The sequence below is a fragment of the Vibrio sp. Isolate34 genome (genome assembly GCF_022397915.1).
In the GTDB taxonomy this organism is placed as follows: domain Bacteria; phylum Pseudomonadota; class Gammaproteobacteria; order Enterobacterales; family Vibrionaceae; genus Vibrio.
Genome location: NZ_JAKEUO010000001.1, coordinates 1 through 57,671 on the forward strand (window position 1 = coordinate 1; position 57,671 = coordinate 57,671).

Sequence of the window (57,671 nt, forward strand, 5' to 3'; positions counted from 1 at the left end):
GGTATGGTGGGCACAAGTGCAAGAGAGTGGAATTAAGCCATTGAAAGAGTTCGCACGAAAACTGAGGCCTTATCTTCACGGCATTATTGCATCGGCAAGTTACCCGTTAAACACCTGCACACTAGAAGGGATAAACAACAAGATAAAGCTAATCAAGCGAATGGGGTATGGATATCGAGATACAGATTACTTCTTCTTGAAGATAAAAGCGGCTTTCCCCGGAAAGCCGCGATGAACCATAAAAAAGCCTCGCAATAAGCAAGGCTCATGATTTTGCATTTTGTACCACAAAGAAGTGACTGCTCGAAGAGGCTTAACCAATGATGGCGCGAACCGCTTCCAAGTCTTCCGGCGTATCAACACCCGCTGCAGGCGCTTCAACCGCAACGTCTACGTGGATCTTATCTCCGTACCAAAGTACGCGAAGTTGCTCTAGGCACTCAATGCGCTCCAAAGTACTTGGTTCCCAATTGATGTACGTATTGATGAAACCCGCTCGGTAAGCGTAGATACCAATATGACGAAGCAAAGGAGATTCCGCAGCTGTACCGTTGTTCGCGTAAGCATCGCGATCCCAAGGAATCGTCGCACGACTAAAATACAGTGCGTAACCGTCTCTATCCGTCACGACTTTTACAGCGTTAGGATTAAACACTTCATCAGCGTGAGTAATTTCTACACCTAACGTTGCCATTGGTGCCGTGCTGTTTGCGAGGTTATTCGCCACCTGATTAATAATTGCTGGCGGGATAAGCGGTTCATCACCTTGAACATTCACGATAATGTGGTCATCAGGAATCTTCATTACCTCAATCACTTCAGCTAAGCGCTCAGTACCTGATTCATGATTCGGTGATGTCATACAAACGGTCGCGCCAAATGCTTTCGCCGCTTTTTCAACTCGAGCGTCGTCGGTAGCGATAATAACGTTATCAGCACCTGCCTTCATTGACTGTTCGTATACCCATTGAATCATCGGCTTGCCGCCAATGTCAGCCAAAGGCTTACCTGGCAAACGGCTCGATTGGTATCTTGCCGGTATAACAACCGTGTAAGACATTACTTGCCCTCGTCCATTGAAAGAGTGCGAGCTTCAGGTTCAAGAAGAACAGGAATACCCTCTTTGATTGGGTAAGCTAAGCGATCGATTTTACAAACAAGCTCCTGCTTATCCTTGTCATAAGTTAGTTTACCTTTACATACAGGGCAAGCAACGATCTCAAGCAGACGGTGATCCATAGTATTCCATAACCTCATTTATTCTTTTTAAAATTTGCTGTTGCGAATCTTCATCGAACTGCGCAGAAACTGGAAGATACCACCAGTTATCTTGAGCATATTCTCCGCATTTAACAGCGTCTTTTTCTGTCATAATCATGTTCATACCTTTCTTTGCTAAGGTATGAAGTTCATCTTTATCAAAATCCTGATGGTCGGCGAAGCCTTGTGTGAAAACCACATCACCATCAAGATCGTCTAATGTTTTAAAAAAGCGTGGTGGGTGACCTATTCCTGCAAAAGCCACCAGCTTTGGTAATTCAGCAACCGATGCTTTCTGTCCGGTTTTTAGATTGACTGCTTGGCTTGGTTGCAAAGACATTGAGAGCTCTCGCCCTTGCGCCTTTCCGCCATTGTTAATCAAGAAATCAACATCATCTAAACGTGATACTGACTCTCGCAATGGGCCGAGTGGAATCAGGCTCTCATTACCAAAGCGTCTTACACCGTCAATAACTGAAAATTCAATGTCACGTTCAAGTGCATAATGCTGTAACCCATCATCAGTGATAATGACATTAACACCTTCACCCAACAAAGCCTTCACGGCGTTCGCACGTACAGGGTCGACCGCAACAGGACAACCAGTTCGCTTGCGAATCAAACGAGGCTCATCACCCGAATGTTCGGCTGGCGTATTTTCATCTAGCACGAGTGGATAGTTTGGCGCTTTAGCTCCATAACCTCGAGATACTACACCGGGTTTAAAGCCATTGGCTTGCAGCATCTCAACCAACCAGATAACAACGGGCGTTTTACCGTTCCCACCAGCGGTTATGTTACCAACAACAATCACTGGCAGAGGTGCTCGATAGGTCTCTTTTTTACCAGAAAGGTACGCATCACGACGTTGACTACTGATCATTTTGAACAGCTGGCTCAATGGCCACAGAAGTGGCCAAAGTAGATATTTCAACGGATGATTGTTAAACCAAATCTTTTCGATCACAACAACGACCTAATCTTATCCGCTGAACTGAATTCGGTGCAGCTGCGCGTAAGCACCATCATGTTCAATAAGTTCTGCGTGTGCGCCTCTTTCTACAATTTGGCCATCATCAACCACTAAGATCTCATCAGCTTGCTCGATAGTCGATAAACGGTGAGCAATCACCAATACAGTCTTATCTTTTTGCAGTTCTTCCAATGCAGACTGAATCGCTCTCTCTGATTCAGTATCCAATGCAGACGTCGCCTCATCAAGAATCAGCACAGGTGCATCTCTTAATAGAGCACGTGCAATCGCAATACGTTGTCTTTGACCACCAGAAAGGCTTGCGCCATTTTCACCAACAACGGTATCGATGCCATTTTCCATGCCTTCGATAAACTCACTGGCGTGAGCAAGCTTGGCGGCGTGTTCAATCTGTTCGCGAGTATATTGCTCTTCTGCGGCATACGCGATGTTGTTCGCGACCGTATCGTTAAACAGGTGAACATTTTGAGAAACAAGAGCAAAATGCTCACGTAGGTTTCTCAATTCGTAATCACGAATGTCGTGCCCATCCAATTCGATAGAGCCCGAATCGACGTCATAGAAACGAGTAAACAGGTTAGCAATGGTACTCTTACCCGAACCTGAACGGCCGACAAGTGCAACTGTCTTACCTTTCGGAATATTGAAGCTCACCTTATCAAGTGCTGGTTTCTCTGCACCATCATAAGTAAACGTCACATCTTTTACTGCAACTTCACCGGTTACGGTTTCAGGTTTCAACGTACCTTTGTTTTGTTCTGTATCTAAATCCATCAAACCAAATAGAGTGGTACTTGCTGCCATACCGCGTTGGAATTCAGATGTTACGTTCGTTAGCGCTTTTAGTGGACGCAACAAACCAAACATTGCAGAGAACACAACCGTGAACGTACCTGGAGTTAGCTCAGCCTTGATCGAATCAACACTCGCCAAGAAAAGAACCACCACAATCGCAACGGAAGCGATCATTTGAATGATCGGGTTCGCAGCGGCTTGAGCGGTGATTAACTTCATGCTTTGTTGGCGCATCTGGTTACTTACTTTATCAAAACGGTGTTTTTCTAGATCCTGACCACCGTAAGTAAGAACCACCTTGTGGCCTTTCAACATTTGCTCAGCTGAAGAAGCAACATGGCCCATGCTGGTTTGCATGTTTTTAGAAATCTTTCTGAATCGCTTCGATACGATGCTGATCGCCCACGCAACAAGAGGAGCAACCGCAAATAGAACCAAAGACAACTGCCAGCTGTTCCAGAACATCAATGTTAGCAAGCCAATAATGCTTGCACCTTCACGTACAATGCTGACTAGCGCTTTACTCGTCGCGGCAGACACTTGCTCAGAATCGTAAGTAATTCGAGATAGCAACGCACCTGTCTGTTCTTTATCAAAGAAAGACACAGGCATGTGCATGAAATGACTGAAAATTTTTCGACGAATTTCCATAACCACATTGCCAGAGACCCAGCTCAAGCAATAGGTTGAGACGAAACCACTGACACCACGAATGAACATCATGGCAAAGATAATGATTGGAAGCGTGCGTAAAAAGTCAGATTCAGCATTACCAAAGCCTTCATCAAGTAATGGCTTTAGTAAGGAAATCATATAGGTATCAGAAACGGCATTTATAATAAGCGCAATAACCGCAACACCAAGGCCAGCCTTATATAATCGAATATAAGTCCAAAGTCTTTTAAACGTGACCCAGGTAGTTTCATCTGTTTGTGTTGACATAGAATCGCTTAATTTTCTCACAATAATCTATCTATTCTACTCCCTTACGGAGCATCTGCCTATACCACTGCCTGCCTTGTTCCTCTCTAATCGTATGATATTGCCAACCTTCTTGAGTAAGAGTGATGGTTATTTGTCCGCTTCCTCCTGTATCAAGCCATGTGCTCCCCACTTCTTGATAGCGTGCAATCACCGACTCGCTCGGCATTCCCCATTGATTTCCTTTAGCAAGAGAAGCTATCGCCAGCCGAGGTGACACAGTCACAATAAACGGCTTAATCGATGAAGAATCGCTACCATGGTGCGGAACCAACATGACATCACTCCTTAGCTGCTCTCCTTCACGAGCAAGTAACCACTCACTTATCAGTTCGATATCACCCGTTAACAGCATCGAAAACTCTGAGTTTGGCTCATATATCCTGACAACACACGAATGTGGGTTATACGCTCTCTTCACTTGCTTGGGAGGCCACAGTACTTCAAAAACAACACCCTGCCAGCTCCAATTTTCTCCAACAGTACATGCCTGAATATTAGACTGAGCTTGAGTGGTAGATTGGGTTTGTAGGTTAATGTTCTGACTGGTTCTTACCCACTTAGGATCGTAACTCTCAAGTAATGCCGGAAAGCCACCGGCATGGTCAGAATCAAAGTGGCTGATTATCACACCTTCGATACCTCTTATGCCTCTACTGTTCAATGTAGGGATCAGCAAAGATTCGACAATCGACCCTCCCGGCCATGCATTACCAAGGTCATAAACCACAACTTGATTGTTCTTCTCTAAAACCAAAGACAGTCCGTGTCCAACATCCAAGACATCTATGGTGAAACTATCTTGTTTGGATTCGCCAAGTTCCCACCACAATACAAATGCAGAGACGGTTAATATTGAGAACTTCGATTGGATGTACCGGCTGACAAAACCGAAAAACACGATCAGGAATACAATTAGCTCACTCGTGTGGTTGTCCACCTGAATCCAAAACTGTTCAGAGAAAGGGAGACTGAAAACCAAAGGTTCCAGTGATAAATCAACCAGCTTCCACAACTTAAAAGCGAAGCCATGAGTTAAAGCACTCGATCCGAACAAAAATTCGGAGAACAAGTTCAAAAACATCGCTAGAAACAGCAATGGAATTGTCACCATAGATACCCAAGGCAACAGAAGTAAGTTGTAGAAAACAGAGACCAGACTCACCCCTTGGAAAAACAACATCGAAAAAGGAGCAATTAATAACGTCAACATGAACTGCATCTTGATGAGCGTGAACACTCGGCCGATAAAAGTGGGGCTTGAAGAAGATGGGTTGTTGTTCAAAGCAATGTAGAGCACCGCGCCCAACGCACCAAAGGATAACCAAAAGCTACTCGATAATGCTGAAAATGGCCAAATCAACAAAACCACACACAAGCTCAATGCCACATAGCGAATCAAACTGATACTTTGCCCACGCCAAAGAAAGTAACTCGCGAGAACACACATCACCAGAGCTCTGAGTGTCGGCAAAGTAAATCCTGCAAACCAACTGTAGAAATACGCCAAACCAAGACCAAATAACGTGGGCAACCAAATCAATGACGGAGAAATCAATCGAACTACCTTCCCCAATTGATAACCAATACCAAAAGCAATCCCAATATGGAGCCCTGAAATAGCCATCAAGTGAATTAACCCACTACTTTTAAGCAAGTCCCACCGCTGAGGATCAATGAGATCTCGATAACCAAAACTTAAAGCTACAAGAAGATCGGTGTTGGTCAGCCTATTTAGCCGTTGGAGGCTGCTCTCAAACCACTGAGAACGTAAGTTGGTACTAGAGTGGATCCGATATCTGGTATCTGCTCGGTAAGTTACGTTAGCCACCACACCGGTACTGAACAGGTGTCTTTCCAAATCAAAACCCGCCTCGTTGAGTTTGCCCCATACGGGCTTTATTGAAGCCGACAAATAGACTTCATCTCCGAGCGTTAACTTGAAAGGCGTAAACAACCGCAATTTTATCCATTGAGGAAAGATTAATTTTTCGCCGCCAATTGATCTGGCTACTATTACGCTTTCAAAACCGTGGCTATTTTCACTAAAAAGGCTAACAACCGACGCATTTATGGTAGTATTCTGCCCTGATTGGAATAATCGATTCGTTTGTATTTCAATTGTATTCCCTAGGCAGATAACTAGTATCAATGCTGTTACTGGACCTCTTGCACTCCGGAAAACGCTATACTTTATTGATGCTATCAGTAACAACAGCATTAATGGTGCCCAAACCCAATGTGGCATCACGGGCCAAAAGCTGGCAGACACAACTGTCGCAGCGAATGAAATCAAGAACCAAGTGTTAAACAAGAGAGTAGCTTCCTCCTATGCCAAGAAAGTTTATCAAACGATTTATGCCTGACCATGAGCTCATCAAGCGTCAGAAAGCATTGAAAGTTTTTGGCAATGTTTTGTACAACCCCAACTTATGGTGCCTTAATCGTCGCTCTGCGGCTGGCGCGTTTGCTGTTGGGTTATTCATGGCGTTTGTCCCTCTACCAAGTCAAATGATTATGTCTGCAGGCCTCGCTGTCGCATGTGGCGTTAATCTACCGTTGTCTGTCGCTCTTGTTTGGATCAGCAACCCGGTCACCATGCCAGTACTCTTCTACTTTGCGTACAAAGTTGGGGCGTTTGTTATGCATGTGCCACCTCAAGCCTTTCACTTCGAGCTATCTTGGGACTTTATTTTGGCGCAAATGAGCACGATAGGACCTCCATTCCTACTAGGCTGTCTGATTTGTGGCGTGGTATCAGCGATGATTGGCTACTTTGGTATTCGCAGCTTATGGCGTTACTCAGTGGTGAGAAGCTGGAATAAACGAAAAGCAAGGTACTGAGTGACCTGCTCTGTCTTTAGATCTACCCTTGTATACGATTCAATTGAAACGTAAACGAGCAGAAATCAGATGAATAGCTTACCTCTGCAACATTTGCATGTAAGAAAAGTCGTAAGAAATGCAATGTGAATTCAATAAAAAAGGATCCCATCAGGGATCCTTTTTTATATCTGGAGAAAAAGGTCTAGTTTGTTATTAAAAACGAATGTTATTTACAGCTACCATCATTTAGAACTGAGCACCGAGGCAGGGTTTAACTTCGCCGCTCGCGATGCCGGGTACCATGTCGCTAGTAAGCTCAAAACAATCGCAGTACCTGACACGACAAGAACATCCGTCATGTTTAGTTGTGATGGCAAGAAGTCGACAAAGTAAATATCGCCCGATAGGAACTGATGATCAATCAGCTTTTCAAGCCCTTTTATAATCGTGGTTAGATTGAGCGCGACCAAAACACCTATCGCACTACCGACTAGACTACCTAAAACACCCGAGAATACGCCTTGCCAAACAAAGATGCGTTTCACCAATCCATCAGATGCGCCCATGGTTCGTAGTATCGCTATCTCTGATGCTCTGTCTTTTACTGCCATCATCAAAGTCGAGACAATATTGAAACAAGCCACACCGATTACTAGCACCATAACTAGGTACATGATGGTGCGAACTAGCTGGATATCTCGATATAAGAAACCAAACTTCTGTTGCCAACTGCGCAAATACACATACACATCAAGCTGATTTCCGACTTCACGCACAATCGAGTTGGCATTAAGTACATCGGTTACTTTCAAAGAAACCCCTGTCACAGCTTCACCTAGGTTTGCGTAAACCTGAGCATCACCAAGAGGGATCAAAGCCAAGCTGTGGTCAATCTGGCCATTAAGAGTCAGCAAACCCACCACTTTGACTCGAACTCGTTTTGGCGCTTGAACCTTCACCGTTCCATTCACAGTTGGAATCATCAGGGTTAGGTAATCGCCGACTTTCGCACCGAGCACATTCGCGACACCAGAACCCAAGATGATCTGCTGTTGCCCTGCCTGAAATTCACTCCAAGCTTGTTTATCGATAAAGTTAGACAGGCTTGATACTTCTTGCTCACGCTTAGGATCAACGCCGCGCACTTCGATCGCTTTCAGCTCTTTGCCCTTCTCAGCAAGCGCTGTAATTTTCACATAAGGCGCTGCTGCCACAACCTTGTCGTGTTTCTCGGACTGTTCAATCACATGCTTCCAGCGAGCGACTGGTTCATTCACGCCCTCAAACTCACCGTGTGGAATAACAGAAAGCACACGCGATTCAAGCTCACGCTCGAAACCATTCATGGCCGACAAACCAATAATGATCACCGCCACTCCAACCGCAATACCGATCGTCGAAGACAAGGAGATGAAAGACACCATTTTGTCTCGTTGTTTAGCACGACTAAAGCGGCCGCCAATCAATAGAGATAAAGAAGAAAACACTTAGCTCTCCTCTTTTTCTACGTTAACCAACAAGCCATCTTGCATATGAAGTTGACGATCCATCTTGCCTGCAAGTTCACCATCATGAGTCACCACCAAGAAAGCAGTATCGTATTCACTGTTCAACTCACGCATTAAGTCGTAAATAGAAAGCGCTGTGTTGTGGTCAAGGTTACCCGTCGGTTCATCAGCCAGAACTAGAGCCGGCTTGTTTACCAATGCGCGAGCAATTGCCACACGCTGCCTTTCACCACCAGAAAGTTCGGAAGGTCGGTGGTCAACACGATGACTCAGTCCGACTTTATCAAGTAACAGTTGTGCTTCTTTTTTTGCTTTCGCAGGTTTCTCACCGCCGATAAGTAACGGCATAGCTACGTTTTCGAGTGCAGAAAAATCAGAAAGCAGATGGTGGAATTGATAAACAAAACCTAGGTGCTGGTTGCGCAGTTTAGCTTGCTTGTTCGAACTTAAAGACGCTAAATCTTGACCAAGAAAACTCACACTGCCCGCAGAGGCATCATCAAGCGCACCTAATATATGCAGTAGCGTACTTTTACCTGAACCAGAGGTACCAATGATCGAGACCAGTTCCCCTTTCTCAATCTCAAAGCTAACACCTTTAAGGACTTCGGTATCCAACGAGCCTTCACGGTACGTTTTACGGATATCATTACATTGAAGAAAATTACTCATAACGAAGGGCCTCAGCAGGTTTCACAGACGATGCACGATAAGAAGGGAAAACAGTGGCAATCAAGCTAAGTGCAATAGCCAGAACCACAACAACAGCGATTTGAATTGGGTTAATCATGATTGGCAATTGCCCACCAAACGAGAACAAAGCAACACCCATCGCCTCTAAGATAGTATTCAAGTTCATAGCCAAGACAACGCCTAACACGCCACCTGAGAGCGCACCAATCACGCCGCTACTTGCACCTTGAACCATAAAGATACCCATCACTTGACCATCAGTCATACCTTGGGTTTTAAGAATCGCGACTTCAGATTGCTTCTCCATCACCACCATTATCAGCGCAGAGATAATATTGAATGCAGCAACACCGATGATCAGCCCAAGCATCAAGCCCATCATGTTTTTCTCCATGCGCACGGCTTGGAACAGCTCGCCTCGTTGGTCACGCCAATCGCTCCACAACCAACCATCTGGTAACGGTTGATTTGATAGCTCCGCGACCTCAAACGGGTCATCAAAAAATAGTCGCCAGCCTGAAATCGTGTCCGACTTGTAACGCATCAAACGTCCTGCATCTTGAATGTTGCTTACCATGAGCTGAGCATCAATATCCGAACCCGTATTAAAGATACCGGCGACCGTGAAATTACGTTGGCTTGGAATACGCCCTAGTGGTGTGTATTGGCTTGCGCTGGTCACCATTAGACGAACTTTATCGCCCATGGATACTTTCAAGTTTCTCGCCAAAGTATGACCAAGGAACAGCTGATATTGCCCAGCTTTGAGTGAAGACAAGCGACCTGCAATTAAGTGGTCCTGAAGAGGGTCATCGGAATTTGGCTCTATACCGATTAAAAGGCCAGCCGACAATTGAGCAGGGCTCTGAATCACCGCCTCACTGCGTACAATCGGTTCGACGTGACCATTAAGCGAGATCTGTTCTGCGAAACTTGGGGCTTTTTCGGAAAGTGAGGTCGTGCCCCCTTGCTCATAAACCACAGCCTGAGGAAGAACGCCGAGAATTCGGTCTTTTAATTGCGCTTCGAATCCATTCATTACCGATAAAACAGTAATCAAAGACAGCACACCAATGGTGATACCTGCCGTCGACATGTAAGAAACAAAACGGCTAAAGCGATCACCTGAACGGCCTTTCAAATAACGCAGGCCAACAAACATTGAAATAGGATGAAACATACTTTGAACCATCAAAAAGGGATGCGGGTTAATGTAACGGGTATTGCTGTTACTGTGTAGGGGTTAATTGAAAATATAGAGTGAATTAACTCAATTAGTTAGGCCTGAAAAACAGAACCCTGTCAAAACACCAAATTTCAAACAACTATTTGATAGTTTCAATTAACTGACCTTGATTACTGCGGCCACATAGCGATAATCAATAGATCACTTCAAGGAACTAACGCATGACAGAACAAGAGTTTTTCACCGTTCACCACAGCCTTACCGCTAATATAGAACCAATGGAAAGTAACTTCACTTTGCCTTCTCAAATTCAGTTCGAATCCGAGATCCCTGCCCCTTTCGTTGTGGCGAGTGAATTTAGCCAATTGGACCTGTTAGCCGACAGTGCTCGCGCTGAACTGAAAAACAGCGACTTGAAGAATGTCACCAGTTTATTGGATGCACAGAACTCTAAATTAAACCTGTTGTTGAGCTTTATGTTATCGCAGCAAGATGAAGAGAAGTTTCGTACTCACACCTACTCTTTCGGTGCGAGTCAATTTTCCTGTTTTTCAAAAACAGATATCGAAGCGGGACGTTTGGTAAAAGCTAAACTGTTCCTAGAACACCCTGCCGCGGCCATTTACTGCTACGCGGAAGTGTTTGCAAGCCAACCTAAAGATTCAGGTTTCGAAATCAACTTCAAATACGCTCATCTTCGCGACACCGACCAAGATCTGCTAATCAAAGCGGCACTTCATCAACAACAGAAACTTTTGCGTCAACGCTCTCTAGAACGAGATAACAAGTAAATTAACATGACCAAACAATCTATTTTTACACTACCTACACTCAAAGGAGCCGGTGACAAAAAGCACATCGGTAACCTAGTCGGTTCGTCTCTCGCTCTAGCCATCGCGAAACTCGCAGAGCAGCACAACAGCCATACAGTACTTGCAGTGCCAGACCCACAAGTCGCACTTAAGCTGCAATCTGAAATTGAACAGTTTACGGCACATGAAGTCGCACTATTCCCAGACTGGGAAACACTGCCTTACGACAGCTTTTCTCCACACCAAGAGATCATCTCAGATCGTATCGCTCGCCTTTATGCCTTACCGACATTAAAAGACGGCATTACGATCGTACCGATCAGCACGCTACTTCAGCGTCAATCACCGCGTGACTTCTTGCTGCAACACACCCTAATGGTGAAAACGGGCGATCTCTACTCGCTTGAGAAGCTGCGCCTGCAACTCGAAAAGTCGGGCTATCGTTACGTTGACCAAGTGTTTGGCCCGGGTGAATACGCAAGTCGTGGTTCGATTCTCGATCTGTTCCCGATGGGCAGCAAAGACCCGTATCGTATCGACTTCTTCGATGATGAGATCGATACCATTCGTACCTTCGATCCTGAAAACCAACGTTCTATCGAAGACATCTCTGAGATCCGCCTGTTACCTGCTCACGAATTCCCAACCTCGGAAACGGCAATTGAAGATTTCCGTATTCGTTGGCGCCAACAGTTTGATGCCCGCCGCGAACCAGAATCGGTTTATATGCAGGTATCTAAAGGCACATGGCCGGCTGGTATTGAGTATTGGCAGCCGCTGTTCTTCGATCACACAGAAACGCTTTTTGACTATGTTGCCGATGAAGCGCAACTCTTGGTTCTTGGTGACGTAGAAACCGCTGTTGATTCATTCCTTGCTGATGTCGCTCACCGATACGAGCAACGTGGCGTTGATCCACTACGACCACTACTGACACCTGAACAACTTTGGTTGAAAAAAGACGAGCTCTTCGCTCACTTCAAACAGAAGCCACAGGTCAGCTTAAGCCTAGATTCGATTGAAGAGAAAGCAGGCCGCACTAACTTACCTGTAGTGTCATTGCCTGATCTTAGCGTTCAGCATCAAAATAAAGAGCCGTTAGCTAACCTAAGAAAGTTCACAGAGGCCTTCGATGGCAAAGTGGTATTTTCGGTTGAATCAGAAGGTCGCCGTGAAGCACTGAGTGAACTGCTTCGTGGTATTAAAGTAAGACCAAGCGAAGTTGAAAACCTCGATGGCGCAATTAAAGCAAAGGACAAGTTCAGCCTCATCCTTGGCTCTGCTGAACACGGTTTTATCCATGAAGAGCAAAACATCGCGCTTATCTGTGAAAGCGACTTACTTGGCGATCGTGTTGTTCAGCGTCGTAAGAAAGATAAGAAAAGTGTTAACAGCGACACTGTAATTCGTCACCTTGCTGAGCTTAAACCGGGTCAGCCTGTTGTTCACATTGACCACGGTATTGGTCGCTACATCGGTCTGCAGACTCTCGAAGCCGGTGGCATGAAAACCGAATACGTAACCCTTGAGTATCAAAACGATGCCAAGTTGTACGTGCCTGTTGCTTCTTTGAATCTCATCGGACGCTACTCTGGCGGCGCTGAAGATTCTGCACCACTGCATAAGCTCGGTGGCGAAGCATGGCAAAAAGCACGTAAGCGTGCCGCTGAAAAAGTCCGTGATGTGGCTGCAGAATTACTTGATGTTTACGCCAAGCGTGAGCTGAAACCGGGCTACAAATTTGTATTGGATCGCGGTCAATACGCAACCTTCAAATCTGGCTTCCCGTTTGAAGAAACCGATGACCAAGCGATGGCAATCAATGCGGTTATGTCTGACATGTGCCAAGCAAAAGCCATGGACCGCCTAGTGTGTGGTGATGTTGGTTTTGGTAAGACAGAAGTGGCGATGCGCGCAGCGTTTGTGTGTACGGATAACAGCAAACAAGTGGCGGTTTTAGTTCCGACGACCCTACTTGCTCAGCAACACTTCGAAAACTTCCGTGACCGTTTCGCTAACTTGCCGATTCGTGTCGAAGTTCTGTCTCGATTCAAATCAGCCAAAGAACAGAAATTAATCATGCAAGATGTCGCCGACGGTAAGGTCGATATCTTGGTGGGTACTCACAAGCTACTGTCGAGCGATATCAAGTTCAAAGACCTTGGCTTGTTGGTTGTCGATGAAGAACACCGCTTTGGTGTACGTCAGAAAGAGAAAGTGAAAGCGATGCGTGCAGATGTCGACATCTTAACGTTAACCGCAACGCCTATTCCACGAACGCTAAATATGGCGATGAGTGGTATGCGTGACCTTTCGATCATCGCAACGCCCCCTGCACGACGTTTAGCAATCAAAACCTTTGTTCGTCAAAGTGATGATGCCGTAGTGAGAGAAGCGGTGTTGCGTGAAATCATGCGTGGTGGTCAGGTTTACTTCCTACATAACCAAGTCGATACGATTGAGAAAACGGCTGAATCACTACAAAAACTGATTCCAGAAGCACGCGTGACGGTGGCTCATGGTCAAATGCGAGAGCGCGAACTAGAGCGCATCATGAATGACTTCTACCACCAGCGCTTTAACCTTCTGGTGTGTACAACCATCATTGAGACCGGTATCGATGTTCCAACAGCGAATACCATCTTAATGGACAGAGCCGATAACCTTGGTTTAGCACAGCTGCACCAATTACGTGGTCGTGTGGGTCGTTCTCACCACCAAGCTTATGCTTACTTGTTAACGCCACACCCTAAAGCAATGACCAAAGATGCGATTAAGCGATTAGACGCGATTGCCTCTCTAGAAGACTTAGGCGCAGGCTTTACACTAGCAACTCACGATTTAGAGATTCGTGGTGCAGGTGAACTGTTAGGCGATGAGCAAAGTGGTCAGATTCAGTCGGTTGGCTTTACCTTGTACATGGAAATGCTTGAGCAAGCAGTAGAGGCATTGAAAGAAGGTCGCGAGCCTTCACTTGATGATCTATTGCGTGAGCAAACTGAGATTGAAATGCGCTTGCCGGCTCTATTGCCAGACGACTATATCCCAGACATAAACACGCGCCTATCGACCTACAAACGTATTGCGAGCGTGAGTGATACCGATGAATTGGCAGAGCTTAAAGTTGAGTTGATTGATCGCTTCGGTATTCTTCCTGATGCCACTAAGAACTTATTGTCAGTTTCTGAGCTTAAGTTAGCGGCTGCGTCTATTAAAGCGAAGAAAATTGAGGCTCACGATAAGGGCGGATTCTTAGAATTCTACCCGGATGCTGACATAAACCCGGCCTACCTTGTTAAACTGTTGCAATCTCAACCGCAAAAGTTTTCAATGGAAGGACCAACTAAGTTCAAGTTTACGATACCATTGGTCGACAGACGGAAACGAATTCAATTTGTTAGTGATTTATTGGGCGAATTCAGACAGAACTTGCTGCCTTCAGCATAAGACCCAATACACTTGCACATATAAATTATCCAGCCGGTAGTTCGGCTGGAAGACGGAGTAAAAATGAAAAGACTGATCCCACTGCTACTATTGTTCGTCTCACTGCCAAGTTTGGCTCAGAGACAATTTGATATAGAAGTGATCATTTTTAAGCGCGCTGTTGATGCAGAAAAAGTAAACGAATCTTGGCCAAACACACAGCCTAAGATTTCACTTGAGCGCGTTGGTTCATTTCAAGATACCCAATACCGAGCGAAGAAAGGCGTGCAAATGCTTCCTTACTCGGAATACAAGTTAACGCCTCAGAAAGACAAGCTACGTAAACACGCAGGCTTTGAAGTTCTGATGCACACTGCTTGGCGTCAAGGTGACCAAGGTAAGAGCTCAGCACCTGTTTTTCACATTCAAGCAGGTAAAGACTTCTCTAAACAGTTTAATGCCGATGGCTCTGAGAAAGGTGCGGTTACTGCATCAAAGCCAGATGGCTTCCAAGAAGAGACCATTGATAAGCCGCTTTACGAGTTAGATGGCAAGCTACAAATCTACGTACAGCACTACCTATATGCTGAAACAACGCTGGATTTGAAAGCGCCAAGCGTTCGTGAAGTGACTCTACAAGAACAGCAAATCGAACTAGATTCGCCAGTAAGTGGTGCAGAGAGTAATGTTCAGGTGGGTAACCTTACCGAGATCTCTCCGACCGTTGAAGTGCAAGAGTTCCTTAAGAGCTACCGTATGGACCAAAAACGTCGCATGCGCAGTACAGAAACTCACTACCTAGACCACCCGCTTCTTGGCATAGTGATTCAAGTACGTCGCGTCGCTCAATAAACCACGTACGCAGTCTTCAGCTAGCAACTCAACTATTCTTATAGAGAGTGGAACTTGATATAAAGAATTGAAGTTGTATTAAGCATTGAATACGCCCTCCATTGTGAGGGCGTTTTATTAGCCATTACACGTTATTTGGTGCGTCCTATGAGCCCAGACTTTCAGATCAATACACAGAATCTAAGCCTCAAAATCATTGAAGCCTCAGATGCTCAAGAGTTTGCTCATCTGATCAAATCTTCACCGAGTTTATTGCCTTGGGTAGACTGGTGTCATGATGAGTTTTCTATCGTGGAAGCCGAAAAATTCATTCTGGCAACTCGCCTGAACTGGGTCAAAGCCGATGCGTTTGGTTTTGGCATTTTTGAGCGAAAAACCGATAAGCTGGTCGGAATGGTGGCAATCAATGAGCTTTACCACACCTTTAATATGGCGAGTTTAGGTTATTGGGTCGGTGACGAGTTTCAAAGGAGAGGTATTGCCAAAGAAGCGATGCTAACCTTGTTTGAGTTCTGCTTTGCTCAGCTTAAGCTAACGCGCTTAGAGATCGTTTGTGATATCGAAAATCTACCCAGCCAAAAGCTGATAGAGAAGTGCGGTGCAGATCGAGAAACCATTGCCAAGAATCGATTTCTGTTTAACGGAAAACCGAAAGATGGCGTCGTTTACTCGGTATTACCGCCAACGGCTTAACCGTTACAACTCAGTGATAAGCGTAAATGTCACTTAACCGGGTAAATGCCACTAAATTGGCACGATCAAAAAAGAGCTCCGAAGAGCTCTTTTTTATTATTAACTTGAAGCTATTTATCAGGCTTAGCTGATTAGTGAAGCTTTAGGTTTGGACGAAGTACACGGTTAATACGACCAACCAACATCATCAATGATGTTTTGATCAAACCGTGAAGCGCCATCTGGTGCATGCGGTACAAAGAGATGTAAACCACACGAGCAATACGACCCTCAACCATCATCGAACCTTTAGTCAGGTTACCCATCAAGCTACCTACCGTAGAGAAACGGCTTAGTGAAACCAGTGAGCCTTTATCTTTGTAGATGTAGTCTTTCAGGTCACGACCGTTCAGCTTAGCAATGATGTTACTGAATGCGCAGCTTGCCATTTGGTGAGCCGCTTGTGCGCGTGGTGGAACGAATGAACCATCCGCTTGTGTACATTGTGCCAAGTCACCGATAGCAAAGATGTTGTCATCCAGTGTCGTTTGCAGCGTGTTTTTCACAACCAGTTGGTTAATACGGTTAGTCTCAAGACCACCGATATCTTTCATGAAATCTGGTGCTTTAATACCAGCCGCCCATACCATGATTTGTGCAGGGATCTTGTCGCCGTCTTTGGTTGTTAGGCCATCAGCATCAGCTTGCGTCACCATAGTATTCGTACGAACGTTCACACCAAGCTTAGTTAGCTCAGAGTGTGCTGCGCTTGAAATACGAGGAGGAAGAGCAGGAAGAATACGCTCACCCGCTTCCACTAGGTTCACGTTCAGCTTGCTTGAATCTAGATCACCGAAACCGTAAGTACGAAGCTCTTTTACTGCATTGTGAAGCTCAGCAGAAAGCTCAACACCCGTTGCACCCGCACCAACAATCGCGATGTCTACCGTACCTTGACCGTTCTTAGCGTGAAGCTTTAAGAACTGGTTGTTCATTTCAGTACGGAAACGGTGCGCCTGTTCTGGGCTATCAAGGAAAATACAGTTGTCGCGAACACCTGGAGTGTTGAAGTCGTTCGACGTTGAACCTAGTGCCATAACAAGAATGTCGTATTCAAGTTCACGACTTGGCATCAACAGTTCACCATGCTCATCTTTCAGCTCGCTCAGTGCAATCACTTTACGTTCACGATCGATGTCGTTCAGGCTGCCCATTTGGAAGTCGAAGTAATGATTTTTTGCATGTGCGCGGTAGCTTAATGCATCAACACCTTCATCCAGTGAGCCCGTTGCTACTTCATGAAGTAATGGTTTCCATAGGTGGCTTGCTTTACGGTCTACCAGAGTGATCTGGGCACGCTTCTTACGACCTAAAGTTCGGCCTAGCTTAGTTGCTAGCTCTAAACCACCAGCACCGCCGCCTACTACGATAATTTTTGTCACAATGACAATCCTCTACAAAATGAATAAATGGGGTTCGGTCCGATTGCTCCAACCGATAAATTCTATGTATCTACTCGGCCTTGTTGATAAGGCTGTGACATATTGGATAACCGCGGAAAAGAATAACGACAGCTCACCGAGTAGTTAGAGGGATTACAAACAACAAACATTCGTTTGTCGCTCTGCTCACATGGATAAAAAAGGCGTCTACCTGAGAGATAGAACGCAAATTATGGGCAAGCTTTTCACTCGCTCTCAATTTTTTTTGATATTTGTCAAAATATTTTGCTTGGGAACATTATATATAGCAAAAAGATGACCGCAACAAAAATCCTTGCCCGCAATGAGGATTCGCGGCTAATTAGTTAACGTTTGCGCAAACTTATCTATAAATGCACAAACTGAGCAATAAAACATATATAACTGTTTTATCAATACCTAACCCCAAGATTCAGATGTGAAAAAACAGCACCCAAATGAGCACTGCTTTTATAAAATAATCGGAGTGGTTAGGCGTTCTTAAACGCTTTAATTGCCTGAAGGTGCTGAGAGATCTTTTTGAATTTATGACTCTCTTTCTCGTCCCAGATGACATCGTAGTAATCTTCGAGCGCAGCGGCTGTTTTGCTATTGTCGTGAATTTCATCTTCACGAGAAAGTACCACTAAACAGCGACCTTTGTTCTTCATACGATACTGAGCGACACACTTAGTAGCGATGTCTTCGTACTCTTCTGGACGGTCAATGCGACCCACCATGTTGTTCTCAGGGTGCAGATTCGGGTTGAAGACCACCTGCTTAATACCACATAAGAAACCAATACGCTCAGACCAAAAACCACCTAAACCAACACCACAAATGATTGGATGCGGATCATCGGATTGTTCTATCACTTTATGCACTTCTTTTAGCAAATGCTGCATATCGTGTTTTGGATGCAAAGTACTGTAGTTAATGAAACGAACGTCATCATCAATGAATTGCAACTGCAGTATTTTTTCGTGATTGCCCGGGCTTGTTGAGTCGAAGCCATGTAGATAGATAATCATTGTACCTCCCCCGTTGAATATTGGTACGTTCTGATCAATCTAACACGAAAAACAAGGTTTTAAAGGGAAGACCACCGAAATTATATTTTTCACTTCCTAAACGTGATCCTAGCTACATAAAGTGTGACTTAGAGCCTCTGCTTCTCGCAGGTAACTTTCATCACCCCATAGCTGATGAGCGAGCAAATACCATAACATCGCCATCATTTGACTTCTTGGTAACCATGCTTCTACACCATCAAGCCAAGGCTGAACATCATGAATGTCTCGCAATTGACAATACTTGTTAACCGCTTCCGAAACTGGCACACCTGCAACCGCAATGGTTAAGGTTAGATCAAGCCTAGGGTCGGCTAGCGCTGCGTATTCCCAATCAATAATCTTAATCTCATCGCTGCTTCTCACTAGGTTGTAACCACCTAAATCAAAATGGCACAAAGATAGGTCAACGCTTGGAATACTTGGAGTGGTTCGCCACTCTTGATAAATTTTGGTGCAGGTTTCCGTCTTATGAATCGCATCAAGCTGCAGCCAATAATGGTCAACTCTTGCTGTAAAGCTGAATGGTTGGAGCGGCAATCGCGCAGTGTTAACCAGATGCACTGAGATCAACGTTTTCAACAGGTCATCAATGTCTAGCCCTTCATAAAGAGTCTCACCATCAATCCATTCAACCAATAACCCTTGCTCATTCACCACCATCGGGCTTGGGCCAATACCAAGGCGCTCAATCGTCGACAGCACTTGATACTCTTCATGACGAGAGATAAAGAAGGCTTTGGTGATCGGGGTGATTGGACGCCATACGTAGGCTGTTCCATCGGCTGAAACCAGCTTCCAACATCGATTAGTCAAACCGCCTGTCAGAGTCTGTGCCCTAACCGGTGGCTTTGAAAAGTAACCATCAAGCGAACTCAAACTGGTATCAAGAAGCTTAGCCTCAGACCAAGAAAAAATTGCCATTGCTCATTCCTTATAAACGTCTTTGTTTCCCTACAAAAAAGACACTGACCAAAAGCCAGTGTCTCTTCATTAACAGCACATCATGTACTGCATTGGCGTGTGACCAAACTATTCACTTTCAATAGTCAGTGTCATAGTTGGCAGTTAAGCGAAATTAAAGACCCAGTAGGCTCTTAGATTGCTGCTTACGGATTTCAGTCTCGTCAGCCCACTCAATCAAGCCAGACTCAAGATCCATTAGACGCATAGTCATTTTGTAGTACACGTCTTCGTCGCTGCCCGCTTTCTTCACGATACTTGATAGGTTGCCGTACAGCATGTACTGAGCACCAACCATTTTACCGAACTGGATTGCTGAGCTTTGGTTAACTAGCTCATCGTTGTTTTGGAAGTTCAGTTGGTCACGAACAGACTCTACACGGTCCATATCAACGAAACGGAACTTACCAGAGTTCAGCATTTTGGTACTGATTGTGTCAGTGATTGACTCAGTATCGATGTGCTCACTTGTTTTGTTCTTGATACGCTCAACGAACACGATTGGACGCTGTTCACGAGTAATGTAAGACACTGAACCAGAAGCCATCATGCTATCGACCATTTCACCCGCAATCGTTTGAAGGTCAGTTGAACCGAAATCGATTGTCGTGGTTTCTACTGCTTGTGCATCACCGTAGCTTACCTTGTTCGAACAACCGCCTAAAATAACCGCTAAACCTAGTAGCGCAATGACACTCTTTTTCATTTTGTTTCCTCAACTTATCACTGAGTGGGGTTACCCACACTCTTAAATTCTTGTCTGTGCGAATCAATGAATTCGCTTTCTGGAACTCTAGTCGATGTTAACTAAAGCCAGTTATCACTAAATCTATTCTAATCGAGCTTACTGCTCTCGGAACTGAACTCGGAACTGAGTCGCTTTCGGGTTTACCGACACTTCCGACAACGAAAGACTTTCAAAGCCACGAACAATCGCTTGTTTCCAAGGACCTTGTTTTAGGTTGACCTCAAGCCCGGCATCGTCGTACCAGTAGAAACGATAAAGGATATGTTGATCGCCTTTATAGTTACTGTTTAAACGAACGATTCCTCGCGTATGACCGTCGACTAGATCGGTGCGGATATCTTCAACCTGTAAACGGCTACCCAATACCTTGTCACCAAAGAAAACGTTCTGAGTCAGACTATCAACCCTTACGCCAGCTGTATTATCAGCACAACCAGCCAGAGCCATAACAGCTGCTAAGCTCACTAACCACTTTTTCATTACAGCCTCCCTAGCTGTTTATGCCACATTGTTGCGTTATTCCCTTGTCGAGAAATCCAAACCAAGGTGGTCTGCCCTTCTCGAATATCCAAGTCATACGTTTTAGCGCCCGCTTCTAACGTATATTGACCGCTATTTGCTACAAACGTGCTGCTCTTAATCTCAGCAGGCAAAGATTGCCAACTGCGCGTGTCTGGTTGCTCTGTCAGTGTGTTCCACACATTGAACAAGATGTTACCGACATCATCGCCCTTGGTTGCTTCTTTACGAATACGGTCTTTCGCGACCACACGCAGCGCTTGGCGAATAACAATTGTCGTCATGCGCTCAGATAAATCGTTCTGAGCCATCGCGTTTACATCCGTAATCAAGTGTTCTTGTAACGGTTGTCCGCTGATTCGTAACGCAGAAAAACGCTCTACGTTTTGGCTCGGGTAATATGGCAGCGCAAGAGAATATATTGCCCCTTGATCGCGACTGTCATAAACAGGTAAATCCAATCGCCAACTGTCCATTGCTTGAACCGCGCTTTGCTCTTGAAGAACAATCACACGTCCTTGCCCGCTAGCAAGCTTTGACGATTGCTTGTAGCGCTTTTCAAGTGTCTCTAAATCTTGTCTCATGCCTAAACGAGCGGCTGTCGCCATCGTTCTGTCGATGATCTCTTGGTTCTCCGGCATAACCGCCAGAGCACGTCGATAGTCGACATAAGCGCTGTTTAAATCGTTTGAAGCTTCATAAAGCAGCCCCGACAAAAACATCAAATACGCATTCTGAACCGATTGCAGCTTCTTACCCGCGTCTGGGTAATTGGCAAGGATGCTACCGACATTGGCAGACAAGCCTTGCTTCTTCGCATCGTTAGCGGCTCTTTCTAGCTCCGCTTCACGTTGCTTCTTTGCTTGTTCTTGAACTTGGTTGGCGCGACGCATTTCAATCACCGCACCTTCTAAATCGTTTTTCTTGAGATAATTCAAACCGAGATAGAGATGAAGAAAGCCTAACTCGTAATCAGGCGGCACATACTCGGTGATATTGTCGTTTACAGCCAACGCACCTACGCTGGTTGCACTGTCTGAAATAGAGATCACGGCTTTGTTTTGTTGATCTTTTACGGCCTGATCAGCCAGTTCAAATGAAGACTTACTCTCAGGGTACTTTTGATCCAGCAGGTTAATTCTGCCTCTTTCAAAGTTATCAAGGATGTCGCCTGCTGCGTAATCTGGTAACTCTTGTTGAGCCTCTGAATAATCTCCAGATTTCACTGCTTGATAGATAGCTTTGTTTTGCGCACTGTAATGACTGAACAGGCTGCCTGCAGACATACTCGCACAACCCGCGGTCAACGCCGATAACAGGGCAATGGAAGCGAATCTAAACTGTTGCTTCACTTATCGTCTCCGTGCATGTTTAAAGTGCCAACTTTAGTAGTATCATTATCAAAACGAAACGTGTTGTTAAAAGGATCTTAAGCAAGTGGATACCTTGCTTTTTAGGCTCTACCTAATCGATGCCGATATTCAGACAACAGATAAAACTTAAAGTTGGCATACAAACTACAAATTTTCCAACTAGCTACTTATGTTACTTAACTCGTTAGCTTTTTTTGCTAACTCATTAATTAACACACTAGCTCATTAGCAGAGGGCCGAGCGGACGACCGCCCACTAAGTGCATGTGAATGTGGTAAACCTCTTGGCCACCGTGAGAATTACAGTTCACGATAAGACGGTAACCATCTTCTGCGATGCCTTCTTCTTTAGCTAACTTACGAGCAACGGTAAACATACGCCCCATCATCGCTTCATCTTCTACTTCAACATCATTGGTTGTTGGAATCAGCTTGTTCGGGATAATTAGAATATGGCTAGGAGCGCGAGGGTTAATATCGCGAAACGCCGTTACTAAGTCGTCTTGGTATAGCAGATCTGCAGGAATTTCTTTATTGATGATCTTACTAAAGATGGTTTCTTCAGCCATGTTTTTCTCCGATAAAACATTTACTTTTTAATGTTTTGAGTATGCGCTATGCCGCAACAAACCACAATAAATCCGCTTTAAAGCATAATAAAAAACACCGTTCAAATCAAAGAAAACCAGTGTTAGCTCTCAAGAATGGCATGTTGATTATAACTGAGGGTTATTTTTGCCGTATGCGTCATAAAATGCGTAAGCGGAGCTCAATAGAATGCTGACAATTTTGTTAGTTTTACTTTGACCTGACATTGGGTCTGCATTTTTATTAGGGAGAAAGCCATGAAGGGATCTGTGATCAAGCGTATGTACGCTGGTTTCGCACTGATCATCATCATGTTCGCAGTCACGATAACCATCATGATGAACAGCATGAATCAGATACACAGCAATTTTGAGAGTGTCTCAGAAACCTCATTACCGCTTGTTGCGCTTTCAAATCAAACAAGTGTTCAATTGCTCTCTGCTGACAAATCATTCAAAGACTTCTTAACCACACAAAACGCTGAACGCATGTCTGCAATGCGCACAGAGTTTGCTGCATCACAAAACTCGTTTTCTGAAGTTCTAAGCAATCTAGAAGCGGCAAGCCAGAACGACTCCACACTCATCGAACGAATCGCACAATTACGAGCGATGGAAGAACGCTACTTTACGGAAGCAGACGAAGCGATGAACAACTACGTCGCGATGTTTGAAGCACAAGAACAAGTACAAAAAGCATCACGTGACTTCCAACGCCTGCATTCAGAATTAACGGTTGGCATGAAAGAGTACGTTGCTGACCAAAAAAGTATCTCTGTAAAAGTGATGGCGAAGAGCTACTTCATCAAACTGCAAGACGCTGAGGTAATCACTTCAGATGCGCTAGCAAGCTCTGATGTTGCCTTCGTACAGAAAGCCGTTAACCAAAACAAGAAAGCAGTGACTCACCTAAACTACGCATACCGTGGTTTAGCGACACAGTTGCCTGCACTTAAAAATGTCTTCGATGAATCGGTTCAGAAATTTACCAAAGACGTTGGCCAAAAAGGCGGCGTACTGGACAAACACAACAACTATCTACAAGCGAAACAAGCGCTGTACGTCAACATCGCAAACCTAGCGGTTGAAGTAGACCAAGCGATGGCGGTATTAGATTCATTCAACGTAACTGCAGAAGAGCAACTTAACGCTTCATTGGCAGACGCGAGCAGCATTTACGACAAAGGCCTATTCAACGCAATTGCGATTGGTATTGTTGTAACGGTATTCGCTGCTGCTATCGGTTACCACATTGCACACAGTGTAAGAGAGCCGCTAACTCGCATTCTAGGGACATTAGAAGGACTAACTGAAGGCGACATGACTCAGCGTATCGACATTCGTTACGACAACGAATTCAGCCGCGTGAGCCGTCACATCAACACCTTAGCCGACAACCTACACAATATCCTTGTGAAGTTGAATGACGCTTCAGATGACTTGACTAAAACGGCAAGCGTAAACCAGAAGACCTCTTCTGAGACGCAGGCTCAGCTGAACAGCCAGCGCGAACAAACCGCTACCGTTGCGACAGCAATGACAGAGATGTCTCATTCGGTACAAGAAGTAGCGAACAGCGCGCAAAGCTCATTAACTATGGTTCAGCAGGTTGAATCAGCGTCTGAATCTGGTCGTCAAATCATGAACACCAACATCAGCACCATCAACCAACTCGAGGTTCGCTTGAACGAATCTGTAGGCGCTGTGGGTGAGCTGCAACAGATGAGTAGTCAGATTGGTTCAATCCTAGATGTGATTCGTGGCATCGCAGAGCAAACCAACCTACTCGCACTCAACGCAGCCATCGAAGCAGCGCGTGCGGGTGAGCAAGGTCGTGGCTTTGCGGTCGTTGCCGATGAAGTTCGAGTGTTAGCGCAGAAGACGACACAATCAACGTCTGAAATCGAGACCATGATCAGCAACCTACAATCAAGCTCGAAAACAGCAAGCAACGTAATTGAAAGCTGTATGAGCGATATGGACATGTCGGTTCAACAAGCATCAAATGCGAACAGTGCGATGGAAGAAATCCAAGCATTGATTCTAGAGATTAGCCACATGAGTACACATATCTCTCAAGCAGCCGCTGAGCAGAGTGAAACGTCTGGCGACATTGCACGTAACATCGAAGACATCAACCACATCGCAGATAAGAGCTACCAAGCGATGTCATCAATTGCAGAAGCGAGTCAAAACCTGACGATTCTGGCAAATCAGCAGGGTGATTTGGTACATCAATTCAAACTATAGATAAATGAAGAATCGATAGATATTTAGTGAGATTCTTGAGACTTCTTACCCAATAGTGGTAACTAATTGAGCTAGGGCAACTTTTATCAAGGGTTGCCCTTGTTTTTTATGAGCTTTGTCATTATATGATTATTAAGGCTTGCTGCTTCCCGTTTTTTCTTTCACCTTTATGAGCGAGCCGCTATTAAGGAATTTATATGGCTGTTCATGTTGGCATTATCGATCAAGACCCCATTCGCTTGCTCACCCCTTTACTTGATAACCGAACGGTCAGCACTCACATCGTGTTTATCGGCGACAAAAATCAAGTCAGTATGTACAAACGTTTAGACAGCGTTTTGCAGAAGCGCGACATTACCAGTGAGTTTTTCGAAATTCCGACCATCGTAAACACATCCGTTATTAAAGAATCTATCCAAACTCTTGCCGAAGACCTCAAAGCTCGCGGTCAAGAAGTGAAGCTCAATGCAAGTTGTGGCCTACGTCACCGCCTACTTTCTGTTTACGAAGTATTCCGCACTTACCACTGGCCAATCTTCGTGGTTGAACCAAACAGCGACAAGCTTTGCTGGCTTTACCCAAATGGTAAAGAAGATGCACAAGTTCAAGACCGCATTACTATCGACGACTACCTAACGGTATTTGGTGCTCGTGGTGAATTCAGCGATGTACAGCTTTCTCCGCAACTGGATCAGAAACTTTATGAACTGGGTGAACGTTGGGCAAGTAACGCACTCGAATTAGGTCCTGGCCTTGCGACCTTAAACTACCTAGCAACGACCTGCCGTAAAGAACAGAAACTTGATGTTGGACTATCTGAGAAGCAACAAGGCTATCGTGAACTGAACATGCTTCTGAGCGATTTGGTTGAAGCGAAGATTGCGACTTACGACAATGGTATTTTGACCTTTGCCAACGAAGACGCGCGCCGCTTCTCAAACGGTGAATGGTTAGAAACTCTGGTTCACAGCACAGTGAAACAAATCCAAGATGACATGCCTACTATCCAAGACCGTTCGTTGAATGTTCAGGTATACCGTCAACTTGGTGAGCGTGAGGTTCGAAACGAGCTTGATGTTGCATCAGTAGTGAACAATAAGCTACACATCATCGAATGTAAGACCAAAGGCATGCGTGACGATGGTGATGACACCTTGTACAAACTGGAATCGCTGAGAGACCTACTAGGTGGCCTACAAGCACGTGCAATGTTGGTCAGCTTCCGACCACTTCGCCATAACGACATCACTAGAGCAGAAGATCTTGGCCTTGCGTTGATTGGCCCTGACGAACTGAAAGATCTTAAAACACACCTAACGGCATGGTTTACGGCTGCTGGCGGTAATGAAGATTTAGAGTACTAACAACCAATAGACTCTAAGAGTCAGACTCTCTTAAGCAAATCTTAAAAAGGCGAATGACCATTAAGTCACTCGCCTTTTTTGTTGTCTGTTTTCTCTATTGATTACTTTCAGATGGCACAAAAAAATGGCCACATCATACGATGCGGCCATTTTCAAAATTTAATGTCACTTTAAGGCTTAATGCTCTCTAAAACTCAGAGCACTTTAAGACTTAAAGCATTTTACGAGCAGCTTCTACAACCACTTTGATTGAACGTGCTTCAGTTACTTTTAGTGTATCGTGATCAGGCGTCTCTTTTTGAGTACGGTTGATGATTACACCCGCAACACAACCTGCTTTCAGACCAGAACTTGCACACATAGTTAGCAGTGTTGCAGATTCCATCTCGAAGTTTAAAACGCCCATGTCTTGCCATTCTTGCATAGAACCTTGGAAACGCTTAACAACGCGACCAGAGAACGTATCGTAACGCTCTTGACCTGGGTAGAAAGTGTCACTTGAAGCCGTTACGCCCATGTGAACTGCAACACCAGACTCTTCAACGGCTGCTTTCATTGCTGTTGCCACTTCGAAGTCAGCAACTGCAGGGAACTCCATTGGAGCAAAGTGCAAGCTAGCGCCGTCTAGACGAACAGAACCAGTAGAAACAATCATGTCACCCACGTTTACGTGAGGTTGGATAGCACCAGTAGTACCAACACGAAGGAAAGTGCGAACACCCAGTTGAGCTAGCTCTTCTACAGCGATAGAAGTAGATGGGCCACCGATACCTGTTGAACATACAACAACTGGCTTGCCGTCTAGTTCTGCGCGGTAAAGTGTGTATTCACGATGGCTAGCAAGAAATACTGGATTCTCCATCTCTTCTGCAATTTTTTGTACACGAGCAGGATCACCAGGGATGATCGCAAGAGTAGCACCGTTAAGATCTGCTTCAGTAACACCTAAGTGGAAAACAGCTTGAGACATAGTTCGCTCCTTTTGGCTTATTGGGCTTTTTACCCTTATTTAAGCTCATAGTAAATTCGTGGGGTACGAACACACTCTAACCAAGCTCACCACAAAATGAAGTGACACCCGTCACATGAATGATCGCAACAAGATTTCAAGTTTCACGAAAAACCGATTGGCATCACAAAAATACGCAATCCATACGCCTACGTTGCATACTAATGAGACAAAAAACGCCTTTAGCTTATTAAGGCTAAAGGCGTTTATTGGCATCAAAATAGTGGATATTAGCTAGAAGTGCTTAATCCGCTTTAGATTTGAATCGAAGCAGGCGCAATGCGTTCAATGTGACCAATGCAGTTGCACCACTATCAGCTAACACCGCAACCCACAGACCGGTAATACCCAACAAACTCGTCACCAAGAATACACCTTTCAAACCGAGCGCGAGAGCCACGTTTTGACGGATGTTGTTCATCGTCGCTTGCGATAGCTCAATCATCGCTGGCAACTCTGTTAAACGGTTATGAGTCAGTGCTGAATCCGCCGTTTCCAAGGCAACATCGGTTCCCCCACCCATCGCGATACCCACATTAGCGGTTTTCATCGCTGGCGCATCATTGATGCCGTCACCGACCATTGCAACATGCGACTGTTGAGATAACTCTTCAACATAAGACACCTTGTCACTTGGAAGCAGGCTCGCTTTGTATTGCATCCCAATCTTGCTGCTGATCGCGGCCGCACTGCGCGGGTTATCACCCGTCAGCATGATAGATTGAATACCGAGATCGTTAAGTCGTTCAATCGCAACCTTAGCGTCACTGCGTAACGTATCTTGCCACGCAATCAAACCAATAGGTGTCACTTGCTCTGCTGATTCTTCTTGATGCTTAAGTTCTAAGGCAATAACGACCGTCTTACCCTCGCCTTCTAGAGCTTCCACCTGAGACACAACATCAGTATCAAGTTCGAAAGTCACTTTAGAAGGCGCTAGAACTTGGTATTTAACACCATCGACATCGCCTTCCACACCGCTACCAATCAACGCTTTCTTGTTGTGCGATTCTGGGATCTCAATATTCAGCTCTTTTACTTTCGCCACCAGCGATTGCGCCAACGGGTGAGTAGAGCCGACTTCGATAGCACCAACCACACGAAGCATCGCATCTTGTTGCCAACCTGATAGTGCCTGAATATCGGTGACCTGAGGTTTCCCCTCAGTCAATGTACCCGTCTTATCAAACGCGATGGTTTGAATCTTACCAAGCTGCTCTAGTGCTGCGCCGCCTTTAATTAGCGCGCCACGTTTTGCTGCTGCCGCTAAGCCTGAAGTAATAGCTGCTGGAGTCGAGATAACCAAGGCACACGGACAAGCAATCAACAATAACGCTAGACCACGGTATACCCATGTTTCCCAAGGTTGAGCGAACAACAGTGGAGGCGTGATGATCACCAACAAAGCAACCAACATCATTAACGGCGTGTACCAACGGCTGAACTTATCAAGGAAACGTTCCAGTGGTGCTTTACGAGATTCCGCCTCTTCAATCAGGTGAAGAATACGGTCAATCGCATTCTCACCTTGCTTAGAGGTGATCGTAATACGCACAACTTTATCAACTACCACAGCGCCTGCCATGATGCTGTTTCCTTGGATATGCTCCACAGGCACAGATTCACCGGTTAACGCACTTTCATCAAAGCTCGCGGCATCAGTCATCAGTTGACCGTCAGCAGGTAAACGAGAGCCCGCCGCCACTTCAATCACATCACCAGGAACCAGTTCACTGACTGCTACTTCAACACGTTCACCGTTGATAATCTTAGTTGCATTTTCTGGTACCAATGCCATTAACGCTTGAACGCCACTTCTTGCTCTAGATGAAGCAAACGCTTCTAAGCGCTCACCAATCAAGAACAATAATAGAACCATCGCCGCTTCCGCGGTTTCACCCAGGTACAAAGCACCCAGTGCGGCAACACTCATTAAGGTTTCAATAGCAAACAGTGTACCTGAGCGTGCCAACTGAACCGCTTTCTTCGCCACCGGATATAAACCAAGCAAACAAGTTGCCGTAAACAAACCTTCACTTAACTGAGGAGAAGTGCTTTTCAAAAGCGCAGCGAACAACATTGCGGCTGCAATCGCTATGATCTGTAAATTGGGTTGAATATGAGCTTGCCAAAAGGTCTCTGGTTGTTGTTTTTCTTTCTTAGAACCCACTTCCGTTAATGGGAAGCCAGTTTTGATAGAGACTTGTTCAATGGTGTCAGCAAGACTTTCATTATCAAATTTCACAACCAGTTTTTCGGTAGCAAAGAGAACCTTCGCTTGAATCACACCGTCAACGTTACTGATCGCGTTTTCTATTTTTCTTGCACAAGCTGGGCAGTCCATTCCGGCAACCAACCAACTTTTGGTAAATTGGGCATCGAGAGATAAGGCTGAGGACTGACTGTCTTCTTCTCCACTGTCCGAACCGCAGCAATCATCTCCAGACGACGATGACGCCGCTGCAGAAGAGCTGCAACATCCTGACGAAGTGCCAGCTGCAGTGATGCTTGAAATTTTAGGGCTAGAGCAACCTGCTCCCACCGCTTGAGGTTGAACGTCCACTTTTGCTGAGCGGCACGCTGCGTGTTTTGCGCACATAATGTATCTCCTTAATACTCAAAAGCCTTGAGGCCGTTGCCGTTTAGTACAACAACGGAACCTTAAGTTCATTGAAAGTATAAACCTTGGAGGTAACTCCAGGGTCAAGGAGAAGTTATCGTTTAATGCAATTTATTTAGGAGTCTCAACCAAGTAGGTCAATATTATTGAGGCTTAAGCTCGGCACATTCTTCTCTATTCGCGGATACATCATCAATCAGAACGGCATCGTGTGAACAGAACGGCTGTGTATTCAAGCTCACAATAGACACATCATCTTCGACAGGATCAACCTGAGATCCTTCCATCAACTCTGAGATATGGTAGCGAAGCACCAAGATACCCAACAAACCGAACAAGATATTACCCAGCGCTTGTCCGTACAGCACACCTAACGCGCCATACCATTGTGAACCTAAGTAAACGAATGGCAGAGTGCCCAGTGTCGCCTTACCTAAATTCAATGCCGTTGAATAAAGAGGCTTACCTAGATTATTGAATGAAGTGTTCGCGACAAACAGTGCACCGTTAAAGGTGAAGGTCAACGCTACATAAGTACAAAACGCAGCAACAATAACGGCCGCATCACCTTGCAGGCTGAAGCCTTGAATCACATAACCCTGCATGAAGTACAAAAGAATACACACAGCGATGGTGTACACCGTGGTCACTAACAGCGAGTTATTCAGCGTCTCTTTGACTCTGTCCATTCGCTCTGCACCGAAATTCTGACCAATGATTGGCCCGACAGCACCAGACAAGGCAAAAATCACAGCAAAACACACGGGCGTTAAACGACCAATCACGGCAAAGCCTGCAACGAAGTCTTCACCGTATTGCGCAATACCGGTCGTCACAATCGCATTACCGATCGGTGTGGCGGTATTAGTGATAATTGCGGGGATCGCTATGGCTAGAATTGGACGAATATTGATGCGCCACTGTACCAGTGACGGAGGAGCCACAAGCTCATGGCTGCGAATCAACGGGTAAAGCGAGAAAAAGAGAACCGAAAAACGAGCAACAACAGAAGCGATGGCCGCGCCTTCGATGTTCCAACCAAAACCAAAAATAAATAGAGGATCCAAGATTGCATTCACAATGCCACCAGACAGGGTCGCCCACATCGAACGCTTTGCATCTCCGGCTGCTCTTAAACCGACACCCGCCGCCATCGCAAGCGCTAAAAACGGGCCACTCGGTAACAAAATCTGCAAATACGCCTGCGCGCGTTCAGCGGCTAAGCCTTTCGCACCAATGGCTGCCAATAACTCTGGGATATAAGCGTACATCACAGCAGTGACGGTTGAGCTAATGACAAACGCGGTTAGCATAATACTGGTGCTGAGGTTACGTGCGTGGTCTCTGTCTTTAGAGCCTATCGCCTTTGAAACCAACGCGCCCATTGCAATAGAGGTACCGATAGAAACGGAGGTAGAGAAGAAAGTAAGAGTACCTGCAAAACCAACTGCAGCTGCCAGTTCAACTTGTCCCAACATACTGATAAACAGCATATCGAGTAAATCGACCACAAACAGTGCCATCAAGCCAACAGAGCCAGCCCCCGACATCACCAAGATGTGGCGCATCGTTGAACCTTCTACAAACTTTGCAGTTTGGTTTGACATGAAACCTCCAAAAAACTGGAATACCCAAGAGCTAAAGCCCAATAAACTAATCAACAGGCTAGGGATCCACAAATAAAGGATCGACCAAGAAAAGCGCTATACAGAAAAAAGGCGCTAATGCGCCTTTTTCAACTGATGGTATTGAGAAAAACAATCGTTCTTAACCCGCTACTATACCTGATGTTTAAAGCATTCATCTAAGTTCTTGCCGATTGCTCTTAAAACATCTGTTCTGGTGATAATTCCGACCAACTTCCTGTTGTCGATCACAGGGTAAGCTTTCGGTTTACCCACTTGCATCATGTCTGCCAATTCAATAATGGATAGATCTGGCGATACCGATAGCACCTCTTGGTACATGCAATCGCCAACAATGTGTGTGTCTTGACAGAAGTAACTGACCTTCACCAGTTTTTCTAATAAATCTTGCTCTGAAAGGAAACCAATTACTTGCTCATTATCATCAATAACTGGGCCGCCCATGTGATGACTGCGCATCACTTTGTCTAGCGCTAGACTTAACGGCATATCAGGAGTGAATGTCACAACCTGCTGCGTCATGTAATCTTTCACTTTAATTGAATGCATTGCGTTCTCCCTAAATATGTTTCGTGATGTCTTTATCTATCTCGTTAACTTAATTGTTGTCTAAAATCTTGATTTTACTAAATGGATTTCAACAATTTTATTGATAGGCAAAACCTAACAAGCCTTAAAAACGAGACAGTAAAAGGCTCGGGAGAGTTTTTGTGGCACAGAAAAAAGAAAAAAAAGAGCCCTTACAAAGCCTTACTTTCTCTTGCTTAGCCTTACTTCTCCGAACTAGCATGAATAGATAAACCCTATAATCTTCACCACACTAATAATTAGAAAGTTCCGATTTAGGTAGTTTATGCAACACGACAACAACATGTACGCGTACGTTTATTCAGGTAACCACGGCTGCCTAATTCGATCTGACAATCTTAACTGTGAAGCGTTATAATAAAGACAACGGTGCCTTTGCCGCTTTTCATTGTCTCAACATGGTTCACTATGCCCTCTCCAACCTCAAATCAAACTTATGTCTCTAAGTATCGCTCAAAGCTGAAGGCCTACTTCAACGAGTTATTGGATTTCCAGTCGCGTATTTGGGTGGTGCATATCTTTGAAGATTCCATCACTGACCAATCATTTGTGATAAATGAAGATGGTTTTAAAGAGCCGTTAGAGTGGATGAAAAAACGTGATTACCAAGCCAAGATGCTTGATCGTGTTGATAAGATGAAAATCTCACAAGTGATTGAGATTCAGTTTGAAGATAAGATGCACCGACTGATGCGAGTTAAATAACCTTTATCGTTCATTGTCAGTCATGCCTATGTCAGGAAGGTACTCACGACCAATCATACGCAAATGAACTAGACACAAATGAAGCAGTCACAAAAAAGGCCAGCACTCGCTGACCTTCTCTTAATAATTTTTTGAACCGCTTTACACTTATGACCAAGTGCTAGCGAGCACAATATGCATCCCAAAGGCGGATGGCTTTTGTGTAGGCTTCGGTTTTATCGTGCGTTTCAGCGAAAAGAATCGCCGTCATGCTGTCGACAACCGTGTTTGCCATCAATTCCATCTCATCTTCCGGCGTACCCAGCACACACTTACTCGGCAATGAAATATCAGAGTTCATCATCTCTTCCCAATAGAAAGATTCGACCTTATCAGGAGAACTCATCCACACCGTTTGGCTAACCTTAGGGTTGTATTCCGATTCGCCGTTCATGCCTTTGAATGAAATCACCGAGTGTGATTTATTGCCAATCACATTCTCAACTTCGGCATGAAGTTGTGGGAAGCCTGGGTGGAAACTGCCGCGCAAACCTAAACGACCACCGCCAGGGTTTAATGCACGAACCACAGTGTTGATTGGCGTACGCAAACCGTAACGGTGTTTCCAGCCGATCATCGTTTGAGCTTCCGGTGCAAAGTTAGCGAGCGGCAAGTAAGCAATACCATCCGCTTCTAAAATCTGCTTGGCCTCTTGTGGATCAGCTGCACTACGTACACCAACAAGGTCGAGGTGAGTCTCTACGTGTGTGCGTCCACTTGGCTTGTCCATGTAGCCATGCATCAATACCTTGTAACCATCGTCAGCCAGTATCTTCGCTGCTAGCAAATTCCAAGGCTTGCCACTCGCAGTATCATTACGCTTACCCGCGTAGCAAGGCCAGTCAATGTCGGCACCTAAGTCAGGCACACGAGATTGAAATGCTTTTACAAAGCCTGCAATTTCTTCATTGGTTTCATTCTGCACACGAATCAACATAAGTAGCATCGCCATTTGGTCGTCGCCGACCTCACCGCTTAAATACTCATCCATGATGCGATAGGCTTGTTCGAACGATAAAGGCTTGCGCCCCCTTTCCCCTCGTCCAACAGTACGAATACACTCTAAAATACTACTCATTGACTATTAATTCTCTTCCGTAGACATCAATAAAATTTAATACCTCTTTGATTCTATGACACCGATAGCGCGTTGCATAGCGATTCAAGTTTTCTGTTCGTAACCTCATTAGGTATTGATCTCTAACTACTCCCATCGTGCTGTCGATTAATGGGAGCTCTGCTACTGTGAAGCCAACATTGGTATCTCTTGTTATTTTCCCTATACTGCAACCCAATTTCGTGACTCACGATTCAACAAATTCAAACTTTAGGTAGCCCTATGATTACTTTCACCACCAACTTTGGCGATATCGAGATTGAACTCAACCTTGAGAAAGCACCTGTAACCTCGAAAAACTTCCTGAAATACTGCCAAGATGGCTTCTATGAAGGCACCACGTTTCACCGTGTTATCGAAGGTTTTATGATTCAAGGTGGTGGCCACACTATCGACATGACAGAAAAGCCAACGCGTTCACCTATCGTGAACGAAGCGAACCGTGGCCTAAAGAACGTGATTGGTTCTGTAGCTATGGCTCGTACAGACGCACCACATTCGGCAACGGCGCAGTTCTTTATCAACCTTGATGACAACGATTTTCTGGACCACACATCAACGACCAACGCAGGCTGGGGTTACGCTGTATTTGGTAAAGTATCGGCAGGCATGGATGTGGTAAATAAGATCGCAGCCGCGCCAACGACGATTCGCTGGGGACATGAAGATGTGCCATGCGAAGATATTGTGATCTCGAAAGTCACTATCAACGACTAAATGGCAGAAATGAAACCCTCGACTCAGCTACGAGGGTTTATTTTTTTCGCGACCATTTGATGTAGCAAAATAGCGAAGCAATAATCACCGCTCCACCGACCAGTTTTTGCACCTCGACCGTTTCACCTAGCATGCTCACACTGAGCAGTAGTGTCCATACTGGTTCTAGAATCATGATAAGCGCCGCCACTTCCATGTTCAATGAGTGCTGGCCTACCGTTTGTAATAGGTAGCGAATAGACGTCGCAACGACCGCCGACACAATAAACCAGAACACTAACGTTTTGGTGATTTCAAATTCCGGCTGTGTCGTCATAGACGCAAACGCCAAACCACTGACTCCGACTACGAAAAGCTGAATACAAATCGAGGCAATTGGCTTGATATTGGTGATCACACGTTTGTTCATCACAAAATGAATCGAGAGCAACATCGACGCTAACAAGAAGTAGATCTGGCTTTGCTCAACGTGCCAACCGTTGGTGAGAGTAAGCAGCAACATACCAAGGATCGCGATAGGAAATGACATCCAGAATGCACGATTTGGCTTAACTCGAAACAGAACCCAAGAGACGAACGGCGCAATGATCATCGCCAAGCTCATGATGAAAGCCCCTTCCGATAAACTCTCCGTGACCGAAACGGCAAACACCCACACCTGAAGTGAAGCAGACAAGAGTAAACCGACACCGCACAATGACAGAATCTGCTTAAATGACAGCTTGCGAATATGATGAATACAGAATGGCAGTAGAATCAGGCTCGCGACAACAAAACGCACACCAATGAACACAGGGCCCGGCATTTCCATGACCACCAGCTTAGATGCAATCCATCCTACCCCAGCCAGTAAAGTGGCACACAAGAGGTAAAGCTCGCCACGCATCGCTTTTACGTTCATCATTTTTATTCGTTCCAATAACCAAAAAGCAACCCGACTCTGCAAGGTTGCTTTTTATAAACTCTTAACAGGAACAAGATATTATCTTAATACTCTGTTTCAGGCAGCAGTTTTTAGCCTGCGTATTCTGGGTAATCCGTTAAGCCTTTTTCAGCACCGCCAAACAGCGTGTTTGGATCGTGCGGAGCTAGAGGGAAACCATTTTGAATACGCGCCGGTAAATCCGGGTTTGCTACAAATGGGCGACCAAAACCAACCATGTCAGTTACGCCTTCAGCAACGGCCTTTTCGCCACGCTCGCTATCGTATTTGCCCGCATAAATAAGGACACCATCGTAAGCTTCACGAACTGCCGCTTTAAATGCTTTTGGCGTTTCAGGTGCATCATCCCAATCAACTTCTGCGATGTGCAGGTAAACGATCTTGTATTGGTTAAGTAGTGCTGCCGCAGCTGTGTAAGTGTCTACTGGCGTAGCGTCAACCGTACCATTCAACGATGTGAATGGAGCAAGGCGTACACCAACACGGTCAGCACCAATCGCTTCAACCATAGCTTCAACCACTTCGCCTAGGAAACGTAAACGGTTTTCAATTGAACCACCGTATTCGTCAGTGCGGTTGTTCGCTTCAGAATCAATGAATTGGTTAATCAGGTAGCCATTTGCCGCGTGAAGTTCAATGCCATCAAAGCCAGCTTCGATAGCATTAAGGGCTGCTTGGCGATATTGCTCAACCACTTCTTTGATGTCTTCTTTGGTCATTTCACGAGGTTCAACCACATCAACAAAGCCCGGCTCATCTGTGCCGTTATCGATGAAGACTTTTACGTTTTCCGCTTTAATAGCAGAAGATGAGATTGGCTGTTCACCACCGATGTTGTCTGGGTGTGTTACACGACCTACATGCCAAAGCTGAGCGAAAATAACGCCGCCTTTTTCATGTACGGCATCGGTTACTTTTTTCCAACCCGCGATTTGTTCGTCAGAGTAGATACCTGGTGTCCAAGCGTAGCCTTGACCCAGTGGAGAAATCTGTGTGCCTTCTGCGACAATCAAACCCGCAGAAGCGCGCTGAGCGTAGTAAGCCGCCATCATGTCGTTTGCTGAGTTACCAGGTTGCGTTGCACGAGAGCGAGTCATCGGAGGCATAACAATACGGTTTTTTAGTTCGATATTACCAAGTTGAATTGGTTGAAATAGTGCGTTTGTCATTGTCATTTCCTCGATTAACCTAGTTGAATCAGTTCGATTTGGTAGCCGTCTGGGTCAGTGATAAAAGCGATGTGTGTTGAACCACCTTTTACAGGGCCCGCTTCACGAGTCACATTGCCACCCAGCGATTTAATCTTGTCACATGCCGCGTAAATATCTTCCACACCCAATGCCAAATGGCCAAATGCATTGCCCATTTCGTATTCGTTGGTATCCCAGTTGTAAGTCAGTTCGATGGTTGTGCCACCTTGCTCGTAACCAACAAAAACCAATGTGTAGCGGTAATCGTTATTTACGTGGCGCTCAAGTTCTTTCATACCCAAAACTTTGGTGTAGAACTCAATAGACTTTTCTAAATCAGCAACTCGGATCATTGTGTGTAGGAATTTCATATTTCACCCTTTTTAAGCCCAGCAACCTGAGCCGATATAATCGTGAGCGGAGGTTATCCACTTCTTTGTTAGGGTTAATATACGATTCGGCAGCAAATAAATGAAATTATCATAAATTCTCATTGTGATAATTTTTTGTTATGACGGGTTCAATACAGATGATTTGTTACGGAGATATTCGGCAAACAAAAGGTAGGGCTGAAATCAGAAAGTAGAACGCTAACTGTTTAGCTATTTAGACATGTCATTCGTCGTATTAATGATCTGCTCTCTGAACCACTTATGTGCAGGGTCGGTGTTCTGTTTTTTCAACCAAATAAGGTAATGAGAGATAGGTTGGTAATCGAAAGGCGGTTTGAACAACTGTAAACCAAGACGTTCCTGAAACTGGATCGCCATAGAAAGCGGCGCAACTGTAATGTAATCAGTCTGGCTACACAGCATTAAATTACTGGCCATAGAACTGCCGTGAATGACAATCTTACGCGAGGATAGGTCTAGCGAAGTGTAGTGAGTCAAACTTCTTACTTGGCGACGTGTTCTGGCCAAAACCGCATGTTGCTCACTCAGATATTGCGCCTCGGTGATCTCACCTTTGATCCTAGGATGTCCGTTTCGGCAAACGATCACAAACTCACTGTCGTAGAGCTTCTCGCTCATCATGCTTGGATGTTCAGGCAACACAATGTCGATCATCAAATCAAACTTCTGAGTTAATAGATCCTCATGGACTTGATCATCATTATCTGGTTGGTCATACACCTCAAGAGATAAGCCTTGATTGGGTAACTGAGAAAATCGATCGAGCAACATCCACTTTAAATGCTCGGGAACCGAAGCTACAAACCTGCGCTCTGTACTCGCTTCATCAAACCCAGCCATACCTTGAAACACGCCGTTGAGCTCGTGTATTGGCGCTTTGATTTGCTCATACAAGCTTTGCGAGTAAGCCGTAGGCACTACCCCTCGACCACTGCGCACAAACAACTCTTGCCCAATTTCATTTTTCAGTCTGCCGAGCGCTGTGCTGATCGTCGATTGATTGGTATTCAAATGATCGGCAGCCTTACTCAAACTGCCCTGCTCCATCACCGCAGAAAAGACAGCCAATAAGTTAAAATTCGGAATGTCATTACTCATGATTCAGTGCTCATTTAGGTGTAGATTTAATTATCTTATCGTAAAAACGATAGAATGAAACGACGGATGCTCATTGAGGAAACAAAACTGAGAAGGAGCATCATGCGGTAAAGAGCAAAAATGTAAGAACAACTCACTCTTCCAAATAGTTGCCACATTCGTCAGGTTGGAATCTAAAGCTCTTCGCTGTGACAGTAACGCTTAATCCATCCAATCTCATCCAAGACTAGTCGGAGTATTCAATATTTTTTACCTGCCTTATTGATAGTTTTATAGCCACTTCTATGATCCAGGATAATGAAATAGACATATTTTATAAGCCGAGTTTGAGCTTGTTCAAATAAACCCAACTCACGTTTAAGCAACCACTCAATTCATCGTAATTACGATAATTCAATATCACAATAATGCGTAGATAGCACCAGTTATACTTCCTATTATTTCGCCAACAAATCAATTCTTAACCTAAACAGAAAACCTAAAAATGTGTAGATGATGGTGTTGCACACATCACGGACGACGGCCTTAAAACCCACTGCAACAAACGAACCTATCAATGGTTGACGTTACTTAAGAATGATTTGGCCAGGTGTTTTTAACACTCTATTCGCGAGAATGCGTTGTCTACGTGGTCAAAGCGATTTTTAATTGTCATCTAATACTTTTGACTCATTAGGTCTATACGGTTACGTGAGTTCAACACCTCTTTCAGATGCCTTCTAAAAGTCTTGTACCAAGGCTGCACTTTCTCTCTCCTTATTTAGGTTGAGATATGAACTTTATTAAAATCGTTTTCCAGAAAACCTGGGCCGTTGTGATGGTCTTGATTAAATTCTGCCTGTTTATGGCGGTGATGTTTGCTGGTGCATGGGCTCTTGCTCCGTTAGGCACAATCCATTCCAAAGACATCGACATGTCTCAATTCAACAATCATCCCAATGAAATGATGATGAACTTCTTCCAGATGGAGTACTTCTCTGGCTACTTGTTCTCTGTAACGATCGCTGTTGTTCTTGCTGCGATATATGGCATGTGGCAAGTCCATGAGTTGGGTGTCCATAAAGCAAAAGAACACAAAAGTGCACACGTTCAAATCGTCTTCGCGCTTTCTCTTTGTGGCCTATTCATTAGCAAAACCTTCTGGGTTATCGCTCTTGTTATCGCCCTTGCGAACTGGAAACACATTGGTCAGTCGATCAGTGACGTGATTCGTCGTGGTGTTCAACCTAAGTCTTCCGAAAGTGAGTCTTCTAAGGCTGAAGGTTCGCCCAAGGCAAATGGTGAACATAAGGTCACTGACCAAGCGACAGAAAATGCAACGTCTGAACAGGCACCAACCAAACACGAGGCCGCATAATGAAAGAGATGATGATTCCATACATTCTGATTGTATGGTCCCTATTTGCGACTGGCGCATTAAAGAAGACGATTAAGAACTACACTTGGGCGGCTATTGGCGGTGCTGTGATTCTTGGATTATTGGCTATCGTGTCTCGCCTTTGGGCACCAGTTGATATGACCAACTCATCGACAGTGAAAGCACCACACGCAGTGATGTCTCCAATCTTTGGTCAACAGATCGATAAAGTGTTTGTCGACCACAACCAAATGGTGAAAGAAGGCGACATCATCTACACACTCGTTGATATCGATTCTGCTGCAGACAAAGCGAAGATCGAATCTTCAATCGTGCAGAAAGAAGAAGAGATCAAACAGATGACTCGCGACTTAGACCGCGCAGAAACATCGCCTGAGATCTTCAACATGCGTGACGTAGAGAAATACAACTCAGACCTTCGTGTCATGCACGCTGAACTGACGTCATTAGAAGCTGACTTGCAGAAAGTTAACTGGGCACAAGAGAAGAAAACCGTCCGAGCTGAATTTGATGGCCAAGTCTCTATCGTGAACATTGCGGAAGGCTCCGTCATGGGCAACATGCACCTTTACAACACCAGCAAAAAGTTCCTAGAGATGCGTATCTCTGACCAAACATACGGCTATGTTCAAGTAGGTGACTTTGCTGAGTTCTTCGTAGATGCTTATCCGGGCCACGTGTTCCGAGCAAAGGTACACAGTTTTACCGCGGGTACGGGTGAGGCAAGCATTTCACCACTCCAAGGACCACAAAGCGTTGGCCAACACGTCGTGCAAAATGGCAATGGCTTAGGCCGTACTATCGTCCTCGAAATCTTTGAACCAGAAGGTTACAACATCCCGATTGGCGCAGCAGGTTCAGCTTGGATTTCAGCAGAAAAGCCGCATCCATTCTGGGGCTTCATTGACGTGATTGGCGCAGCCACCGTTCGCCTACAATCTTACAAGTCTTACCTAGGAGCTTGGTAAACAAGCTACGCGTAAGAGCTGAATAGAAGACAAACAAAAATACCCCGCTCGTCGGGGTATTTTTATTATTGGTGCGAACTGCTTGATAGGTTAAACCTTGTTCCAACCTTACGAAAAAGGCAGCGGAATCAGTTCGAGCCCTAGTACGCCACTGATGCTCATCACCACCAGCAGAGAGACCTTGAAAACGGTCTTTGACCACTGAATGTAGTTGAGGCAATCGACCTTGCGGAATGTCACTTTGGTCCACATAAAGCAAACGGCCGCCGACACCGCTAGGTATTCATAACCCGCCTCTCCGAGTAAGAACAACGCCAGAGCAACTGCGCCAAACGCGACTACATACGCTTTCATGTGCTGATGTGCTTTGTCGACGCCCTCTTTCACCGGTAACACAGGTATACCTGCATCGCGGTAGTCTTGAATGCGGAACATCGCAATCGCATACGAGTGTGGCATCTGCCATAAGCAGAACATGATGAACAGCAGAACGGCTTCTAAGCTCAGGTAGTTCGTCACACCAAGGTAGCCAACGAGCGGTGGAACCGCGCCAGAGATGCTTCCAACTAAGGTGCCGTAAACGGAATTACGCTTGTACCACATGGTGTAGAAAAAGACGTAAAACACATAGCCAAGCAACACCACAACCGCAGACATCGGATTAACGAATTGAAACAGCAGCGCCGTGCCTGCCAACAACATGACTAACGCATAGATAAATGCCACGTCTGTGTTGATGTTGCCCTGAACCAATTCACGGTTCTGGGTACGTTTCATTTTTTGGTCGATATCTCGGTCAAAGATGTTGTTCACCACACAACCTGATGCAATCACAAGCCCTACACCCGCTAACGTTGTCAGTAACAACATCGCACTGGCTGGTTCTGTTTTTGCGGCGAGGAAGAACCCCGCCGCAACAGAAATCAGGTTGCCGAAAATGATGCCCGGTTTGGTAATAGACAAATAACTTTTCAGCATACCCTAGCCTACAACTTCATGTTGACGTTCATGTTGTAGATGATCCATACCGAGCCAGCGATAAGAATCAATACAACAATGGCGGTAAACATCAGTGACACCAAGTTCCAACGCCCATCGGACGATTTCGCTTCCATGTGCAAGAAGTACTTAAAGTGCACAAAGATCTGTACCAACGCACAACCGAACAAGATCACGTAAGTTTCAGTACTTGGCAACGCATGTGCCCACACAATGTAGAACGGAATAATGGTCAGAATCAGTGACGCAATAAAGCCTTTCACGTAATCCGTTGCACCGCTGTCTAGATGCTGTTCCATTACATCACCCCCATTAAGTACACGATGGTAAATACACAAATCCAAACGATATCAAGGAAATGCCAGAACAAGCTTAAGCACTGGAAACGCATCGACATGTTGTCGTTCAAGCCTTTAGTTGAAAGTTGGTGATACGCCACCGCCATCCAAATCAGACCGAACGTTACGTGCAAACCGTGTGTACCAACCAAGGTAAAGAACGCAGAAAGAAACGCACTCTCTTGAGGACCATAGCCTTCCGCAATCAAGTGATGGAATTCATACACTTCCATACAGATAAAGGCTAAGCCCAATACGAAAGTAACTTTGATCCATCGCTTCAATCCGGACACGTCTTTGCGCTTCATTGCAATCATGCCAAAACCAAAGGTGATACTACTGAACAACAGCATCATGGTTTCGACAAACACGAACGGCAGTTCAAAGATGTCCTTGCCTGTCGGCCCTGCGATTGATCCACTCTCAAGCACGGCATAAGTCGCGAAAAGTGTGGCAAACAGGACACAGTCACTCATCAAGTAAACCCAGAGGCCAAACAACTTGTTGCCCGCAGCTTCGTGGTGATGATCATGCGAGAGTGCAAGATCATAAGTGTGTGACGGAGTATTAGCTTGCATACGTCGTCTCCAAATCATCTTTGTTTTCGTTGTTATCACTGTCACTGTTACCACGACCTGAGTTGTCGCCTTTCACTGACTGTTTCTTAGCTTCTTCAAGCTGTGCACGTCGAGCTGCTTCAATCGCTTTGATCTCTTCAACTTCCACGTAGTAGTCCACATCGTCGTTATAGCTGTGTTGAATACACGTCACCACGATGCCCACTAGGCTTGCCGCCGCTAGCCACCAGATGTACCAAATCATTGCGAAGCCAAATGCCAACGCCCATGCAGACACATAAATGCCTGTCGGTGTGTTCTTCGGCATGTGAATACGTTCGTATTCTTCTTCCTGAGTTGGATCAAACTCACCACTTTGCTTTTGATACCAGAACGAATCGATCTCATCGCCCTTAGGCAGTTTTGCAAAGTTGTAGAACGGTGGTGGTGAAGACGTTGCCCATTCGAATGTACGTCCACCCCATGGGTCACCGGTTAGATCACGGTTCTGGTCGCGGTCGCGAACACTCACATAAATCTGCACGAACTGACAAACAACACCCATCGCAATCACGCCCGTACCTGCCGCTGCAACCGCAAGTAGTGGGAAGAACTCAGGGTTGATGTCTTGGCTCAAACGACGCGTCATGCCCATAAAGCCCAGAGCGTAAAGCGGTAAGAACGCCATTAAGAAACCGATAATCCAACAGTAGAACGCGCGTTTACCCCAAAGCTCGTTCAGAGTGAAACCGGTCGCTTTCGGGAACCAGTAACCAATCGCAGCAAAACAACCGAATACTACGCCACCGATGATTACGTTGTGGAAGTGCGCAATCAGGAATACTGAGTTATGCAGAATGAAGTCTGCACCCGGAATTGCCATCAATACGCCCGTCATACCGCCAACAGTGAAGGTGATAAGGAAGCCAACAGTCCATAGCATAGGTGTTGTAAAACGGATGCGACCTTTGTACATGGTGAATAGCCAGTTGAAGATCTTAACCCCGGTCGGGATAGAGATAATCATGGTTGCGATGCCGAAGAAGGCATTCACATTGGCGCCAGAACCCATGGTGAAGAAGTGATGTAGCCAAACCACAAACGCTAAAATAGTGATCGCCACCGTCGCCCATACCAGCGAGGTATAACCAAACAGCTTTTTGCGAGAGAAGGTTGCCGTCACTTCAGAGAACACACCGAAGATAGGCAAGATCAGGATGTACACCTCAGGGTGTCCCCATGCCCAAATCAGGTTCACATACATCATCACGTTGCCACCGAGGTCGTTGGTGAAGAAGTGCGTACCGATGTATCTATCCAAAGTCAGTAGCGCGATGGTTACTGTTAGGATCGGGAAAGAGATGATGATCAGGATGTTGGCACACAGAGATGCCCATGTGAACACTGGCATCTTCATCATTGGCATAGACGGAGTACGCATGCGCAAAATGGTCGCGAAAAAGTTCACACCCGTTAGCGTGGTACCCACACCGGATATTTGCAGCGCCCATATCCAATAATCGACCCCGACTCCCGGGCTTGCCTCAATGCCGGAAAGCGGCGGATACGCCAACCAACCCGTACGGCCGAACTCACCTAAGCCCAGTGACATGTTGGTTAGGATAATACCTACGACAAACAGCCAGAAGCTCAGGTTATTCAGATAAGGGAATGCAACATCACGAGCACCAATTTGCAGCGGCACGATGATGTTCATCAAGCCGATAACCAAAGGCATCGCGACGAAGAAAATCATGATCACGCCGTGAGCCGTGAAGATCTGGTCGTAGTGATGTGGCGGTAAATAGCCTGTTTCACCGGCTGCAGAAAGCAATTGCTGGCTACGCATCATGACCGCATCAGCAAAGCCACGAACTAACATCACCATCGCCACAGCAATGTACATGAAGCCCAATTTTTTGTGATCTACAGACGTAAACCATTCATTCCAAAGGTATTGCCACTTACCGGCTTTGGTTACCGCGTACACCACTAAGCTGCCCACTAAAGCGATCATGGTTAAAGTGACCAAAATAATGGGTTCGTGGTAGGGAATTGAGTCTAGAGTTAATCTTCCAAACATGACGATTATCCTTGGGTTTCCGGCAAACAGTTCATTGAACCAGGGTGCTGGGTCACGACATCGGTGAATAAAAATGGTGGGATACTGGAGAACAGAGTGACGGGTTCAGCCACACTTGGCGCTGCCAATGAACGGAACTGCTCCCAATCTTCAATGCGATAAGGGCTTGCTTTCACTTTTTCCACCCAGTTTAGAAATGCCACTTGATCAGGCATGGCTGATGCAGTGAATTTCATCTGTGAGAAACCTTTGCCACTGTAGTTCGATGCAAAACCTTTGAAGTCACCCTCATGGTTAGCAATCAAGTTCAGCTTGGTCACCATTCCCGGCATCGCGTAGATCTGCGAACCAAGACGCGGGATAAAGAACGCGTTCATGATGTTGTCTGAAGTTAGCTTAAACGTCACCGGTACATCTTTCGGGAACGCAACATAGTTAACCGTCGCAATGTTTTGCTCCGGATAGATGAACAGCCACTTCCAGTCCAGAGAGACCACTTCGATCACCATAGGTTGCACATCACTTTCCAGAGGCTTTGAAGGCTCTAGTTCATGTGTTGTTCGCCAAGTGATGGTGGCAAGAATCGCGATGATGATGATTGGAATCGTCCATACCACCACTTCGATCTTGGTTGAGTGCGCCCAGTCAGGTGCATACTCTTCTGTGGTATTACTTTCGCGGTATCTATAGGCAAAGTAGATGGTCATCAGAATCACGGGGATGACGACAATCAGCATCAGCAACAGAGCCGTAATAATCAGCTCCTTTTCCTGAACGCCAACGCTACCTTTTGGGTCGAGCAATGCGGAGTTACATCCTTCGAGCATCAGGACGGTTCCCACCAAACCAATCCTCGACAGATTTGCTCTCGATAAAATGCGTTTATATCTTGAAGCTTCCATTAACTTTCTCGATGGTTATCCAGCCTCAGAACGAACGCCCGAGTACTGGTTGTCATGGTCATTAGAATATTTATGTGTTGAGCATGTGAAACGACGCATCTCAAAGCGAAACTGAATTAAGTCCATCTCAGCACAGTTAAAACTGCCGAATTAAAACGACAACACAGCGCAGCCGAAACATTGCCGCACGGTTAAAACCACACAAAAAATATGACTTAATTGTTACACTTTGAAATACATTGTTACATTTGGCGCATTATGAGGAGTCGAAATTGAAAGCTCACCAAACAAACTTGGAAACTAACCTTCCAGTTATGAAAGTGAAACATGGGAAATAGATAGAAAACCAGCTGCACGACATAGGTGTGCTACACATGCAAAACCAAGGCTGATAAGGGATGAGTAAGAATCTGAAAAAGTAGCGACCAACAATGAGGAAGCGAAGTGATATTTGGGTACATTAGAAAGAGCGAATTAAACAAAGCGTGATGAACGTCAAATTTATGAATTCACATAGGATTTTAATGGTATTTAGAAAAGATATTACTGCAACCAGAAACCCATTAGATATTCGAATAACACACGGTGTTTCATTGATAATAATGCCAGTTAGCTGCCGAAATATAATGGCAAAGATCGACCTTGAAAGCCGATTTGATGAGTATTTTGATCTGTTTTAAGTGGGAATTACTCCCCTCAAAAGAGAGGAGTAATCGTCATTAAGAGAGAGATTATGCTGTTGCTGTGACGACTTTCTTGCGCTGGTTTTTAGTCATTAAGTGATAAACAACAGGCACAAAGTAGAAAGAAATAAGCGTGGTTAATACCGTTCCGCCCACAATCGCAACCGCGAACGGAGGCCAGAAGCCACCACCAGCGATGATCAATGGCATAAAACCGCCAACGGTTGTGATCGTGGTTGAGCTGATATGACGCGTACACGACATCACCGCCTCAACTACCGCATCCACATTGCCTGATGAAGCTTGCTCATCGAGTTTCAATTCCGTCAGAATCACAATGGCGGCGTTAATCGCTAAGCCCGCAATCCCAAGCATGGCGATGATCACCGTAAAGCCAAATGGATAACCGAAGATCCACACCGACAGCAACCCTAGGCCACCAGCCAACCCTGCCACCATGAAGATGATGCTACTCATTCGGAACGAGTTGAACGACATCACCACCACCAACACCATCAATACCACCACAACGGCGACATTCGAGATAAGGCTGTTGACTGAATTGTCACGCTCAGCCGATTCACCACCAAAACCTATCGTATAGCCCGACGGCATCTCATAGCTTTCTAAGCGTTTCTGGAATTCATTAAGCACGGTTTGAGGCAAAACTCCCGCTTCAATGTAACCTTCAATGGTATTCACTCGTTGTCCGTTACGGCGAGTAATCGCGCCGCGACTGGTCGTCAGTTCAAGCTCTGCCAGAGTCGAAACGTTAATCCCCGTTGAGTAAACATCAGAACTGATCGGCAACCGAATATTGCTTAAGTGTGCCAAGTTTTCACGCGCATCATCCGCGACACGAACACGAATCGGCACCGATTCGCTGCCCTCTATCACAGATCCACTCTCACGACCTGTTAGCGTAGTTTGCAGCATGCCAGCAAATTGATTGAGTGAGATGCCGTTAAGTTTCGCGGTGTCTTCATCGACCTTCAACCACACCTTAGGCGTACCCGGTTGCAATGTTTCTCGTGTGTGAGTCACATGAGGAACACCTGCCAGAATCAGTCGAACATCTTCACCAATCGCTTTTAATGTATCGAGGTTTTCACCATAAACACGCAGCTCAACTGGCGCAGTAAATGGAGGCCCTTGATTAAGCTTTCGTACCAAGATTTGTGCTTCTGGTACCTCTTCATCCAACACCTTTTGCAACTCAGGAATCAGCGCATTAGCTTGGTCAAAGTTCTCTGTTTTCACCATCGCTTGCGAGAAGTAAGGCGCATTATTTTGCCTTGCCTGCAAATTGTAATAGAAAGATGGGAAGTTAGCGCCCACTAGCCAATCAATGCGCTCCACTTCTGGATAGCGATGAATGATATCGTCGATTTTTTCAGAAGTATTTTTAGTGGCATAAATGCTCGCTTGAGGTGGCATATAAACCTGAATCTCAAACATGTCTCGGTCTGATGGCGGGAAGAATTGCTCAGTCAGCTGAGACATGCTCCAGTAGCCAGTAAACGGAACCAACAACACCAAAGCAATAGTGATGATTGGATACGTGACACCAAAGCGAACAGAAGACGAGAACCAACGTGTTAATGCAGGAATTCTTAAGCCCGTCATATACCAATGGTGCTGCCCTTTCTTATCGACATCACTGAGTTGTTTCGGTAATAACTTGGTCGCCAAGCCTGCAATTAAGGTATGCGAAATTACATAAGAACCGATCAATGAGAAAGAAACGGTAATCGCGATACCACCGACAAATTCACCCGATGCACCCGGCATCAGAATGATCGGCGCAAACGCCAATACCGTAGTCAATGTCGACCCCAGTAACGGCACCCATAAATGTTTCAACGCATTCATGGTCGCTTCGGCTCGCTGTTGCCCTTTGAGGCGGTAAGCCTGAATGGTATCAACCATCACTACCGCGTTATCCACCATGATCCCAAGCGCGACGATTAAGCCCGTCACCGACATCTGGTTAATCGGCACACCGGTCATTTTCATGATCGATAGCGTAAGTAGTGAAGTGAGTGGCAGAGAAATCGCCACCAATATTGCAGCGCGCACACCTAAAGTCACAAACAGCACAATTAAGATCAAGCCAAAGCCAATCATCAAGCTTTTGCCTAAATCATCTAAACGAGTTTCGGTATAGCCTTGCTGATTGAACAACACGGTGACATCGATATTGCTTGGCAGCTCTTGTTGAAACTTCTCAATCAGAGCATTTGCTCGCGACGTCCAGTTATCGACTCGGAGATCAGGATGCATTCTTGCTGCGACAATCACTCCCGGCTCACCATCAATAATGGCAATCTGATCTTGGGGAGTTTTCTCGCCACGCCTCACCGATGCAATGTCTTCCATGCGGATGATGTGACCATTGCTGTCAGTCGCGATAGGGACTTGCTTAATACGCTCAATCGAATCAAGTTCGGATTCAATCTCTAAACCAAAACGAGAATACGCACTGACCAATTCACCCGCCGAGTTCTTAGCGTCTGCCCCTTCCAGAGATTCGGCAATATTGGCACTCGAACGCCCTAGCGCTGCCGCATCAGCGGTTCGTAGACTTATCTGGATTTCTTCTTGTGGCATCCCGTATTCATCTACGAATTCAGTACCCGATAAGGTTCGTAATCGCTTCGCTAACTCTTTGGCATAACGCCCAAGGGTTAATCTATCTGGCTCGCCTGCACCCGACCAAGTCAGGGATGCAATGGTGGTGAAAGCATAAGTATGATCACTGTCGAGATCGGGAGAGTGCGCACCCGCAGGTAAAATGGATTCGATGTCAGACAGTTTGTCACGCGCTTGCGACCAAACCGGTTCGGGCTCGGTAATGGTATCGTTAAGTTCAAGTGTCACAATCGACACGCTCGGCCTTGAGGTTGAGCTCACCAGCTTAACTTCACTCAGCTCACGCAGCTTGTTCTCAATCACCTCTGTGACCAAGGTTTCTACGCGTTCGGCACTGGCACCGGGAAAGCTGGTTGTAATGTTTGCATAACGGTTGATGATGACAGGGTCTTCTGCACGTGGCAGCGTCATGAAGGCAGAAATACCACTCACCATCAGCAGCGCCGTCATCAAGATGAGCAGTCGAGTATTGGAAATAGTCTCTATGATTTTCATACTATTTCCTATTCAGCAGTAACGTTGGCTGGCTTCACGGTTTGACCGGGAACCAAGCGATGTAAACCACTCGCGATCACCTGTTCGCCATCCTCGATTGCACCACTCACATACGCTTGTTGATTGTTGGCAAACAGCACCTGAACACTGCGGCGTTCAACCTTATTGTCTTCACCCACTACAAAGATGTTCCACACACCGCGCAAGCCATCAATCAAACCCGTTAATGGCACCCAATAACCTTGGTCGTCGATTTGCTCGTCAAACTTAAGGTAAGCAAGCTGACCTTCTAAAACAGACGCTTGTTCAGGGAAAAGATAACGTAAACCGACACTGCGAGATTGCGTGTCAACCATGGCACCCGGATTCAGCAGCGTCACTGCATAATCATCTCGCCCAACACGAATGCTTGGCGAAGAGAGTGAGGTTACCTTTGTCATCTGGTGGGCAGGAATACCGATAAAGGCTTCTTTACCTTCAGAAGCGAGCAAAGTAAGAGTTGGATTGCCAACATTGACCACATCGCCTAGCGACACAAAGCGCGTTGCGATAGTGCCCGAATAAGGCGCAAGGATTGTCGATTTCACCAGTTTGAGATCATTGCCTTTTACCGAGGCATCAATGCGCAGTAAGTTAGCTTGCAACACGCGCTGTTCACTGGTTAACGAATCAATTTCCGCTTCGGCACTGAAGCCTTTTGCTTTAAGTGAACGTTGACGTTTTAAGTTCGCAGCAACAAGGCTAAGTTGAGCTTTCACTTCTTCGGCTTGCGCTTTTAGTTGGCTCGATTCAGTCTGCAACAATTGAGTGTCTAATCGAATCAGGGGCTGACCTTCGGTTACTGTGTCACCGACATCAACCAGAATCTCATTCACTTTACCTGCCAGCTCGAAGCCTAAATTGGCTTGCTGACCCGCTTTAACCACACCAACATATTCACGCTGCACGGCATAAGAGGAAGACAGCGCTAAGGCCATCGTTTCTACAGTTAAAATGGTTTGGACGCTCGAAGCCGTTTGGTTGCTTGAATCAACCGAATCTTGGGCTTGTTCCTTTTCGCCACATCCAACAAGAAAAGCCGATAGAGACAACGCCACCGCACTTCCCTTCATCAATTTATACATACTCACTGTTCCTATGCAGTACTCAATCATGTTCTTTTTTTAGACTAACCAAACCAAACTAGACTGTCTAGTTTGATTATGTTAAAAATAAGTTTCATCGTTAATGATTGATAAAACCATCACAAAAAGCATAATGCTTAGCGCAGAACCAAGTGTATTAAGCTGAGCAACACCAAGTACCAAGCAAGTAACGAGAAGCAGCACGTGACTAAAATCATCAAGAGTGAACAGAAGAGATCGCAGATCTTAACCGCAGCAAGCCAGCTTTTCTCTGAGCATGGCTTCAAGATCAATATGGATCAGATAGCGAAAGCGGCAAACGTTTCCAAGCAAACGGTCTACTCTCACTTTAAAAATAAAGACGAACTTTTCGAAACCTGCATGCAAACCAAGTGTGCAGAGCGCGAACTTAGCCCTGCTGCCTTTGATATGAATGCGGCGGTGGGTGATGAGTTGGTGAAATTTGGTGTGAAGTTTCAGGATTTGTTACTTGATGAACAGTCTCGACAAACCTTTCAGAACGCGGTGAGTCAATCCAACACGCACCCAGAGATCGCCTCTATTTATTTGGAAACGGGACCACAGAAGACCACAAAATTACTCGCCGATTACTTGCAGACAAAGATCGAGTCTGGCGACTTAACGCTCTCTTCTACAAGCTCGCCAATCATAGCGGCGCGCCAACTGCTGCTGATGTTTCATGGCAAGTCGGCGTATTGGTCATTCTTCGGACACGATAGCGGCGAATCCGAAGAAGAAAGACTGAATTACACGCGCGAATGTGTTGCACTGTTCTTAAACGGCAACCAACCTCGCTAGTTTGAGCTCTATCGTTAAATAAAAATGAAAAAGGCACAGAGATATTCATCTTCTGTGCCTTATCAACGACTCACACAAATAACAGCGATTCGTTTATTGGGTATGTTCCACAACGATCAGCTCGTCGGTATTGAAGCCACGCTCTTTAGACATCGCTTTGAACTTCTCCATGACCTCCGATGAGACTTCTGGGGTTCGAGAAAGCAGCCATAGGTAATCGGTATCTGGACCAGAAACAAACGCGTATTGGTAGTTCTCTTTGTCCAACTCAAACACCACATAAGCGCCATAGAATGGACCAAAGAACGACACTTTCAAATAACCCTGATCGCTGCCTTCGACAAAATACGCCTTGCCTTCCGCTTCATTCCATTCGCCATCTTCATCTGAATAGCCACGGTTAATCACTTTCACGCCACCATCATCACGCAGGCTGTATTCAGCACTGATGCTATTGAGACCACGCTCAAACGAGTGGTCCAAACGAGCCACCTCGTACCATTTACCCAAGTATCTATCCAATTCAAATTGTTGAATGGGCTTGACTGTTTCGGGCATGCCGACGCATCCACCCAACAGAATGACACTCAGCAGCAATAATATTTTCTTCATCCTAACCTCGACTTGTTTTAATAGTAGTTCGAGTAAGTCATGTGAGAGCCCTAACTTACATCCTTGGTAATACGTTAAATCCATTTTTATAGTTCATATAACAGTAAATTATTCAGAAGCTTATGGGAATTGTTTCGTTGGTGAATGAATCAGTGATGCTTCATTGCCGCGCGATATTGAGTCGGTGTTACCTGCTTATAGGATTTAAACTGGCGATTGAAATTAGCTTGGTTGTCGTAACCCACCTTTTCCAGAATCAAACTAATAGGCAGTGATGTGTTGAGTAACAAGTCACACGCCACGTTCAACCTAATTTTCTTTAACCGTTGGCTAAAACTCTCATTGTAGTGCTTTTGAAATAGCCGCCTAACGCTACTCTCACTGATATAGAGATGCTTGGCTAAATCGTTAACTGAGATATCTCGAATAAAGTTGTTCACCAAAAAGGCTTCAACCTTGTCTAACTTATCGCTAACTTCATCTTCATCATCCGAATTAAAGACAGGGTTTATCAATTGCACCACTTCTTGATCTTCAAGCAGCAGCGCAAACAGAGAGAACAAGGTCAGCAGTTGTTGATGTGGCGACTGATCCATCACCTTATTCAATAGTTCCGTCGCTTTATCTGCAGTAACAGGCGAAAACTGCAGCCCTTTCTTTGAATCTTCCAACAATGCACGCAGCGGTTCTAGCTCGCGGCAGCACGCGATTAATTGCTCCATCCAGTCTTTACGAAACCAAACCACGTGGGTTTCACAGATTCGCGAGTCGTCTGCACCCTCTTCTGAATAGATAGCATGAGGTAAATCTGGGCCAACCAAAATCATGTGGTTATGAAACACATCGCTTTGGTGATGGCCGATAAAGCTATGTCCAGCAAAGTGACGATGTATCGCTATCTCGTACTCTTCATGTCTATGCCAACCGTAGTTTTTACTGTTCTCGACAATTTTCTTATAGCGCCATGATGTGCCAATTCGTTGTGGCACTTTTTCCAAGTAACCCTTCATTGCGATGCTCAGTGACTTTTTAATATTGAAAGTATACGCATCAAACCATTCAAATGAGCAGATTGACTGAAAAGTATTGAACATTGCGCTAACGATACTCATCCGATTGTCACCGCTAAATATACTGCAGGTGAACTTAATCAGGAGAGCAACTATGGACACTTTATTATTAAAAATCCGCGATATGATTCTTGCCACACGTCAGCAGTGGATCGGAGAGATCACCTACAACCACAACATTAAGGGTGATCACACTTGGAAACTCTATGGCTATAACTCTTATGACGAATACAAAAAAGATCTGCGTAAAAGCCTAAGACAAGAGCCGTAATTAAAAGCTCATTCAAACGACAGCTTGTTGATTAAACGCAGTTTTTATTTGTCATTCATGTAGAGTTTCACACTGGCCACTCGCTTTCTATACTTATTAAACAGTGGAACATGGAATACATAAGAATGAACAACTAGCTCACTTTACCGCGCACTGCATGGATCGCTTTACTCGCCAATTTAGGCGCTGTTTCGCCCGCACTTGGACAAGACAACACCGTTGTGCAACAGAAAACAACGGCCCAAAGCCAGACTGCAGATCCAAATCTTTACTAATGCCGATATCTACGGGCATCGCGAATCGGACTCGATCGTTACTCACAAAGGTAAGATCATTTTCATCGGTGACCACTCGCAAGCAAAAGCTTTTCAAGGGCAAAATACCGATGTCATCGACTTAGAAAATGCCTTTGTTCTTCCGGGCTTCATTGATAATCATAACCATGTTTTCGAAGCCGCCTCAGAGCTGGGTGGTAATTGCGAACTGGATTCAGAAGCCATACTAGAAGAACAAATCCCTTACTTAGAAGCGTGTAAGATCAATGCTGATACTGATGGCAGAGGTTGGCTAATAGGTTATGGTTTTTCTTTGGAATCGACTCTCGACAGCGATTCTGAATACACACCACTAGAGATCATCGACAGTATTTTTCCAGACCACCCAGTGGTGATCATGGAGATGGCGTGGAACAGCCAAAACGAGCTCTTTGAACAAAGCTACCAAGGGTTAATGTTCGGACTTGAAGAAGCCGCTGCACACGGCATTACCACCATAGGTGACGGCCGAATGTACTGGAAGCGAGGCTGGTATGACGTTTGGCAAGAAGCAGAGCAAAACCAAGATTTAACTGCTCGCGTGTCATTGCGCCCTTAGGTTTACCCATCAATGGCACAGCAAAAACACTCGCACCCTACTGATTGAACAAGTATTCGATACCATCACTGCACTTCGCATGGCGGCATCAAACTGCGGACGCTTGTTCGAGATGTCGACTTACCAACCCCCTTACCAAGAAGGCAAGCTAGGTCAGATTGTTAAAGGTGCGTATGCCGACCTATTAATTATCGACGGTAATCCACTGGAAGGCGTGGCATGTGTGGCAAATACCGATACACAAAAGCTGATCATGAAAGACGGTAAAGTGTATAAAAACAGCCTTTAATCGAAAGTCTAAAGATTAAAATAACAGCGGTGCTATGGCGAATTCGTCATAGCATCGTTTTTATTTCAACCTCTAATCCCCTTCCCCTGAACAATTCCGTAACCCCACTCTAAGGCTAGAGATCACCCCCGCTCTTTGGCCCTGAATGTATAACTGCACATGTAACGTCCGGCATTCTGTTCCTCCCCTTTTCAAAAACCACAATGAATCGAAGATTCTAGTTAAGGGGAGGCTAGGAAGGGATTTAGTTATGAGTTAACACGGATTTGCCCCATTCCAAGCTAGAACAAAAAATCATTCATGTTCTTTATTGAGAATTTGCCATATTAGAACTAACGCTATGCTTCTTACCATTGGTATCAAAAAGCGTTTCGACTTCTTAGTAATACGAAATCAAGATTCGATGGTTATTTCTCTAGTTTTAAAAAAAATGCCTTCTAGCTAGAAGGCATTCTGATCACTATAGTTGTTTAAAAATTGTAAGCGATTCGATAAATCAGAATATCGCCATAACCATCGTTACCTAGTTTATTATTGTAATAACGGTACATAACGGTAGCACTGATATCATTAGTAATATTCCAGCCTAAGTTAAGTCCACCATTTACACCAGTCTTACCATAGTTGTTTTCTGCATATTCATCAGAGCGCGCCATTTCAATCTCTGTCCAGTTACTAAGTATGAAAGCTTCGCCAAATGCATCAAATAAGTAACCAGCACTCCAACCTAATGTTCCTCCATTAAAACCATTCGTATTTGTTGTCGGTGCAAACTCATTATAAACCGTTGTATAATTAGCTGCGAGCCAAGGTGTAAACCACCAGCCATTGCCTCCAATACCTGTATAACCAAAGCCTAAAAAGCTATTGGTTTCTTTAATTTCAGTACCTTGAGTGCTGTAGACTTTTGTGAACAAACTCAGTCCTGAGTCACTTAAATAGGTGTGAGCTTGAAGATTCATTGTTGCTGTTTGTTCCCCTGAATCACGGTCTAAACCTTCAAAGTCATAGAAGCCAAATACTTCCCCCCACTCGAAATTAAGTCCCCCTTCAATACCTATCAGCCCTTGGCTAAAGTCACTATCAGAAAATCCATGCCCCCACTCTTGCCAATCAATATGTAGATTACCCCAACCTGAATAAGTTTTCTCTTCGGCAATTACTGAGGTAGATAATAAACTCGCAATCAATAAGCTAGTGGTTAAAATTGTAGAATACAGTTTTTTCATTTCATTTTCCCTATGTTACAGGTGTCAAAGTACCAGCAAAGAGAACCTCTTTACTTGTCATTGCCTCCTGGCTTTTAATAATTATTGGTTTGGGCGGTTACGGGGGTACTAAAGGATATCCACCACCTATTGAGCCCAAATAGGCAGTGGTTAGTTTTTATAGTGACAAATACAGTCCAGTTAACGCTGCACTCATTAAGTTGGCGAGCGTTGCGCCGAGAATAACTCTGGTACCCATTGAGGCTATAAATTTCTTTTTTTCTGGGACAATCGTACCCAAGACACCAATCATCGCAGCAGGTGCTGATAAGTTGGCGAAACCGGCTAGTGCCATGGTAATAACAACTTGCGTATGCTCACTAAGTCCTTCCTTTAGTTCAGCAAAGCTTAAGAACGCCACAAATTCGTTCAGCACAAGCTTTTGACCTAAGAATGAACCTGCAACAAGGATTTCATTAGAAGGAACACCAAGTAAGAAAGCAAATGGCGCAAAGATATAACTAAAAATTAGTTCTAACGAAAGTCCATCAAACCCAACAAGTGAAGATAGCCCTCCTAGAATCCCATTTGTCATTGCGATAAGGGAAATTAAAGCTAGGAGCATCACACCAACAGCAGAAGCTAGCTGTAAGCCAGTGAATGCACCAGAAGTTGCCGCTTCAATTAGATTTATTGGCTTTTCTTCATTTTTGTAAATGTCGAGTTCGACTTCTTTCGGTGTTTCAGTTTCTGGATAGAGTATTTTGGCAAATAACAACCCTGCAGGTGCAGACATGAAAGCTGCAGCGACGAGATACTTTATATCAACACCCATACCTGCATACCCGACTAACACTGCACCTGCGACAGATGCAAAACCACCCACCATTAATGCAAATAACTCTGATTTAGTCATATTTGGTGCGAAAGGCTTCATCATGATAAATACATCTGTGTTGCCAACAAAAATATTGGCGGCTGCAGCTGTAGACTCTGCTTGAGAGGTACCAAGTAGCTTTTGTACTGCAATGCCAATATACTTTACGACTCTTTGCATGATGCCTAAGTAATACAAAACGGACATTAATGAGCTAAAGAAAATAATAATTGGTAAAACATGAAAGGCAAAAATAAAGCCAACTTTGAAGCGACCTAGATCTCCAAATAGAAAGTTGATCCCTTCATTAGAATACCCCATTACGGATGCGACACCTGTAGCAATACCCTCTAAGATTGCTTGTCCCATTGGTACAAACATAATGAATGCTGCAATTAATGCTTGAAGTAAAAATGCCCCACCAACGATACGTAATTTGATTTTTTTTCGATTGGTTGATGCAAGTACAGCAATAGCCAATAAAACAACGATACCAACAAGAATAATAATAGTTTGCATAATAACCCCCCTCCATTAGCCGTTGATTAGTTTCGCGAACATATCAACGAACAGTTCATCTCGCTCTATATATTTAATAACTCTAATTGGGTGGCGATCTAGGTCAAAACTCCATGTTAGGTTATCGTTTAATACGGGAGAGGCTTGTATGGTCGAAGTGAACCAACTTGGTGAAATGACATACCCGATTGCGGCGATATCCCAAATGACTTTTCGATTACCAAATCCTATCCATGGACAGTTGGGAGCTACACTTGCAAGGTAATTACCAATTTCACTTGTTCCCAAAAGGTAGTGTTGCAATTCTGGCACTGACGTAGCTAAGGTATTTGCAACCCCCATGCAAGGGACGAGCGTTAGAGCTACACCTGAGTTTAATAAGGTTCGACTAGCGTCTATGTCTTGCATTAAATTAAATTCTTCAGTGTTCTTCCAATCAAACGCATGGCCCCCTAACCAGACAATATGAATCTTTTTTATCAAGTCTGGCTTTGCTATTAATGCATTTGCAATATTAGTAGGTGCGCCTAT

General features: G+C 45.1%; 50 protein-coding genes and 2 pseudogenes (1 of these 52 running past the window's edge). 16 read left to right on the forward strand and 36 right to left on the reverse strand.

The genetic code is table 11. The features are described 5' to 3' along the window. Positions 1–235, forward strand: a 235-nt coding sequence (locus tag L1D22_RS00005; RefSeq protein WP_239828271.1) for a transposase, incomplete at its 5' end; no start/stop codon positions are given. 78 nt (positions 236–313) lie between these two features. On the opposite strand, the gene kdsB is transcribed toward L1D22_RS00005, so the two are convergent. From kdsB to L1D22_RS00030, 5 genes are read right to left on the reverse strand one after another with little or no spacing between them, the layout of a single operon-like run. Then, positions 314–1,060: a 3-deoxy-manno-octulosonate cytidylyltransferase gene (gene kdsB / locus L1D22_RS00010; RefSeq protein ID WP_239828272.1), complete on the reverse strand. Its 747-nt coding sequence runs from the start codon at positions 1,058–1,060 to the stop codon at positions 314–316. Beyond that, positions 1,060–1,239 carry a Trm112 family protein gene (locus L1D22_RS00015; protein ID WP_176681649.1) on the reverse strand — a complete coding sequence of 60 codons (180 nt, stop codon included), beginning with the start codon at positions 1,237–1,239 and terminating at the stop codon, positions 1,060–1,062. The genes kdsB and L1D22_RS00015 overlap by 1 nt, the downstream gene beginning before the upstream one ends. After that, positions 1,220–2,227, reverse strand: coding sequence for a tetraacyldisaccharide 4'-kinase (gene lpxK / locus L1D22_RS00020; RefSeq protein WP_239828273.1), 1,008 nt, complete (start codon positions 2,225–2,227; stop codon positions 1,220–1,222). Before lpxK ends, L1D22_RS00015 begins: the two co-directional genes overlap by 20 nt. A gap of 15 nt (positions 2,228–2,242) precedes the next feature. Further along, entirely contained in the window at positions 2,243–3,991 is a 1,749-nt protein-coding gene (gene msbA, locus L1D22_RS00025; RefSeq protein WP_239828274.1) for a lipid A ABC transporter ATP-binding protein/permease MsbA, read from the reverse strand. 31 nt (positions 3,992–4,022) lie between these two features. Beyond that, positions 4,023–6,344, reverse strand: coding sequence for a DNA internalization-related competence protein ComEC/Rec2 (locus L1D22_RS00030; protein WP_239828275.1), 2,322 nt, complete (start codon positions 6,342–6,344; stop codon positions 4,023–4,025). Between the two features lie 17 nt (positions 6,345–6,361). Between L1D22_RS00030 and L1D22_RS00035 the strand changes: the two genes are divergently transcribed. Continuing rightward, complete coding sequence (locus L1D22_RS00035; RefSeq protein WP_239828276.1) at positions 6,362–6,874, forward strand: DUF2062 domain-containing protein; 513 nt, start codon at positions 6,362–6,364, stop codon at positions 6,872–6,874. A 224-nt stretch (positions 6,875–7,098) separates the two neighbouring features. Here L1D22_RS00035 and lolE read toward each other — a convergent pair whose 3' ends face one another. Genes lolE through lolC form a run of 3 tightly spaced genes read right to left on the reverse strand, consistent with a single transcriptional unit; the run spans position 7,099 to position 10,237 of the window. Beyond that, positions 7,099–8,343 (reverse strand): lipoprotein-releasing ABC transporter permease subunit LolE, encoded by a 1,245-nt coding sequence (gene lolE / locus L1D22_RS00040; protein ID WP_239828277.1) that lies wholly within the window; start codon positions 8,341–8,343, stop codon positions 7,099–7,101. Further along, a complete protein-coding gene (gene lolD, locus L1D22_RS00045; RefSeq protein ID WP_239828278.1) occupies positions 8,344–9,036 on the reverse strand; it encodes a lipoprotein-releasing ABC transporter ATP-binding protein LolD in 693 nt (230 codons plus the stop codon). It abuts the gene before it with no gap. Next, positions 9,029–10,237, reverse strand: coding sequence for a lipoprotein-releasing ABC transporter permease subunit LolC (gene lolC, locus L1D22_RS00050; RefSeq protein ID WP_239828279.1), 1,209 nt, complete (start codon positions 10,235–10,237; stop codon positions 9,029–9,031). The genes lolD and lolC overlap by 8 nt, the downstream gene beginning before the upstream one ends. Positions 10,238–10,464: 227 nt before the next feature. On the opposite strand from lolC, the gene L1D22_RS00055 reads away from it, so the two are divergent. The 4 genes from L1D22_RS00055 to L1D22_RS00070 all read left to right on the forward strand — a co-directional run bounded on the left by L1D22_RS00055 (position 10,465) and on the right by L1D22_RS00070 (position 16,026). Then, positions 10,465–11,034, forward strand: a complete 570-nt coding sequence (locus L1D22_RS00055) for a hypothetical protein (RefSeq protein ID WP_048669044.1) — start codon at positions 10,465–10,467, stop codon at positions 11,032–11,034. A 6-nt stretch (positions 11,035–11,040) separates the two neighbouring features. Further along, positions 11,041–14,502 (forward strand): transcription-repair coupling factor, encoded by a 3,462-nt coding sequence (mfd, locus tag L1D22_RS00060; protein WP_239828280.1) that lies wholly within the window; start codon positions 11,041–11,043, stop codon positions 14,500–14,502. 63 nt (positions 14,503–14,565) lie between these two features. Next, the gene (locus tag L1D22_RS00065; protein WP_239828281.1) at positions 14,566–15,333 is read left to right on the forward strand and encodes a peptidoglycan binding protein CsiV; all 768 of its coding nucleotides are present in this window, start codon (positions 14,566–14,568) and stop codon (positions 15,331–15,333) included. Between the two features lie 147 nt (positions 15,334–15,480). Beyond that, entirely contained in the window at positions 15,481–16,026 is a 546-nt protein-coding gene (locus L1D22_RS00070; RefSeq protein ID WP_239828282.1) for a GNAT family protein, read from the forward strand. Positions 16,027–16,157: 131 nt separating this feature from the next. Here L1D22_RS00070 and L1D22_RS00075 read toward each other — a convergent pair whose 3' ends face one another. The 7 genes from L1D22_RS00075 to hinT form a co-directional block, all read right to left on the reverse strand. Beyond that, positions 16,158–17,447, reverse strand: a complete 1,290-nt coding sequence (locus tag L1D22_RS00075; protein WP_017632170.1) for an NAD(P)/FAD-dependent oxidoreductase — start codon at positions 17,445–17,447, stop codon at positions 16,158–16,160. Between the two features lie 509 nt (positions 17,448–17,956). After that, positions 17,957–18,496 (reverse strand): alpha/beta hydrolase YcfP, encoded by a 540-nt coding sequence (gene ycfP / locus L1D22_RS00080; RefSeq protein ID WP_239828283.1) that lies wholly within the window; start codon positions 18,494–18,496, stop codon positions 17,957–17,959. Between the two features lie 108 nt (positions 18,497–18,604). Beyond that, positions 18,605–19,459: a phosphotransferase gene (locus L1D22_RS00085; protein ID WP_239828284.1), complete on the reverse strand. Its 855-nt coding sequence runs from the start codon at positions 19,457–19,459 to the stop codon at positions 18,605–18,607. A 154-nt stretch (positions 19,460–19,613) separates the two neighbouring features. Then, the gene (lpoB, locus tag L1D22_RS00090) at positions 19,614–20,204 is read right to left on the reverse strand and encodes a penicillin-binding protein activator LpoB (RefSeq protein WP_017060223.1); all 591 of its coding nucleotides are present in this window, start codon (positions 20,202–20,204) and stop codon (positions 19,614–19,616) included. Positions 20,205–20,342: 138 nt separating this feature from the next. Beyond that, complete coding sequence (locus L1D22_RS00095) at positions 20,343–20,726, reverse strand: YcfL family protein (RefSeq protein WP_017632173.1); 384 nt, start codon at positions 20,724–20,726, stop codon at positions 20,343–20,345. Next, positions 20,726–22,117, reverse strand: a complete 1,392-nt coding sequence (locus tag L1D22_RS00100) for a hypothetical protein (RefSeq protein WP_239828285.1) — start codon at positions 22,115–22,117, stop codon at positions 20,726–20,728. The genes L1D22_RS00095 and L1D22_RS00100 overlap by 1 nt, the downstream gene beginning before the upstream one ends. A gap of 238 nt (positions 22,118–22,355) precedes the next feature. Beyond that, a complete protein-coding gene (gene hinT, locus L1D22_RS00105) occupies positions 22,356–22,706 on the reverse strand; it encodes a purine nucleoside phosphoramidase (RefSeq protein WP_004736268.1) in 351 nt (116 codons plus the stop codon). A gap of 276 nt (positions 22,707–22,982) precedes the next feature. On the opposite strand from hinT, the gene L1D22_RS00110 reads away from it, so the two are divergent. After that, a complete protein-coding gene (locus L1D22_RS00110) occupies positions 22,983–24,974 on the forward strand; it encodes a methyl-accepting chemotaxis protein (protein WP_239828286.1) in 1,992 nt (663 codons plus the stop codon). Positions 24,975–25,171: 197 nt separating this feature from the next. Then, entirely contained in the window at positions 25,172–26,338 is a 1,167-nt protein-coding gene (locus L1D22_RS00115) for a DUF1887 family protein (RefSeq protein WP_017632175.1), read from the forward strand. Between the two features lie 211 nt (positions 26,339–26,549). Here L1D22_RS00115 and udp read toward each other — a convergent pair whose 3' ends face one another. The 4 genes from udp to L1D22_RS00135 form a co-directional block, all read right to left on the reverse strand. Then, the gene (gene udp, locus L1D22_RS00120) at positions 26,550–27,308 is read right to left on the reverse strand and encodes a uridine phosphorylase (protein WP_239828287.1); all 759 of its coding nucleotides are present in this window, start codon (positions 27,306–27,308) and stop codon (positions 26,550–26,552) included. 283 nt (positions 27,309–27,591) lie between these two features. Then, positions 27,592–29,946 carry a zinc/cadmium/mercury/lead-transporting ATPase gene (locus L1D22_RS00125; RefSeq protein ID WP_239828288.1) on the reverse strand — a complete coding sequence of 785 codons (2,355 nt, stop codon included), beginning with the start codon at positions 29,944–29,946 and terminating at the stop codon, positions 27,592–27,594. A gap of 164 nt (positions 29,947–30,110) precedes the next feature. Then, positions 30,111–31,574: an MATE family efflux transporter gene (locus L1D22_RS00130; RefSeq protein ID WP_239828289.1), complete on the reverse strand. Its 1,464-nt coding sequence runs from the start codon at positions 31,572–31,574 to the stop codon at positions 30,111–30,113. A gap of 171 nt (positions 31,575–31,745) precedes the next feature. Then, positions 31,746–32,162 (reverse strand): CBS domain-containing protein, encoded by a 417-nt coding sequence (locus L1D22_RS00135; RefSeq protein ID WP_239828290.1) that lies wholly within the window; start codon positions 32,160–32,162, stop codon positions 31,746–31,748. A 447-nt stretch (positions 32,163–32,609) separates the two neighbouring features. Between L1D22_RS00135 and L1D22_RS00140 the strand changes: the two genes are divergently transcribed. Beyond that, positions 32,610–32,906, forward strand: a complete 297-nt coding sequence (locus tag L1D22_RS00140) for a hypothetical protein (RefSeq protein ID WP_239828291.1) — start codon at positions 32,610–32,612, stop codon at positions 32,904–32,906. A 160-nt stretch (positions 32,907–33,066) separates the two neighbouring features. Here the strand turns inward: L1D22_RS00140 and L1D22_RS00145 are convergent, their stop codons facing one another. Next, positions 33,067–34,023: a glycosyl transferase family protein gene (locus L1D22_RS00145; RefSeq protein WP_239828292.1), complete on the reverse strand. Its 957-nt coding sequence runs from the start codon at positions 34,021–34,023 to the stop codon at positions 33,067–33,069. A 261-nt stretch (positions 34,024–34,284) separates the two neighbouring features. Here L1D22_RS00145 and L1D22_RS00150 point away from each other — a divergent pair, with 261 nt between their 5' ends. Beyond that, the gene (locus tag L1D22_RS00150; protein WP_239828293.1) at positions 34,285–34,779 is read left to right on the forward strand and encodes a peptidylprolyl isomerase; all 495 of its coding nucleotides are present in this window, start codon (positions 34,285–34,287) and stop codon (positions 34,777–34,779) included. Between the two features lie 37 nt (positions 34,780–34,816). Here the strand turns inward: L1D22_RS00150 and L1D22_RS00155 are convergent, their stop codons facing one another. The 4 genes from L1D22_RS00155 to L1D22_RS00170 form a co-directional block, all read right to left on the reverse strand. Further along, positions 34,817–35,683 (reverse strand): DMT family transporter, encoded by an 867-nt coding sequence (locus L1D22_RS00155; RefSeq protein ID WP_239828294.1) that lies wholly within the window; start codon positions 35,681–35,683, stop codon positions 34,817–34,819. 110 nt (positions 35,684–35,793) lie between these two features. Beyond that, entirely contained in the window at positions 35,794–36,891 is a 1,098-nt protein-coding gene (locus L1D22_RS00160) for an alkene reductase (RefSeq protein WP_239828295.1), read from the reverse strand. 14 nt (positions 36,892–36,905) lie between these two features. Beyond that, the gene (gene gloA / locus L1D22_RS00165) at positions 36,906–37,283 is read right to left on the reverse strand and encodes a lactoylglutathione lyase (protein WP_048664124.1); all 378 of its coding nucleotides are present in this window, start codon (positions 37,281–37,283) and stop codon (positions 36,906–36,908) included. Between the two features lie 231 nt (positions 37,284–37,514). After that, positions 37,515–38,423: a LysR family transcriptional regulator gene (locus tag L1D22_RS00170; RefSeq protein WP_239828296.1), complete on the reverse strand. Its 909-nt coding sequence runs from the start codon at positions 38,421–38,423 to the stop codon at positions 37,515–37,517. Between the two features lie 772 nt (positions 38,424–39,195). On the opposite strand from L1D22_RS00170, the gene L1D22_RS00175 reads away from it, so the two are divergent. Both L1D22_RS00175 and L1D22_RS00180 read left to right on the forward strand, forming a co-directional pair. Further along, positions 39,196–39,780, forward strand: a complete 585-nt coding sequence (locus L1D22_RS00175) for a magnesium transporter (RefSeq protein ID WP_239828297.1) — start codon at positions 39,196–39,198, stop codon at positions 39,778–39,780. After that, positions 39,780–40,769 (forward strand): biotin/lipoyl-binding protein, encoded by a 990-nt coding sequence (locus L1D22_RS00180; protein ID WP_239828298.1) that lies wholly within the window; start codon positions 39,780–39,782, stop codon positions 40,767–40,769. Before L1D22_RS00175 ends, L1D22_RS00180 begins: the two co-directional genes overlap by 1 nt. Positions 40,770–40,877: 108 nt before the next feature. On the opposite strand, the gene cyoE is transcribed toward L1D22_RS00180, so the two are convergent. From cyoE to L1D22_RS00215, 7 genes are all read right to left on the reverse strand, one after another. Beyond that, positions 40,878–41,747 (reverse strand): heme o synthase, encoded by an 870-nt coding sequence (cyoE, locus tag L1D22_RS00185; protein ID WP_239828299.1) that lies wholly within the window; start codon positions 41,745–41,747, stop codon positions 40,878–40,880. Positions 41,748–41,755: 8 nt separating this feature from the next. Beyond that, a complete protein-coding gene (gene cyoD / locus L1D22_RS00190; RefSeq protein ID WP_016786088.1) occupies positions 41,756–42,067 on the reverse strand; it encodes a cytochrome o ubiquinol oxidase subunit IV in 312 nt (103 codons plus the stop codon). After that, on the reverse strand, positions 42,067–42,684 hold the full coding sequence (gene cyoC, locus L1D22_RS00195) for a cytochrome o ubiquinol oxidase subunit III (protein ID WP_239828300.1): 618 nt from the start codon (positions 42,682–42,684) through the stop codon (positions 42,067–42,069). Before cyoC ends, cyoD begins: the two co-directional genes overlap by 1 nt. Then, positions 42,674–44,746, reverse strand: a complete 2,073-nt coding sequence (cyoB, locus tag L1D22_RS00200; protein ID WP_239828301.1) for a cytochrome o ubiquinol oxidase subunit I — start codon at positions 44,744–44,746, stop codon at positions 42,674–42,676. Before cyoB ends, cyoC begins: the two co-directional genes overlap by 11 nt. A 5-nt stretch (positions 44,747–44,751) precedes the next feature. Next, a complete protein-coding gene (gene cyoA, locus L1D22_RS00205) occupies positions 44,752–45,648 on the reverse strand; it encodes a ubiquinol oxidase subunit II (protein WP_239828302.1) in 897 nt (298 codons plus the stop codon). Positions 45,649–46,379: 731 nt separating this feature from the next. Further along, a complete protein-coding gene (locus tag L1D22_RS00210) occupies positions 46,380–49,478 on the reverse strand; it encodes an efflux RND transporter permease subunit (RefSeq protein ID WP_239828303.1) in 3,099 nt (1,032 codons plus the stop codon). Positions 49,479–49,486: 8 nt separating this feature from the next. Then, positions 49,487–50,602: an efflux RND transporter periplasmic adaptor subunit gene (locus tag L1D22_RS00215; protein ID WP_239828304.1), complete on the reverse strand. Its 1,116-nt coding sequence runs from the start codon at positions 50,600–50,602 to the stop codon at positions 49,487–49,489. Between the two features lie 204 nt (positions 50,603–50,806). Here L1D22_RS00215 and L1D22_RS00220 point away from each other — a divergent pair, with 204 nt between their 5' ends. Beyond that, positions 50,807–51,421, forward strand: a complete 615-nt coding sequence (locus tag L1D22_RS00220) for a TetR/AcrR family transcriptional regulator (RefSeq protein WP_239828305.1) — start codon at positions 50,807–50,809, stop codon at positions 51,419–51,421. A 93-nt stretch (positions 51,422–51,514) separates the two neighbouring features. Here L1D22_RS00220 and L1D22_RS00225 read toward each other — a convergent pair whose 3' ends face one another. Beyond that, positions 51,515–52,033, reverse strand: a complete 519-nt coding sequence (locus L1D22_RS00225) for a lipocalin family protein (protein ID WP_239828306.1) — start codon at positions 52,031–52,033, stop codon at positions 51,515–51,517. A gap of 149 nt (positions 52,034–52,182) precedes the next feature. Further along, positions 52,183–53,145 carry an AraC family transcriptional regulator gene (locus tag L1D22_RS00230; protein ID WP_239828307.1) on the reverse strand — a complete coding sequence of 321 codons (963 nt, stop codon included), beginning with the start codon at positions 53,143–53,145 and terminating at the stop codon, positions 52,183–52,185. A 52-nt stretch (positions 53,146–53,197) separates the two neighbouring features. On the opposite strand from L1D22_RS00230, the gene L1D22_RS00235 reads away from it, so the two are divergent. From L1D22_RS00235 to L1D22_RS00245, 3 genes and pseudogenes are all read left to right on the forward strand, one after another. Then, complete coding sequence (locus tag L1D22_RS00235) at positions 53,198–53,374, forward strand: hypothetical protein (RefSeq protein WP_239828308.1); 177 nt, start codon at positions 53,198–53,200, stop codon at positions 53,372–53,374. A 161-nt stretch (positions 53,375–53,535) separates the two neighbouring features. Continuing rightward, positions 53,536–54,244 (forward strand): annotated as a pseudogene (locus tag L1D22_RS00240) (amidohydrolase family protein); the annotation flags it as partial. 46 nt (positions 54,245–54,290) lie between these two features. Next, positions 54,291–54,536, forward strand: a pseudogene (locus L1D22_RS00245) (amidohydrolase family protein); the annotation flags it as partial. 470 nt (positions 54,537–55,006) lie between these two features. Here the strand turns inward: L1D22_RS00245 and L1D22_RS00250 are convergent. The 3 genes from L1D22_RS00250 to L1D22_RS00260 form a co-directional block, all read right to left on the reverse strand. After that, positions 55,007–55,765, reverse strand: a complete 759-nt coding sequence (locus L1D22_RS00250; RefSeq protein ID WP_239828309.1) for an outer membrane protein OmpK — start codon at positions 55,763–55,765, stop codon at positions 55,007–55,009. 157 nt (positions 55,766–55,922) lie between these two features. Next, entirely contained in the window at positions 55,923–57,140 is a 1,218-nt protein-coding gene (locus L1D22_RS00255) for a NupC/NupG family nucleoside CNT transporter (protein ID WP_239828310.1), read from the reverse strand. A gap of 15 nt (positions 57,141–57,155) precedes the next feature. Beyond that, positions 57,156–57,671, reverse strand: the 3' portion of a protein-coding gene (locus L1D22_RS00260; RefSeq protein WP_239828311.1) for a nucleoside hydrolase. It continues 429 nt past the right edge of the window; 516 of the gene's 945 nt are visible here — the last part of the coding sequence; the start codon falls outside the window, past its right edge — the gene reads right to left on this strand; its stop codon occupies positions 57,156–57,158.

What these genes read in the sequence shown, in the direction of transcription:
- kdsB (WP_239828272.1), bottom strand. Translation starts at nt 1,060, where the DNA reads ATGTCTTACACGGTTGTTATACCGGCAAGATACCAATCGAGCCGTTTG.
- L1D22_RS00015 (WP_176681649.1), bottom strand. Translation starts at nt 1,239, where the DNA reads ATGGATCACCGTCTGCTTGAGATCGTTGCTTGCCCTGTATGTAAAGGT.
- msbA (WP_239828274.1), bottom strand. Translation starts at nt 3,991, where the DNA reads ATGTCAACACAAACAGATGAAACTACCTGGGTCACGTTTAAAAGACTT.
- L1D22_RS00035 (WP_239828276.1), top strand. Translation starts at nt 6,362, where the DNA reads ATGCCAAGAAAGTTTATCAAACGATTTATGCCTGACCATGAGCTCATC.
- lolD (WP_239828278.1), bottom strand. Translation starts at nt 9,036, where the DNA reads ATGAGTAATTTTCTTCAATGTAATGATATCCGTAAAACGTACCGTGAA.
- lolC (WP_239828279.1), bottom strand. Translation starts at nt 10,237, where the DNA reads ATGTTTCATCCTATTTCAATGTTTGTTGGCCTGCGTTATTTGAAAGGC.
- L1D22_RS00055 (WP_048669044.1), top strand. Translation starts at nt 10,465, where the DNA reads ATGACAGAACAAGAGTTTTTCACCGTTCACCACAGCCTTACCGCTAAT.
- mfd (WP_239828280.1), top strand. Translation starts at nt 11,041, where the DNA reads ATGACCAAACAATCTATTTTTACACTACCTACACTCAAAGGAGCCGGT.
- L1D22_RS00065 (WP_239828281.1), top strand. Translation starts at nt 14,566, where the DNA reads ATGAAAAGACTGATCCCACTGCTACTATTGTTCGTCTCACTGCCAAGT.
- L1D22_RS00070 (WP_239828282.1), top strand. Translation starts at nt 15,481, where the DNA reads ATGAGCCCAGACTTTCAGATCAATACACAGAATCTAAGCCTCAAAATC.
- ycfP (WP_239828283.1), bottom strand. Translation starts at nt 18,496, where the DNA reads ATGATTATCTATCTACATGGCTTCGACTCAACAAGCCCGGGCAATCAC.
- L1D22_RS00085 (WP_239828284.1), bottom strand. Translation starts at nt 19,459, where the DNA reads ATGGCAATTTTTTCTTGGTCTGAGGCTAAGCTTCTTGATACCAGTTTG.
- lpoB (WP_017060223.1), bottom strand. Translation starts at nt 20,204, where the DNA reads ATGAAAAAGAGTGTCATTGCGCTACTAGGTTTAGCGGTTATTTTAGGC.
- L1D22_RS00095 (WP_017632173.1), bottom strand. Translation starts at nt 20,726, where the DNA reads ATGAAAAAGTGGTTAGTGAGCTTAGCAGCTGTTATGGCTCTGGCTGGT.
- hinT (WP_004736268.1), bottom strand. Translation starts at nt 22,706, where the DNA reads ATGGCTGAAGAAACCATCTTTAGTAAGATCATCAATAAAGAAATTCCT.
- L1D22_RS00110 (WP_239828286.1), top strand. Translation starts at nt 22,983, where the DNA reads ATGAAGGGATCTGTGATCAAGCGTATGTACGCTGGTTTCGCACTGATC.
- L1D22_RS00115 (WP_017632175.1), top strand. Translation starts at nt 25,172, where the DNA reads ATGGCTGTTCATGTTGGCATTATCGATCAAGACCCCATTCGCTTGCTC.
- udp (WP_239828287.1), bottom strand. Translation starts at nt 27,308, where the DNA reads ATGTCTCAAGCTGTTTTCCACTTAGGTGTTACTGAAGCAGATCTTAAC.
- L1D22_RS00125 (WP_239828288.1), bottom strand. Translation starts at nt 29,946, where the DNA reads ATGTGCGCAAAACACGCAGCGTGCCGCTCAGCAAAAGTGGACGTTCAA.
- L1D22_RS00130 (WP_239828289.1), bottom strand. Translation starts at nt 31,574, where the DNA reads ATGTCAAACCAAACTGCAAAGTTTGTAGAAGGTTCAACGATGCGCCAC.
- L1D22_RS00135 (WP_239828290.1), bottom strand. Translation starts at nt 32,162, where the DNA reads ATGCATTCAATTAAAGTGAAAGATTACATGACGCAGCAGGTTGTGACA.
- L1D22_RS00140 (WP_239828291.1), top strand. Translation starts at nt 32,610, where the DNA reads ATGCCCTCTCCAACCTCAAATCAAACTTATGTCTCTAAGTATCGCTCA.
- L1D22_RS00145 (WP_239828292.1), bottom strand. Translation starts at nt 34,023, where the DNA reads ATGAGTAGTATTTTAGAGTGTATTCGTACTGTTGGACGAGGGGAAAGG.
- L1D22_RS00150 (WP_239828293.1), top strand. Translation starts at nt 34,285, where the DNA reads ATGATTACTTTCACCACCAACTTTGGCGATATCGAGATTGAACTCAAC.
- L1D22_RS00155 (WP_239828294.1), bottom strand. Translation starts at nt 35,683, where the DNA reads ATGATGAACGTAAAAGCGATGCGTGGCGAGCTTTACCTCTTGTGTGCC.
- L1D22_RS00160 (WP_239828295.1), bottom strand. Translation starts at nt 36,891, where the DNA reads ATGACAAACGCACTATTTCAACCAATTCAACTTGGTAATATCGAACTA.
- gloA (WP_048664124.1), bottom strand. Translation starts at nt 37,283, where the DNA reads ATGAAATTCCTACACACAATGATCCGAGTTGCTGATTTAGAAAAGTCT.
- L1D22_RS00170 (WP_239828296.1), bottom strand. Translation starts at nt 38,423, where the DNA reads ATGAGTAATGACATTCCGAATTTTAACTTATTGGCTGTCTTTTCTGCG.
- L1D22_RS00175 (WP_239828297.1), top strand. Translation starts at nt 39,196, where the DNA reads ATGAACTTTATTAAAATCGTTTTCCAGAAAACCTGGGCCGTTGTGATG.
- L1D22_RS00180 (WP_239828298.1), top strand. Translation starts at nt 39,780, where the DNA reads ATGAAAGAGATGATGATTCCATACATTCTGATTGTATGGTCCCTATTT.
- cyoE (WP_239828299.1), bottom strand. Translation starts at nt 41,747, where the DNA reads ATGCTGAAAAGTTATTTGTCTATTACCAAACCGGGCATCATTTTCGGC.
- cyoD (WP_016786088.1), bottom strand. Translation starts at nt 42,067, where the DNA reads ATGGAACAGCATCTAGACAGCGGTGCAACGGATTACGTGAAAGGCTTT.
- cyoC (WP_239828300.1), bottom strand. Translation starts at nt 42,684, where the DNA reads ATGCAAGCTAATACTCCGTCACACACTTATGATCTTGCACTCTCGCAT.
- cyoB (WP_239828301.1), bottom strand. Translation starts at nt 44,746, where the DNA reads ATGTTTGGAAGATTAACTCTAGACTCAATTCCCTACCACGAACCCATT.
- cyoA (WP_239828302.1), bottom strand. Translation starts at nt 45,648, where the DNA reads ATGGAAGCTTCAAGATATAAACGCATTTTATCGAGAGCAAATCTGTCG.
- L1D22_RS00210 (WP_239828303.1), bottom strand. Translation starts at nt 49,478, where the DNA reads ATGAAAATCATAGAGACTATTTCCAATACTCGACTGCTCATCTTGATG.
- L1D22_RS00215 (WP_239828304.1), bottom strand. Translation starts at nt 50,602, where the DNA reads ATGTATAAATTGATGAAGGGAAGTGCGGTGGCGTTGTCTCTATCGGCT.
- L1D22_RS00225 (WP_239828306.1), bottom strand. Translation starts at nt 52,033, where the DNA reads ATGAAGAAAATATTATTGCTGCTGAGTGTCATTCTGTTGGGTGGATGC.
- L1D22_RS00230 (WP_239828307.1), bottom strand. Translation starts at nt 53,145, where the DNA reads ATGAGTATCGTTAGCGCAATGTTCAATACTTTTCAGTCAATCTGCTCA.
- L1D22_RS00235 (WP_239828308.1), top strand. Translation starts at nt 53,198, where the DNA reads ATGGACACTTTATTATTAAAAATCCGCGATATGATTCTTGCCACACGT.
- L1D22_RS00250 (WP_239828309.1), bottom strand. Translation starts at nt 55,765, where the DNA reads ATGAAAAAACTGTATTCTACAATTTTAACCACTAGCTTATTGATTGCG.
- L1D22_RS00255 (WP_239828310.1), bottom strand. Translation starts at nt 57,140, where the DNA reads ATGCAAACTATTATTATTCTTGTTGGTATCGTTGTTTTATTGGCTATT.